Source organism: Mycobacterium sp. NGS49, from assembly GCF_059812565.1.
In genome coordinates, this window is sequence record NZ_JCALCX010000005.1 from 1 (window position 1) to 57671 (window position 57671).

Genomic DNA, 57671 nt, shown 5'->3' on the forward strand with positions numbered 1-57671 from the left:
GGATAACGCTCGGTGGCGCGGCATCGCACAATCCGATCACTTGCCTCCCGGAGGACCGGCAGGGTCACCGTCTACAAATACGAGATCTCACGACGGCTTCCGTGGACCCAACTGCACTGACCACCTGCTGGCGGCTCTCGGTCAGACTGCGCCGGGGTCGGTGCTTGGTCAGTGAACTCTGCCAGCCCGGCGTGTCGGGATTGGCCCGCCTCTCCCACTAGGTATTCGGAGCCATCGACACGCCTGCCCTGCGCGGAACGGTCAGATGTGCTCAACCCCGAACTCCTCGCAATAGGTGTCGATGAAGTGACTACTTCTTGTGTTGGCGGTCGAGCTCCGCGCCGAAACAATGGCCGCTCGCGGCAGAATCTCATTGACACGCTTGAGTTCTCGTATCTTGTGCCCGAGCGCCTTGACCCGCGCCGACTCCGCGGTGGAGATACCGGGCGCATACCCATGGGCGCGCACCATGCGCATCGCAGCAGCTTTCTCATCAGAGATATATCGACGCGCCGTGGGCTTACCCGGCGACTGTTCCTTCGGCGCATCTGCATCCTCGTTTCCAAGGTCAGGAGCCTCGAAGATTTCCGGGCGATTCAGAGGGTCATTTACAAGTTCTGATCATGGCTCTGCAAAATACTTACAGGCGCTTCAGTGTATTGCGCCTGCTCCGAATACTTAGAGCCTGTGTGCAGTTGGGGCCCATGCCTTTTGGCCTCGCGATATTGCGGCACGAGTTCGAAACCGCTTGGATTGCCCTGAATGCGTTGTTGCTGCGGTGCACCAGTTCGCTGCACTGGCGGTTCCATGCACGGGCCGCGCCGGCGGCGCCCGTCACGATGTCACCCGTGAAAAGAGTTGTTTGCGGTCTCATTTCGTCTAGCACCGGGTGGCGTTTGTCCTAGCTGCTGGCAGGTCGGCGACCATCCACGTGTGATCGGCAAGGCATCTCATTGACATATCAATGAGCTGCTCATAGCGTCGGCGAAATGCGAACCAGAGTCGCCGAGATGCTCGGTGTTGAGTTTCCCATCTGCGCTTTCAGCCACTGCCGCGATGTGGTTGCCGCGGTGACCAACGCAGGCGGATTCGGCATCCTCGGCGCCGTCGCGCACAGCCCCAAGCGACTGGAAAGCGAGCTGGCCTGGATCGAGGAGCGAACCGGCGGCAAGCCCTTTGGAGTGGACTTGCTGTTGCCGCCCAAGTATGTCGGCGCGGAGCAAGGTGGGATTGACGCAGGACAGGTCCAGGAGCTGCTCCCCGAAGAGCACCGCGCGTTCGTCGACGACTTGCTGGTTCGCTACGGCATCGCACAGCCTGCCGAACAACATCGGCCGAGGTCCCCGAGTAGACTCAACATCTCGCCCGGGGGCTACGAGCCGCTGCTGGACGTAGCCTTCTCCCACCGGATCCGGCTCATCGCCAGTGCGCTGGGTTCGCCGCCGCGCGACCTTGTCGAGCGCGCGCACAATCAGGATGTGCTGGTGGCCGCCCTGGCGGGCACCACGCAACACGCGCGACGGCACGCCGCCGCAGGCGTGGACATGATCGTCGCGCAGGGCACCGAGGCCGGTGGCCACACGGGCGAGGTGGCGACCATGGTCTTGGTCCCAGAAATCGTAGATGCCGTCGATCCAATTCCCGTGTTGGCCGCCGGCGGAATCGCCCGCGGTCGCCAGATTGCGGCGGCAGTGGCCTTGGGCGCCGAGGGCGTGTGGTGCGGGTCGGTGTGGTTGACCACCGAAGAAGCCGAAACGCCCGCGGTGGTCAAAGACAAGTTTCTGGCCGCCACGTCGTCGGACACCGTGCGATCGCGGTCGCTGACCGGCAAACCCGCGCGCATGCTGCGCACGGCGTGGACCGACGAGTGGGAGCGCCCCGACACTCCCGACCCGCTCGGCATGCCGCTGCAGACGGCGCTGACCGGCGACTCACAGCTACGCATCAATCAGGCCGCCAGTCAGCCCGGCGCGAAGGCTTGCGAGCTCGCGACCTACTTCGTCGGCCAGGTTGTCGGTTCACTCGACCGCGTGCGGCCGGCGCGCGCGGTGATACTCGATATGGTCGAGGAGTTCATCGACACCATCGGGCAGCTAGGTGCCTTGAGTCATTAATTGTGGTGCAGTAGTTGCCCTTCGTTAGCCAGGATTTGGTCGGCGGGCTTGGTCCACACGTAGGGGCGCGGGTTGTCGTTCTAGGGGTCAATCCAGGCCCGAATGTCTTCTGGAGTTGACGCACCGAAGTGTGGATGCACGGCGTAGCTTGTTGGTGCGTTGCACGCCCGGACCCCCGGACACCATCGACTACCACAGCCCCAGGTGATCGACCATCGGCCGTGTTGACAAATGGGTGGCAGCCTTGCGCGTGCTGTCCTGCGTCGCGGTGATCAACTCGTTGATCACCGCATCGCCCACCACCCGTGTCGGGCCTCGCCGCGGCTCATCCCCCGGCCCATCGAGTCGGTTTTTGGCGGACCGGTTACGCCAGCGCCGTGGCGTACCAATCGCTGAGCCCAGACATTGGGAAACTCGGCATTGGAACCACCATCGGCTGCCGCCAACAGGCTTGCGAGCGCATCGCCAACTCCGCCGCACTATTGCGGCGCGGCGCCCACCCCTTTCAACTCGGCTCGTTCGTCACCGGTCCACACAATCTCTACAGCCCGCGGATTGGGTACAGCTCAGTCTCACAACCTGATCGGAATAAATGACGCAGGACACTAGCGGGTCTCGACGATCGGCAATCGAAACCTGAGCCTCATGGCCGCGGCAAAAATGCTCGCCCGCAAGGGCTTTCACCGCACCGCGATCGAAGACATCTCCTCGGACAGTCACCCAACGTTCGGCTCCCGCGGGCGGCAGGGTTGGCGTCATCCGCGAGCCGATCGCGCGCGGGCGGCTGGGACACATTCTCGCCAGCGCTGCGGGCTGCGGAAGACACCCATGGCGCGTCTATAGCGCAAATAAGTGCGCTGGGCGCTTGCTGATAAGACCCCATTTGCACAGCTCAGGGCGCTCGAAGCTGGGCGAAAGTTGTGAGTGCGCGTAGTGAAAGCATAAAGATTCGGGAACCGGGGGTCCGTCAGTTGACCGAGTCGGGTGGGTCGTGCATCATCGTTCGAGTAAGCACCTCGTTAAGTGAGGCGGCTGCACGAACATCGGCCGCTGTCCCCGAACGTCGGGTCAGGACAGCTCTTCCCGGCTTGAGGGTCGAGCCCAGGTTGCTTCCGGTTTATCGGACGTTGTCGTGTAGTGCCAAACCTCTGACGGGTGGGGTGTGGGATTTCCGGCGGGTAGTCGGCATCTCCGCGCTCCGTGGAGTAGGCCAATCGTGCGGATGCGCGCACGCGTCGTGACCGTGAGGAGGTGAGGGACGCATGAGTTCCGATGATAGTCCGGAGCGATATCCGGGCTTGGTTTCGTCCCTTTCCGGTCTCTGGCGCGACGTTCTCAACTGATCGTCGAGCAATATAGCGTACCTAGATCGCAACCGGACCGGACGAGATCACGTCAGTCCACACATCCTCGCTCGATTGGGTCTAGGAGGCGATCATGACCGCTGCCATGCACGACGAAGTAGTAACCGTAATTTCCGCGCCCCACCTGCACGTAGTGCGCGACGACACCCCCATTGCGGCCCTCGCGCCCAAGAGGGCGACGCGCCGGACTTGTGGCCAGCACATCGGCGCCGGGGGGGATCCGCTGGTTGACGGGGTCGCTCGCTTGCTGAGCATCCCAATGCGTCACATGTACGCCGCACTCTGGCGCATTGGTGTGCTCGAAATCCAGGTTTAGCCAACGGATTCTGAGCAATCGCCCCTCAGCGGATTAGTGCGTCCGGCCCCCTTGGAGCTGGATTACCGACGCGGCCGAGTCCGGCCGCTTGAGGCAAACGTCGCAAACGTGGCTCCGCCCAGCCTGGCCGGCGCCGCAGCAATTGGTCTAGACCGAGGCATCGCATTGCGGCCCGCCCGGCGGGGAAGCTACGTTGCTTGAGTAAAGCCTTCACCCTAGAGTGTTGTCCATGGCCGAGGACATCTATTTGCTGCATCCTGACTTGCTAGATTTGGTACCTTTTCGCAATTCGCTGACCACCAGGCTGCTGAATAAACGCAATCATGAGACATTGGTAGATGACCCGGCTAACGACCCGCGTCTCAGTGTGGTTGTGCGATCGTATAACGAAGCTGTCAAGTTAGAGCAGTTTTTTGAGGACTTAGACAAGCAGATCTATAGCAGCGAGATCGAGGTGATAGTCGTTGATAGTGGGTCGAGCGACAGAAGCCCCGAGGTTGCAAAACATTACGGAGCAGAAATAGTAAATCTGCCGCAGATTGAGTTTACGTACCCCAAATCGCTGAATTTAGGCGTGGCGGCGGCCAGTCACGATGTGGTCTACGTGACTGTCGCGCACACCAGGTTTGCCAGCGCCTACAACCTGCACGCGGGCGCTCGACACTTTCATCACAACGAGGATGTCGCAGGCGCATACGGTGTGACCTTGCCCAATGAAGGTGCTTCGTTCGTTGAACGATGGGGGGCGGCGACTGGCATGAACGTGTGGCTGGCCAGGCCGACGCGGCGGACCAAGAAAGTTAGTCCCGGCGTTCTCAGCGCGACTAACGCGATGATTGCCAAACCGGCATGGGAAGAACTCGGCGGTTTCGATGATCGCTATCAAGCGGGCGGCGAAGATACAGCGCTCGCGAAGTCCATGCTGCAAAATGGGTATGACGTTGTACAGGAACCGGCAATGACCGTTCATCACTCTCATGGATTGGACTTAAAGGATTCTGTTAAACAAGCCATTCACCAGATTCAGATTCTCGGAGAACCACAGCAGTTCGATAGACAGAGGTTGTTGAAGCGTCGACCTGATTTGAGGAGTAGCAGGCATGAGTAAGGCCTCTTGCCGCACGGTACCTCAATGGTATGGAAGATAAGCTGAGCGGCGCCGAAAATGTTTGTGCGTAAAATAATTTCGCTTGATGATGGCCGATAAATTCCCGGCGAAGTTGTATTTCTGGCAAAGTTTCGCGCGGGTGGTGACCAATTATTGTCGTCGTGGACAAGCTCGGGGTCGTCTCACCGACGCGACGGCAGGCCCGCGCCGGCAAGGGACTGCAGTGTCAGACGCTGGCCGCGAGCCCACTGGCCCCCTCGCCAGAATCGCCGTGGGGTGGGTGCTGCCCGGTGTACGGTCATCTCATGTCCGTATTGATTACGGTCCCGGTGTTCGGCCAGCATGAGTACACACACGCCCTCGTCGGTGATTTGGATCGCGAGGGCGCCGAGTACTTGATTGTCGACAACCGGGGCGACTATCCCAGGGTCAGCAATGAACGTGTCATCACACCCGGCGAGAACCTCGGCTGGGCCGGGGGGAGCGACCTCGGATTCCGAATCGCGTTCTCGGAAGGTTATTCCCATGCGATGACACTGAATAACGACACTCGCATCTCCAAGGGATTTGTGACCGGCTTGCTCGATCCGCGACTGCCCGCCGACGCGGGAATCGTCGGGCCGATGTTTGATTATGGGTTTCCTTGTGCAGAGGCTGACCCGAAACCAGAAGCCGAAAACTACATTCCGCGAACACAGTACCGGGCAGTGCATGTCGTAGAGGGCACAGCTCTGATGCTGTCGCGTGAGTGCTGGCAGGTTATCGGTGGGATGGACTTACGCACGTTTGGCCGCTACGGGTGGGGCGTCGACTTTGACCTCGAGCTCCGCGCGAAGAAGGCTGGCTTCGGCTTGTACACCACAGAGATGGCCTACATCAATCACTTTGGACGCCGGACCGCCAACAATCACTTCGGCAGCTGGCGATACCTGCTCGGTGCAAACCTGACAATGGAGCTGGCGATGCGCAAGACCCAGGGCCGCAAGTGGCGCAAAGAATTTCCGCCGGGTACGTTGTCGCGGCCGTTATGGGGCGAAGCGGTCATGAGCTATACGATGCACAGTTTTGAGGACTGATTCATTATTCGGCGATGTGAACCGCGCCGGGTTTGATTCCGGCTTCACGTTTGAGACATCGCTGGCTGGGACACCCGGAATTGAGCGTACTAGGTGGCTCTGGTATCCCTGGGGTGGGACGTAGTCCAGGTGACGCTCAACGTGCACGCGCCGATCGCGGTGGGGGTCAACGCCGAAAGGCTACCGCGAGATACTATTGATCGGCGTCACCACCGCCGAAGGCGGGCGCGGGCTGGCTGACACTCCTGCAGTCGCTGACCGCCCGCGGCCTGTCCGGGGTCGGCTTGCTCACTAACGACGCCCACGCCGGCCTGCTCTCGGCGATTGGCGCCACCCTGCCCGGAGCATCCTGGCGACGCTAACCTTCCCATTACGCCACCAACCTGATGGCCAGCGCGCCCAAGTCGTCCCGGCCTTCGGGTTGCGCACCCTTTGCATTCGGTGTTCGACCAGTTCGATTCCGAAATCGGTTGCCGCGCAATATGACCGGATCATCGATGCGCTGGCCGACAACTGCCCACGGTCGACGGCCATCCCGAAGCCGCACGGCCGGATTTGCCGGCGTTTAACCCACAGACCATCGAACGTGCATCCTGGAAAGGCCTGCCCCGCTTGCCTGTTCGAACATATAGAAGATCTTCAGTCAACTACCACCGTCGCTCGGTGAGCACCTGAAACCGCCACATCACACCGGCCTCAGGCACAACCTCCAAGTCGTTATCAGACAAGCACAAGTGTGACCGATGCGCCGCAAGCGCCGACGCTAGACGTCTATCCTGGCGAATTCGTCCTGTCTATACAGTTCAACGCACTGCGCTCGTCTGACTTTGCCGCTTGTTGTGATGGGGATCGATCCCGGAGACACCAGCACTAGATCTGCCACGCTGAGCCCGTGCGACTTCGATATCGCCGAGGTAACCTCGCGCTTGACGACACTCAGCCTGTCGGCCGCGTCCTCATCCGCGTCACCCCGCTTCTTCAGTTCGATGATGGCGACCAGCTTCTCAGCACCCGCACCGCGATCCGGAACGGCTATAGCCGCGCACCGACCGGGCGTCACCTCTTGGATCGTCGCTTCGATGTCATCGGGAGAATGGTTGCGGCCGTAAACGATTAGAAGGTCTTTGATGCGGCCGATGATGAAAAGTTCTCCGTCGGAGAAGAAGCCCGAATCTCCTGTTCGCAACCAAGGCCCCTCGGGTGTGCCGTCCGACGGATTGACTATCTGCGCACGGAAGAGGCTTTCTGACACTTCAGGCTTCTGCCAGTAGCCGAGCCCAACGTTGCGGCCGTGTAGCCAGATCTCGCCGACCATTCCGTTTGGACACTCCACCCTGGTGTCCGGATCCACAATGCGCACCGTCTGTTGCTCCGGAACGCCATAACTGACCAGCGGCGTGCCGCGTGAACACCGCTTGGCCTCGCCGGCGGGCAGGAGCTCGGAGTCGAAAGAAACGATTTCCGGCGGTTCGCTCGGCGCGCGGGTTGCCACGTACACCGTCGCCTCCGCCATTCCATACGAAGGCCGTATCACTGCGGGGTCAAGATTGAAGGGGGCGAATCGCTCAGCGAAGCGCTTGAGGGTGGCGGGCTGTACCCGCTCACTCCCATTGAGAATGTGAAGCACTCCCCCGAGATCAACCCCAGCCATGTCCTCATCTGAGGTTTTCCGTGCCGCCAAATCAAAAGCGAAATTCGGCGCTGCTGTGAACGCACGCGTATTTTTTCCCATCAGGTGCAGCCACCGCGCAGGTCGCTGCAAGAATCCCACCGGACTTGTGAGTACCGCTGGAATGCCCGCAAGAACCGGCAACACGATTCCCAAAATTAAGCCCATGTCGTGATAAAAAGGTAGCCACGACACGACTGTGGTATCGGGCGGGGCCACCTTCCCGAAGGCTCGGTAGAAACCGTCCATGATCTGCTCGAAATTGGCGAAGAGATTCTTGTTCGAAATCATGACGCCGGCCGGCGTGCGCGTGGATCCTGAAGTGTATTGCAAGTAAATAGGATTCGAACCATCATCGCTCGCTGCGCGCGAGCCCGGCCGACTTGAGGAGCCCCGCCGGGAGTCCAGGTCCAGCAAGTCAACTTCGACGATCGAAGGCGGAGATTGACCCGGCTGCTGTACCTCCCCGTACCCACTGACGTAGTCGATCACCGAAGATGTCGTGAGAATGACGGCGGGAGACGTATCTCCCACGACCGAAACGGTCCGCTCATCGTGGACACCCCCATACGGGACCGAAAGCGGAACCGGGATCATTCCCGCCTGCAACACGCCAAGAAAGCCGACGACATATTCGACCCCCTGCGGCGCCAGAATAACCACCCGGTCACCGGTCGACCCGTGCTGCCTGACGTGTTCAGCGACGTTCAGCACTTGCCGATGCAACTGCGACCATGTCAGCGACTTTGCGACGCCATCCCAGTCCTGGTCGTAGTCGATGAAAGTAAACGCGGGCTGGTTAGGCACCAGACTGGCACGCTCACGCAACACGGCAGGAACCGAAGACTCAACCACGCGCTTACCCTACATTGAAGGCTCCGTTCACGACGGCAAACCGGCGTAGCCAGTGCGGGTGCGCGCAGGCCCCGGTAGGTGCGGCACCGGGCGCTTCTCCGGCGGCCAGATCTCCCCGACGTTCCAGACCGGACGCAATGGGGGTCGGCCTGCGTTTAGCCTCAGGCTTTCGCAGTGATCCATCTTCGGGTGGTGTGCCGTTGACGAATAAAAGAGCTTTGAACTGGAATAATCCGGATTACCGAAGTCTGAAAATCCGCACGAATCGGAGCACCGATCTGCTAAATACGTCTCCATCGTCGTACACGCTGTTCGGCGCGTGGGCCACCGGGTCGGGTGTTGCGTCGTAGCGGGTGCGGTTGCGTTGGCGCGTACGGCCCAGGCCACGGGTCTCATGGCCGCGCTGTCGTCGGCGTTGGCGCCATGGCGTAGACCGCTGGCCAGCCATGATCGGGGCAAGATCGGCTGACCGTCTTTGCCACCAACGCCCCCGCGGCCAGGTGCCCGACCTGGAATTACGCCGCCACCGCGGCGCCCGCTTCGAAGACCGCATCCGCACCGCCAAAGCCATCAGCCTGGCCAACCTTCTGCTCCACGGGTTCGACCCGTACCAGACCTTGTGCGCCATATTGCAACTGGCGATGCAGATGACAATTTAGTGCCAGATGATCGGCCTGCACGACCACCCGGGACGACCGGGGGAAACCAAAGTTAGGGCTGCCGCGCGGGCCGGACTAAAACCTGACTGACCGGCCCGGCCTACCACGATGAACCAACAGGCCCCTGGGAAGCAGAACCCGGCAGAAACCCGCTGGCCGGGCGAACACGACGCACGCGGACCAGGAATCGCTCAGAAAGCACCAAAATCCGAACCCGATCAGGCCTACACATCGCCAAGCGACAGATCGAGGGCTAGCCTCAATCTTTCGTCGAGGGTGATGTCGGTCGAACTCGGTGATGGGATGCGTCGTGATTTGTAGTTGGGTTCGGCGGGCGCCGCAGCCCCCACGGGCCTATGTCCAAGACCCCGGGCCATTTTTGTTCGCCAGGGTCCGTCGATCAGGTCGGCTAACACGGTTTCGGTGACTACGCTTGGGTGCGCCGAGCCCTAAAGGACGGGCCGGTTCAACCTGGCTCGCCAAGTTATCCGGGCGGCTTAATGAGGATGGCCTGCCCGCCGGTCGCCAGCCGTAGAATTTGAAGCCCTCTTTCTTGGGCAAACCGGTCGTACCCGATCTTCTGTTGGTAATGACGCGGCCATCCGTAATCGTCCATGACTACGATGCCAAAAGGCGAGATCTTTGGCCAGAAATACTCCAGCGCCGCGATTTCCGGCGCTGTGCAATTCATGTCGAGATGCAGATACGCGATTTGATCGCTGGTGACTTCTTCGAGCGTATCCGGGACTGGGCCTCGGACCAACTGAACAAAGTCCATCCTGGCGAAGTTGGTTTTCACCTGCTGAAAGCAGTCTGAATAGTCCATGTAGCCTGCATGAGCTTCTTCCTCCGGCGTCAGTTGAGATCGATCGAATCCTTTGAATGTGTCAAGGAGCCAGAAGCGTTTTCCGAGGCGCCCGAAGTCGGTGTGGGTGATGACCGCCATTGCGGTTCCGCCGTGGTCCACCCCGCACTCGACGAAGTCGCCTTCAATGGATGAAGCGTGGTGGGCGGCCCAACACAGGACATGGATGCGCCAGCGGACACTCCACCTGCCAAACGATCCGGTGGCCTTCGCGGCCGCGTAGACACGCTTGAAATCTTCTGTCGTCCGGAAATCTGCGTTAGTTGTGGTGAAAAGCCCGTCCTCATAGAAGCTGGTCCTAAGCCGCCGCGCCATGAATAGCGTGTTGGCTATCGGGTGCGGCAGATTCTGAATAAAGCTTCGCATTGGTCTCCCCTTGACTTGTTCACTGCTGCAGTTTCGCCGACGTGCAACAACCACCCGGCAGGCTGGCAACACGGGGTGACAATACTGTGGACAGACCGTTGGCAGGGAGCGCGGGGTGCTGGGTCGTACCCGAGGCACACCCCAAGCGCCCTGGGCTGCCATCCAAATTTTATTTGCCAGCCGCACTACCTCGGCGGGCTCCCATCGAGTTGTCGAAGGGCACAACGCCGGAGGCCAATATCGGTGCAGGCGACAAGTGGCACGGGACTTGCCCCCGTGTGTTGGACACGCTCAATCCTTGGAATGTGCTGGGGGAAGCGAGATGATCCAACCCGATGGCAAGCAAGAATTACCCCGATGAGTTCAAGTGTGATGCGGTCGCGCTGTACCGGGACACCGAGGGCGCGACGATCACCCAGATCGCTGCCGAGCTCGGTGTCAGTGAGGCGACGTTGTCGGCGTGGTGCAAGTCGGCCGGGTGCCGATTCGGCACCGCCGCGGCGAGGCGGTCACTGAACCCGCTGTGGGCGTTGAGACGCCGGAGGAGGAGCTGGCCCGGCTGCGCGCCGAGGTGAAGGCGTTGCGCGCCACTGAGGCTCGGTTGTCCACCGAGCGGGACATTCTGCGTTCGGCGGCAAAGCATTTCGCCGGGGAGACAAACTGGTGAGCCGCTTTCAGTTCGTCGCCGACCACTGCAACGCCTTTGAGGTGAAGTGGCTGTGTGCGGTCATCTCGATCGCGCGTTCATCGTTCTACGCCTGGCTGGCGGGTGCGCCAGGTCGTGCCGAGCGGGCTGCTGCCGATGAGGAGTTGGCCGAGCGTATCCGCGTGGTGCACGACGAGGACGATACCTACGGGGCGCCGCGGATCACCGCCGAACTCAACGACGGCGCGCCTGAGGGTGAGCGGGTCAACCGCAAGCGGGTGGCGCGGGTGATGCGCACCAACGGGATCGCCGGCCACCGCCGCAAACGACGCGTCAGGACCACCGTGCCGGATCCTGCCAGCCAGAAGGTGTCCGATCTGCTCAAGCTGGATTTCACGGCGTCGGTGATCAACGTCAAGTACGTCGGGGACATCACCTAGCTGCCGCTGGCCGCCGGTTCGAATCTCTACCTGGCCACGATGATCGACTGCTCGTCACGGCGGGTGGCGGGGCGGGCGCTCGCCGACCACATGCGTACCGAACTCATCGCCCATGCGTTGGGTGCCGCGGCTGCGTTGCGAAGCACTTTGGCCGGGGCTGTGTTCCACTCGGATCATAAAAGTCAATACACCTCAAGGGATTTCGCGACTCTCTGCGGCGAGTTGGGAATCATCCAGTCGATGGGAGCGGTGGGGTCAAGTGCCGACAACGCGTTGGCCGAATCGTTCCACCCCAGCCTCAAACGCGAAGTCCTGCGGGACCGTACCTGCTGGCCGGACGCGGCCGCCTGCCGCCGCGAGGTCTTCCGGTGGCTGACCCGCTAAACACAAAACGACGGCACTCCCACTGCCGTCATTCCAGCCCAGCCACCTACAAAAGGACGCTGACACTCGCTACGCTGCCCGAAGCCGCCTAACCACAAATCCCGTGTCCACTACACGGGGGCAAGGCCTTACTGGTGTGCTGGTGCAGCTCGATGCGTTCCGCCGCGATGATTGGGTTACAGCTTGTTTGAAATCGTCAAGCGATATCGCGAAAGGCCCGCGGCGAGCCAATCCAAGAACTAGATTAGCGCCATGACTGCGATCGGTAACCCGGCGATCTCGGTTGTAGCACCTTGCTTTGACGAGCAGGAAGTGCTGCCAGAGTTCCTGCGTCGGGTGGGGGCTACGTTGGATTCGCTGGGGGGAACCAGCGAGATCGTCCTGGTCGACGATGGGTCGCGTGACCTGACCTGGGAGGTCATGTCCAAGGCGGCGACGGAGGATCCGCGCATTGTCGCGGTCCGTTTGATGCGTAACCACGGTCATCAGCTCGCGCTGTCGGCCGGACTGGGCGTCTGTCGCGGTGAGCGGGTGCTGATCATTGACGCCGATCTGCAAGATCCGCCCGAGCTGTTGCCCGACATGATGGCGTTGATGGATCAGGGCGCCGACGTCGTTTACGGCCAGCGCCGCGAACGCGAAGGCGAGGGTGTATTCAAGCGCGTCTCCGCCAGCATCTTCTACCGCACCCTCAGCCGGGTAACCGATGTTGACATCCCTTGCGACACTGGTGACTTCCGTTTGATCACGCGTAATGTCCTCGATCTGCTGATCGCCATGCCCGAGCGCCACCGCTTCGTCCGAGGCATGGTTGCCTGGATCGGCGGCAAGCAAGTGCCGCTGGTCTACGATCGCAAAGCGAGGGTGGCAGGGAAGAGCAAGTACCCGTTCACCAAGATGGTGCGTTTCGCGTCCGACGCCGTCTGCAACTTCTCGGTGGCGCCGCTCAAGGCATCGATGATGCTCGGCTGGGTAATGGCGGCAGTTGGATTTTTCTTCGCCATATACTCGAGTGTCGGCGCGGTCCTAGGACACACGGTCCCAGGCTGGAGTTCCCTGATGGCCGCGCTCGGCCTGTTGAGCGGTATGCAGTTCCTGATGCTCGGTGCCATCGGCGCCTATCTGGGGCGGCTGTATGACGAGAGCAAGGGACGGCCGCTGTACATGATCCGCGAAACCGTGAGTTCTGCCGAACACATCACCGTGCCCACGACGCCGGCCAGTGCAATATTGGATGCGGCGGGTCGCCCGCCGCATTAGTGTGAGTGCTGTGAGTGCGGACGCCTCCGCGGGCGATAGCAAGGAGATTCGCCCGCCAGCCGGGATGGCCGGCACTCCTGGCCCGCTCTTTGGGTTGATCCGGGACCAGAGGGTCGCCTTCCTCATCGTTGGTGGCATGAATACTGCAATCGGAGCAATCTGGTTCGTGTTGTTCCTTTGGCTCTTCCCCGCAGCAGCGGTCGGATATTTGAGCGCATTAGTCTGTGCGCATTTTGCCGCGATGCTGTGTGCGTTCGTCCTCTATCGGAGATTCGTGTTCCGGGTAACCGGTCATGTGTTGCGCGATCTTGGACGATTCGAGCTGGTCAACCTCTCAACTTTAGCCTTCAATTTCGCCGTGCTGCCGGTGCTGGTAGAGGTGTTCGGTTGGCCGGTGCTGGCGTCACAGTTCGCGATTGCGGGGGTGACGGTGATGTACAGCTGGTTTGCTCACCGCGGATTCTCTTTCGGTCGCAGCCCGGCCGAACTCAGCCTCGTCAAGCAACAGCAAAACGCGCTGTGAAGCCACGCGTATCGGTAGTCGTTCCGACCTATAACAGTGTCGCGTTCATTGAGGCGACAATGCGATCTATCCTGGCGCAGACGTTCACCGATTTCGAGCTAGTGGTTTCCGATCACAGTTCGACCGACGGCACCTGGGAGGCGCTGCAGCAATTCACTGCCGACCCCCGGGTCCGCTTGAGCCAATTGGCTCGCGGCGGTGGGGCGCCGGCAAACTTCAACGCCGTCACTGACCTCGCCACGGGCGAGTTCGTCAAGCTGGTCTGCGGCGATGACCTGCTGTCGCCCGACAGCCTGGCAGACCAACTGGCGGCACTACAGGCGCGCCCGTCTGCGGTGCTGGCCGCGAGCACCCGGGACATCGTCGACGCCGCGGGCACTACGGTAATGCGCAACCGCGGGTTGGCGGGACTCCGCGGTGAGGTCAGTGGCACCGAGGCCATCCAGCGAACAGTGCTTGCCGGAACGAATATTTTTGGGGAGCCAGCGGCGGTGCTGTTCAGGCGGCTGGCGCTGACTGATGCAGGCGGTTGGGACGGTCGCTTCCCATACCTTATTGACCTGGCGACCTACTGCGCCGTGCTGCTCCGGGGGAGCCTCGTCGCGGTGCCGCGGTCACTCGCCACGTTCCGGGTCAGCGAATCTCAGTGGAGTGTGCAGCTGATGCGCGCGCAAGCTGACCAGGCCATCGCCTTTCACCGCGAGTTCGCCGCCGCGCATCCCGATTCGCTCGCTCGGCGCCACTTGCTCATCGGCAGCGCGCGAGCCCGCGCGAATGCCCTTGGCCGGCGGGCGGTCTATTGCTGGCTCGGCCGGCGGATGCGCCCCGACGCAGCTGCGGGCAAAAGCCACCGCGATGATGAAGGCGAGACCGGCGCCGACGCTGCGGTCCGCAAGGTGCCGATGAATTAAGTCCACCCCCGACGACACCGTGCGGCTTTACGGTCCTCGGCTCTCCTGGTCGGGTGCTGGTCCCCTACCTTAAACGTCCCCCAGTACGCGACGCCCTCAAGCTGCTGGCGAGGCCACGCACGCATACTGCAGGAACACCCCGTCTACAAAATATCCCCCGCTCAGGATGATGAACAGCGCGCCAAAAGGGCCCAAAAAAGGATTGATGCCTTTGATGCGCCGCATGGAGAAGCCGGCGTCCTCAAACATTCGCACGATGCTGCGGCGGGTGAAGAAGCGTAGATGTGTGCGGTCGAAAATTCCATAGTCGTCCTGCGGGAAGTCCCTTCGGAAAACCACCTTTCCCAGCGCAGGTAGGTAACGGATGTTTGGGATTGAGGCCACAACGACACCGGTGGGATTGAGTTTGCACCGAAGCCGGATCAGTATGTCGAGTGGGTCGACCAGATGCTCCAGCACGTCGTTGCAAATTACCGCGTCAAAGTAGTTGTCAGGTAGCTCCGCAATCCGTTTACTCGCGTCTCCGGCTAGGACGTGGTCGAGGATGGCGCCCGCACGTTCGGCCGCTTCTGCGTTGTACTCGATGCCCCAAACTTCGGCGCCTAGGCTCTTCTTGACCTCGGCGCTGAAAACTCCCTGGCCGCATCCGAGTTCAAGTACCCGTCGCGCATCATTTGGTATGAAACGCAACATCTCTGGCCGCTTGTGGCCGTAATACTCTGTAACACTCTTCGATTCGGGCAAGATGCGCATTACTCATTCGTCCCGCATAGCGAAGCATCCTGAGCCACAAGACTTTCAGCGATCATCACGAAGACGCGGTGACCTCTTCCGGGGCCAACTGAGTGAAGAGGTGATCGGCCAGACTCCGCACCGTGGTGATGTCGGTGGAGCTGATGCGTACCCCCGTTTCCGACTGGACACGGGTGCGCAATTCCAGGTTGCCCAGCGAATCAAGCCCGTACTCGGAGAGTTGACGGTCCGGATCGATGGTGCGCCTCAGGATCAAGCTGACCTGTTCAGACACCAGGCGCCGCAATTGGCCGGGCCACTCCTCCAATGGCAGAGCAGCCAGCTCGTTGCGGAACTTGCTAGTGCCCGAACGGCCTTGCTCCAAGGCCTTGAACGCCTCGGCGAATCGGCTGCGTTCCGCAAACGCAGCCACCCACGGTGCTCCGATGATGGGGGCGTAGCCCGTGTAGGGGCGGTCGTGGCGGAGGAGGGCTTGGAAAGCGTAGGCGCCTTCTTCGGGTGCGATGGAGGCGTCGCTGCTTTCGGCGAGGGCGATGGCGCGTCCGATTTCCGCCCAAGGCCCCCAGGCGATCGCGGTGGCGGGAAGGTGTTGGGATTTTCGCCAGTGGGTGAACGCATCGAGCCAGCTGTTGGCGGCCGCGTAGGCGCCCTGGCCGGGTGAGCCCAGCAGGGCTGCTGCGGAGGAGAAGACGCAGAACCAGTCCAGAGGTTGGCCGGTGGTGGCTTGGTGGAGGTGCCAAGCGCCGTAGACCTTGGGGGCCCAGTCGCGGTCGAGTAGTTCGTCGGTGATGTTAGTCAAGGTGGCATCTTCGACCACGGCGGCGGCGTGCAGTACACCGCGTAGCGGCAGTCCCGTGGCGGTGGCCTTGGCCACCAGATGCTGCGCGGTCGCGGCGTGAGAAATGTCGCCGCATTCCACGACCACATCGGAGCCGATCGAGCTGATGAGTTCGATGGTTTCTAACGCCTTTTGGCTGGGCGCGGACCGAGAGCTCAGTACGATGCGGCCGGCGCCGGCGGTGGCCATTTTCTCGGCCAGGAAAAGCCCGAGGCCACCCAGTCCGCCGGTGATGATGTAGGAGCTGTCGGCACGGAAGACGTTGACCTGCTCGGGGGGCAGCACCACGCTGCTGCGCCCGGCGCGAGGGATGTCGAGCAGCAGCTTGCCGGTGTGATCGGCAGCACCCATCACCCGGATCGCGGTATCCGCCTCGGTCAGCTGGTAGTGGGTGGCGGGGGGCTTGGGCAGCGCACCTTCGGCAGTCAGCCCGTAGACCGTGGTTAACAGCTCGCGGATCTGCTGGGGGTGCGTAATCGACATCATCCCTAAGTCGACACCGTAGAAGGACAGGTTGCGCCGGAACGGAAACAGGCCCATTTTGGTGTCACCGTAGATGTCGCGCTTGCCGATCTCGACGAAGCGCCCGCCCCAGGACAACAATTCCAGCCCGGCGCGCTGTGCGGCACCGGTCAAGGAATTAAGCACGATATCGACGCCGTATCCGTTGGTATCGCGGCGGATCTGTTCGGCGAACTCGATGCTTCGGGAGTCATAGACATGCTCGATTCCCATGTCGTGGAGCACTTGCCGGCGCTTCGGGCTACCGGCGGTGGCATAGACCTCGGCTTGGGCTGCGATCGCGATCGCGATCGCAGCTTGGCCAACCCCGCCGGTTCCGGAGTGGATGAGCACCTTATCGCCGGCTTTAATGCGGGCCAAATCGTGCAAGCCGTACCAGGCGGTGGCGTGCGCGGTCGTCACCGCGGCCGCTTGGGCCGGGCTGAGGCCGTGCGGAATCGGGGTGGCCAGCGCGGCGTCGCAGGTAACAAACGTGGCCCAGCAGCCGTGCGGTGACATCCCGCCCACCAGGTCACCGACCTGGTGTCCGCTGACATCAGGGCCGACGGCGGTGATGACACCAGCGAAGTCGGTGCCCAGCTGCGGCATCAACCCATCTGGGGAGTTGTAACGCCCGAACGCGACCAACACATCAGCGAAGTTGATGCTAGAGGCACTGACGGCGACTTCAATCTCCCCAGCACCCGGGGCCACCCGGTCAAAGGCCACAAACTCCATCGTCTGCAGATCCCCCGGGGTGCGAATCTGTAGGCGCATACCCTGGGACTCGTGATCGACCACCGTGGTTTTGCGCTCTTCAGGACGCAGCGGAGTCGGGCACAACCGGGCCGTATACCAGTCACCGTTTCGCCACGCCGTCTCATCTTCTTCTGAGCCCGACAACAATTGGCCCGCCACCTGCTGGGCCACGGTGTGCTCATCGATATCAATATGAGTGGTATGCAAATGCGGATGCTCGGCACCCACTACCCGCAACAAACCACGCAACCCGGCCTGCTCCAAATTGGCGCTCTCATCCCCCAACACCGTCTGGGCACCCCGCGTCAGCACCCACAACCGGGGCGCCTCACCCAACACCTCGCACAATTCACGAACAACGCGCACCACATGCCGCACGCACTCGAGACCTTGGACACCGCTCTGCTCGTTCCGGTTGCCGCTGTCCGGGCTGGTGAGGATTACCGCACCGTGGAACCCGCCAGCGTTGAGCTGGTTTCGTAGCCGCTCCGCGCAGGCTGCATGGTCGGAGTGCTCAGGCCAGTTCATGGTTGCGCACTGCGCGTCGTGCAGCTTCAGCTCGTCGGTTAACTCTGTTGCCAACAGGTCGGCGGCGTCGGAGGTGCTGATCAGCAGCCACGATCCGGCGTCGGCCGTGTCTAAGTCGGGCAGCTCACGCTGTTGCCATTCGATGGTCAGCAGCCGCTCGCTAAGTACCCGATCGCGGTTGCTCCCCTCGGAAACCCCGGTGCCGAGCTGCAGTCCACGAACGGCCACAAGTACGGTCCCGTGATCGTCCAGCACATCAAGGTCAGCCTCGACCGCGGCCGCTTCGGCACTTGTTACCCGCGCATAGCAATAGTGAGCGTTGTGGGTAGAGGCGTAGGCACGAATCTGGCGTACACCCAGCGGCAACATCAGACCGCCGTTACCCGCAACCTGCACCTCGGGATGAGCCCCGACCGCCTGGAAGCAGGCATCCAGTAGGGCGGGATGAATCGCGTAGGCGCGCTGTTGTGACCGCAGCGCGCCGGGCAGTGCGACCTTGGCCAGCACCCAGCTGATCGTCCCATCCGCAATGTGTGCGGCGCCCAGGCCGCTGAAGGCAGGGCCGTATTGCACGCCGCGCTCGTCGAACCGCACCCGCAGTTCGTCCCCATCCTCGGTGCGCGAATGGGCGGCCAACATCCCGGGGATGTCGTACGCCGGTGGTTGATCCTCATCTTCTGCGACGTGAAGCACCGCCCCCCCGCGCCGGATTGCCTCACCTTCCTGGAAGGTCTCGACTGCGAAGTCGACGACCCCCGGCGATTTGACGGATCCGACTGCTGATAGGGCGGTCTCTTCGTCGAGTAGCAGCATCTGCGCGAAGCGGACATCGCGGACTTCGGAGGCCTCGCCGAGGATGGTGCGGGCGGCAGCCAACGCCATCTCGCAGTATGCAGCCCCGGGAAGCGCAGGTGCACCGTGGATTTGGTGATCGGCCAGCCAAGGCAACGCCTCGGTGCCGACATCACCTTCCCACACATGCCGCTCTGGTTCCTCCGGCAACCTCACATGCGATCCCAGCAGCGGGTGCACGACCACCGAGGAGCCGCCTGGGGATTGGTGGTCATGGCCGGCGCGGTTCAACAACAACGATTGGTGCGTCCAAGCCGGCAGCGGCGCATCCACCAAACGCCCAGCGGGGAAGAGGAGTGAGAAATCCACCGCCGCGCCCGCGCTGTGCAGATCCGCCAGCAAGCCAAGTAGGCCGTGTGGCAGCGGCTGCTCGCGGCGCATTCCGGCCAAGGCTGCCACCGGTATGTCCAGACTCTCGGCCGTCTTTTCGACGGCGCGGGTCAGCAGTGGGTGCGGCGACAGTTCCGCGAAGACCCGGTAACCGTCCTCGAGCGCGGCTTGCACCGCCGCACCGAACCGCACCGTGTGACGCAGATTGTCCACCCAGTAACCGGCATCGCAGTACGGCTCGTCCCGAGGGTCGAACAGGGTGGCGGAATAGTAGGGAACCTCCGGCGTCCGCGGCTCGATGTCGGACAGCACCTCGTATAGGTCATCGAGAATCGGGTCCACTTGCGGTGAGTGCGATGCGACGTCGACGGCCACTTCTCGGGCCATCACCTCGCGCTGCTCCCACGCCGCGACGAGTTCGCGAACGCTTTCGGTAGCCCCGCCGATCACGGTGGACTGCGGCGAAGCAACCACCGCCACCACGACGTCGTTGATACCGCGAGCCATCAGCTCGGAAAGCACCTGTTGGGCAGGCAGTTCCACCGACGCCATCGCGCCCGAACCGGAGATGCGGGTCATCAAACCGGAGCGGCGACAAATGACCTTTGCGCCGTCTTCAAGCGACAACGCACCCGCCGCGACCGCCGCGGCGGATTCTCCGAGCGAGTGCCCAATGATCGCGCCGGGGCGGACTCCGTAGGCCTTCATGGTGGCAGCCAAAGCCACTTGCATGGCAAACAGGGTCGGTTGCACCCGGTCGATGCCGGTCACTGTCTCCGGTGCGGTCATCGCTTCGGTCACCGAGAACCCGGACTCCCGAGCGATCAGCGGCTCCAGCTCTGCGATGGTCGCAGCGAAAACCGGTTCGTTGGCGAGCAAGTCAGCGCCCATGGCCGCCCATTGGGAACCCTGCCCCGAGAACACCCATACCGGGCCTCGGTCGTCTTGCCCGACGGCGGCCTGGTAAGGAGTCTCGTTCTCGGCGATCTCTCGCAACGCCGCCGACAGTCGCGGGGCACTGCTGGCTACCACGGTCGTCCGCACCGGGCGGTGACCCCGCCGACGGGCGAGGGTGTATGCCAGATCCGACATTGGCAAGTCCGGCGCCTGCACGTCGAGCCAGTCGGCTAGCTTGCTCGCCGTCTGCCGCAACCCGTCGGCTGACGTCGCGGACAGTAGGAAAGTCAGCTCGCCGCCGCTGGGTGGGGTGAACGGCGACTCGTCTTGAGTAGTGGTCTCAGGGGCTTGTTCGAGGATGGCATGTACGTTCGTTCCGGATATCCCGTACGAGGACACGGCCGCCCGTCGCACCTGGTTTCCGTTCGTGGGCCACGGCGTGGTCTCCTGCGGCACAAAGAGTCCGGTCTCGATCCGGGCCATCTCGTCGGGCAGGCGGGTGAAGTGCAGATTCTGCGGGATGACCCCATGCTGCAGGGCGAGAATCGACTTCATCAATCCCAATGCCCCGGCGGCAGCTTGCATGTGCCCGAAATTGGGCTTCGCGGAGGTCAGCGCGCAGGGGCCATCGATGCCGTACACCTTGGCCAGACTCTTGAATTCGATCGGGTCACCCACCGGGGTTCCGGTGCCGTGCGCCTCGACCAAGCCGACGCTGCCGGGGTCCACCCCCGCCGCGGTCAGCGCCGCGCGGTACACCGTGGACTGCGCTTCTAGTGAGGGCGTCGCGATGTTTACCGTGTGGCCGTCTTGATTGGCGGCCGTGCCGCGCAGCACGGCCAGGATCCGATCACCGTCTCGTAGCGCATCCGGCAACCGCTTGAGCAACAGCACCACCGAACCCTCGCCGGACACGAACCCGTCCGCCGCGACATCGAATGCGTGGCAATGTCCGGTGGCGGACAACATGTTTTGGGCGGATCCCGAAGCGAACCTGCGCGGTTCCAGCATCACGTAGACGCCTGCGGCGAAGGCCAGATCGCTTTCGCCTTCGCTCAGGCTGCGGCAGGCCAAGTGGGTTGCGTACATGCTGGATGAGCATGCGGTGTCCACCGTGACAGCGGGCCCGTGCAACCGTAGAGCGTAGGAAATGCGTCCCGACGCAAAGCATGAGTTCGTTCCGGTGTTCCCATACGGCCCGTCGAAGGTATTGGCGTCAACGTGGACGAACTGGTAGTCACCGTGATTCAGACCCACGAACACGCCGGTCAGCGACTCAGCCATCGCTTCCGGCGTCAGACCGCCGTGCTCCATGGCTTCCCAGGCAGTTTCCAGAAGTAAGCGATGCTGCGGATCCATCGCGGTTGCTTCTTTTTCGGTGATGCCGAAGAACTGGGGATCGAAGTCGCCGACATTCTCGAGGAATGCGCCCCACTTGCATACCGTCCGGCCGGGCACGCCTGGTTCGGGGTCGTAGTACTCGTCCGCGTCCCAGCGGTCGGCGGGAATCTCGGTGACCAAATCGTCGCCTCGCAGCAACGCCTCCCACAGTTGTTCAGGGGAGCCGATGCCACCAGGAAGCCGGCATGCCATGCCGATTACCGCAACGGGCGTCACAAGTGGGTCATTCACAGCCACATCAACCTCATCTATCTCCGTACCTGGGGAGACCTCGTCGAAATTTGGATCCGGGCTGGGGGATGCCGCTGCATCGCGCACCGAGCCACGGTCCCCCTCACCGAATCCGACCTCTACTAATCAGGTGATCGTTACCGTAGCCTGTTAACTCCGCGCGCGTGGGGGGATTCGGTGCGTACGTTCGCAAACTTCATAAGTCTTGCTTCCGGTCACACTGAACCACGTCTGGTCAGATGCCCCTTCCTTCAGTAAGAAAGATGGTGGCCATGACCAAGCCTTACCCGGTCGAAATGGCAGAAAGACGCCGTCGGTTCTCCGCTGAGCGGCCCCGCTGGGGATGGCGTCGAGCAGCTATGACGGCCCGCCTGGCCGGCCGGGTGGTCAACAACAAGCGCATCCGCCGGCTGTGTCGCCACGAGCCGGCGCTGTGGTGGCTCGCCGGTGCGGTGCTGCCGGTGGGCGTAAGAGGCTCGTCATGGTGGCTTCAGCAGCGACCGACTGGAAGCTGGTCGAGCAGACTTTCTCTTTCCTACAATCCTATGCTGGGGACCATCCGCAGGCGGCGCGGATCGCAAGCACGTTCGCCTCGCTCATCAAGCCAAGCTGTTAACTGCTCGCCGGGCTCGCTGGCCTGATCTGGCTCAGCTCACACAGCGCAAGGCGATCCATCATCGCCGGTATCACCCTCATCGCGGGTGGGTTAACGGCTATGTTGATCGGCGGCATGGGTTTTCCGCATTACCTCATCCTATTGTTCGCGGCGGGCGGCCTGGCCGCCACCATGCCGGCCAAGCCGGGCGCCGAATTGTTTCCCCAGCGATTGTCGCCAAGAGCGCTGGTCGGGACACTGGCCATCGCGGCTGCTCTCCTGCTGGTATTCGGTCACCTCATGGACAGCTGGCGGCCAGTGTCAGCCCTGCGGGCGCTGGCCGCGTTCTCCGCCGGATCGGTCAGCCGAAATCAAGCATTGGACCGTGCCTGTCCGCCAGGATGGTCAGTCCTCGTCTGGCGCTGGGCGGCGGAAATCTACGTTGCGCAGGATTGGCAGAGTAGTTCGCCGTACATGAAACGTTGCCCTACTGAGCATGACCCCCGCTAACCGGGAGGCGGGCGAGCCGACGGTGCGCGCTGGGATCGACCGGGCCCAGTGCGTCGACGCGACCATCATTAAGCGCCCTGAATGCCCCGGGGAGCGGCCTGAGGGGCACCTGAGTTATTGCCTTCCGGAGAAATTGACGCTGCCGCGGTTCTATCCAAAATCGTCGCACTGATGCACCAGCAATTCCACACGGTTCCGTTCGACGGCGGCTGTTACGGGTGCACACTGTATGTACGCGACGTCTCGCCCTGAGACTCGGCGGTGCCTGGGCCTAAGAACGAAAGTGACTCGGCAAAGTGGGTTTTGGGCCTACGATCGGTCGTTGGTGTAGCGAAGTTCGGTGCGCTCGTGGTGTGGTTGCCGCAAGCGACTATTTGTACTGGATCGGAAGGAAGGGCAGCGGACGAGGCGTGTCTACAACTGATGCCGCCGCCGACGAATCCGGAGAGGGTTACCGAACTGCGGGACGCCCGCGGGTATTGAACAGCGGCCGAATTATGTCGATCACTGGCCGCGCCACGGCAGGTCTGCCAGGATTGATAGTAATCGGGACCCTGATCCGTATCCCGCAACTGTGGCACTGTCTCGGCGACATGCACTCGTTCCGTCAGACCCAAACATCTTATGTGGCTTTGGAATACGCCCGCCGCGGTATCGATTTGCTGCACACTCCGTTGCCGGTATTCGGCCCGAACTCCGATGTGCCGATGGAGTTCCCGCTGGTTCAGGCTGCGTCAGCCTTGCTTATTCGTATGGGAGTGGGGGCCGACTGGGCGATGCGGTTCTGCGCGCTGGCAGGGTTCCAGGCCGCGGCGATTCTATTGGCTGTTTTGGTATCCCGTTGGCACGGCCGATTGGCCGCGATCGTTGTGGTGGCGTTGTTTGAGTTTTCGCCGTTCGGGTTGGCGTGGGGCGCGGCCGCACTCATTGATTTTCCGTCTGTCGCACTCTCGCTGGGCATGGTTGTCGGCCTCGACTCCTGGTTTCGCAACGGTTCACGAGTCGGCCTCGTCTTGGGGGCGATGAGCGCTTGGCTGGCGTTTCTAGTAAAAGCCACCACTGCGCCGGCGTGGTGTGTCCTCCTCGTCGTTTCGGCGACAACCGCATACCTGACAGCACGTTCGCTGGGCCGCATCGTCACCGGACTACTGGCCGGCCCCCTGCCCGGTGTGTTTGCAGCGCTTGCATGGACTCGCTACGGCGACGCGGTAAAGGAACGCAACCCGCTGACCCACTTTCTGATCAGCAGCAACATGCACGACTGGAATTTCGGGACGCTCGACCAGCGTCTAGACCTGCATGCTTATCTGCCGCCTCTGACGAGGATCAGCACTGAGATCGCAGGGCCATTGGGACTGGGGCTAGCCATAGCTGTATTCGGGATCATTGCCTCGCCGACAAAAGTCGAACGAATCTGGCGCGCTGGCTGGCTGGCAACTGCGGCATTCGCCCCGCTGGTCTTCTTCAACCTGTACTACGTCCACAGCTACTACTTGATCGGAATCTTCCCGGCGATCGTCGCCGCCGTCGGGATTGGAATTGTTGCGGTCGCTCAGCGGGTAAACGCGAAGACGGCTGTCGTCGCGGCGGTCACGGTGGTCATCGTTGTCGTCGGCTCAGCCGCCCCGCCTGATGTCGGGCAATGGCTGTTCCCACCCCAACGGAATGCTGGTGGCGAACGCATACGCGCCGCCACGCGCCCGGACGATCTCATCGTGACCGTGGGCTGCCAATGGGACCCGACAACGTTGTATTTCGCTGACCGGCGCGGACTAATGTTGCGCGACGCCAGCCTTGAGGTGTGGAAACGCCAGAACATCAAAGATTATCGATATGTTTTCACCTGCGATCCTGGCCAAACGATTTCCAACTATCTCCCCGCCGGCTACGCAGTGATCCCAACGGCAACAGCGGGCCTGTACCGAATCACCACTCCATAAACCAAAGGGTAGTGGCCTGACCCCCGATCGGTTGATTTATGAGATCTGTACCCGATGATCGGTCCACCGTAATGAGAGTTGGGGCCGAGTGTTTAGCAAGAGGTCACATGCCCGGTCAGTATTCGTCATCGGTGCGTCGGCAAATCGTTGCTCGGCTTCGATCGGGTGAACCGGTGGCCACCGTGGCGGTCGAAACCGACATCTGTCGGGTGGCTGCGCGCCAGCCGATGACGCGGCGGGCAAATGCTTCAATCACGAACGCTACGTACAACATTCACGCCCACGTCCGGGAAATAGGTGCAGGTGTTGGCGACGGTCGAAGTCCGGCCATTCGCGACGGTTAAAAATTAGGCCACCCAATCAAATTGGATGGGTGTTCAGTCCCGGACACATAGCTGACAGATCGTTCCAGGGACATCTCTGACACTCTCCCGAAGTGAGAGTGCTGAGAACGAACGCTGGCTGGAGACCCTGCTGACCCCGATGCGCGATCAGATCACGGTGGCCGAGACGTGCCGCCGCTAGGGCATCTCCCGGCAGAGCTTCGTCTACCAACGCCGTCTCCACGCCGACGCGGCCGCCGCCTTGGCTCCGCTGTCGCGTCGCCGTTTGACATCGCCGGCACAAACCATGCCGGACCTTGAGGCAGAGATCGTGCGGGTGCGTAAGGCCAACGCGCGGTGGGGCGCCCCCACCATTCATACCCAACTGGCTCGCTCGGGCGCGCCCAACGTACCAGCTGTATTTACGATTCACATTGTACTGCAACGCAACTCATTGATCACGCCGCAAGCGCAGCGTGACGCTGAGCCAGCCTGGCGGCGCTTCGAACGCTATGCGCCCAACGACCTATGGCAGATCGACGGGGCCCAGATCACGCTTACGGACGGATCGGTTTACTGGGTGATCAACATGCTCGACGACCATGCCCGCTTCGCTATTGGCGCCACCGCCAGCCGGCGGTTCACCGCCACCAACGCGTTTCGGGCCACGGAATCCGCCATCACCGAGAATGGCGCTCCACGGCAACTCATCAGCGACAACGGGGTGCAGTTCATCTCCCGCGACGGTCACAAACCCGTGCACTTCCAGCAGCCCCTGGCCGCCACGGGCATACGTCAGCTCAGCTCGCGGCCAGCCCACCCACAGATCTGGGGCAAGTTGGAGTGCTACCACCGCACCTTCAAGGACTTTTACGTCGACCACGGACCCGCGAGCACGATTGACGAGCTGCAAGCCCTGTGTGACCGATTCCGCTGGCACTACAACCACCAACGGCCACACCAAAGTTTGAACCAGCAGCTACCCGCCGAGGTCTATCTGGCGCTGCCGAACGTCGCTCCCGGCGATCCGCGACCGCGACGCCGCAAGACCGGCCCACGCGTGCTGATCGTGTCCCCAAAAGGAAGCGTGCACTACCGCAAGCGCAAGATCGGCATCGGCATGCACTGGAAGGGCCAACACGTCACCGTCATCGAGACCAAGCCCGACCAAGTCGTAGTCGTTGAACGCACCGGAGCCGTGCTACGCGAACTGATCCTCGGGCCGTCGGCACTTACCACAGCAATGGCAGAAAGCGCGGCCGGCCCCGAAAGGACGCCCACCGCCGACAACACCGCTACTGTCAGCGATGTCCTGACAACAACGTGTCGGGGATGTCCCCGGTCCATACACAATAACCGCCGACCACGTGGCCTACTTTGGGTTCGGGATGCGGGTTCCTCGGTAGCGATACCGGGGTCACGGGGACCGTGGTTGCGCGGAAGAACTCGATACCGTCCGCCGCGATGTGCCCACCAGGGTCGGTGGCGGCGGATCACGTTGTGCACGTTGATTTTAGGGTGACGTTTCTTCAGCCAGCCGACGATGCGCCAGCACGCGAAGTGGTCGACGTCGGAGAAGGTGCGCTTGGAGACCCTGTGCTAGAAGTACGAGCGCCAGCCTCTGATGGCCGGGTTGAGCCGGCGCAGCAGATTTGCGAATGTGCGATGTGCGTCCCGGCGGGTTACGACACGGATCTTGTCCTAGATCGAAGCAAGCGATTTCTTCGAGAGATAGGTGTCGACCGTTTCGTTGATCCCGCCGCGTCCTTGCCAGGTTCGGCGTTCGATGCGCCAGCCCAGAAAATCGAACCATCATCAATGTGGGTGAGATGGGTCTTTTGCTCTGATGGGCGCAAACCCATCGGAGCGAATACTGTGGCCACTTGGCCGAATACGACTCGTCGCCGTCAGGGCTGCTGCCCATGCTCAGCGGTGCATCGAGCGACCTCGATCCGTACCTCGAAGTTCGATCCGCAGCTTGCGGCTGCCTTGGCGCTGTTCAATCGGTTGCGCTCGCGGAATTCCTTAATCGAAGCAGACCGGTATTCTCACCTACCGCGTCGGTATCGCTGCAGCAGACGCAGTGCCCCAAGCAGAGCAAGCGCTCCGCTTGTCGATCGCAAGAGCGGGCCCCGCATTGCCAACGCATACCAGTGCAGATACGACGGCAGCCAGCCGACTAAGTCGAATTTGCTGGTGCCCGCGGTTCGGTCCTCCCAGCTGCTGGGCACTTCGTCCACCCGGTAGCCCAGCAAGTGTGCCTTGACTGTGAGCTCCAGGCCGACCTCGAACCCGCGCATACTCTCCACTGCGACATCGTCGAGGAACCGTCGGCTGTATCCGCGGAAGTTGGTAGTGGCGTCATGGGTGGGCAAACGGCCTACGTAATGCAAGCTGAGCCCCGCCGTCCGCGACATCAGCGTTTTCAACCGCGGCCCGCCCTGCTGGCTGCCGCCCGGCATGTATCGCGATCCGCTGACGATGTCTGCTCCCTCGTTGCGAATCTTGGCCGCCATCAACGGAATCACCGACGGCGGATCCGATAGGTCGGCCATGCTGGTGATGATGGCGTCGCCGCGCGCGGCGGCGAAGCCAGCGATCAATGCATTCGCGACGCCCTTGCCGATGGAGTTGCGGACCAGCTGCACTGTGGCTGGTTTATCCAGCATGGCGGCGAGTGCAGGCAGCGTGGTGTCCTCGTCGAAGTCGTAACAGACAAGCAGTTCGTGTGGTGTGTCCGCTAGCGCCTCGGTCAGTCTTCTAATGCAAACTTGAATATTGTCGCCCTCGTTGTATACCGGGATGACGACACTCACCAGACGCTGGTCATCCGCCTCCCCTGGTAGCCGCCGCTTTTGGGCACGGATCACGAACTGTTTGCCGAAGATTGGCCAGGCCTTCCGGTTGTGCAGATACATCCGCACAAGGATCGGCGCTTGCGGCCACGGCGAGGACGACGTGTAAGGCAGGAAACGGTCGTATGTCTCGACGATTTTGAGCTGCTGGGACTCTAGCAACTCGATCAACGAGCGATCGCTAATCGGAACCGTGTGGTCCCAGAAATCCCAATAGTCGCCAGCAAGGAAGCGAATATTGGGTCCCATTGCGATGAGGTGGCCGCCCGGCTTGAGTACCCGGCGGGCCTCGGCGATGGTGTGCTCGACTTCTGCCTTGCTCTGCAGATGCTCCAGCAGGTTGCTGGTGAATACCACGTCTACCGAGCCATCTTCGAGAAAGCTGAGATCGTCCGCTCGACCTTCGTGGAACTCGATTCCTGGCTCGAGCATGCCAGCACTGTCCGGGTTGAGATCAACGCCGATTCGCCGCGCGGCGCTTACGTGATTCAGGAATTCGCCGTAGCCGCATCCCAGGTCCACCACCGTATCGCTGCGCCTGATCCACGCTTGAAAGAAATGGTGAACCAGCACGGCCCAAATGGCAGATCGCGACTCCTGGTAGTGGCCGAAACGATTACGGTAGAGCTGCTGAAGGTCAGGGTCACCCGCGATGCGCATGTCGTCCTTGTGGATACACGCAGCGCACGTCAGATGGTCCCAGCCTCGACGGCGTTCACAATCCAGGGGATGACTTCGTCCAGCATGGTATCCAGCGAGGTCGTCGCCGAGTAGCCGAGCATCTCGGATGCCTTATGGACATCCGGTGTGCGAAGTTGCACGTCATGCTCGAACGGCGGGTCGCTTTCGTAGCGAAATGGGGTGTCGGGGCGCATCTTGCGCCAAATCGCTTCTGCGAGTTCGAGCACCGTCGTGGCCTCGGGGGTGGAGAGATTGAAGTCCCCGTTAAGCGCGGCCGGGTGCTCCAGGCACGTGCGAATGCCGCGGGCCAGATCGCCGCCGTAGGTGTAGTGCCGCACCTGGGTGCCATCACCGAGGATGTGCAATGGGTCTTGACCCTTTACCACTTTCTGGACAAGGTCCGGAACCACGTGGCTCATCGCGAGTTTGACGTTGCCGCTTGGAATTTCGCGACCGCCAATCGCCCGCTGCTCACCGGTGCCCACGCAGTTGAAGGGTCGGATGATCGTGTACGGCAGCCCGTACTGCTCGTACGCACCGTGCGCGAAATACTCACAGGCCAGCTTCTGGAATCCGTAAGTGCTTGTCGGAGGCGGGCACTCGGTGACGTGCTTCTCCGGAGTCGGGAAAATGGTCGCGTTCTCGAACACCATCGACGAGCTGATCACGTTGATCTTCTTGAGCCAGCCTTTTTGGTATGCGTAGATCGCCGTGTCGAAGTGGGCGGCCGCAATCCGCTCGTTTTCAGCCAGCAAGTCGTAGGCGTACTCGTGGAAATAGGTAATGCCACCGATGCGGGCCGCGCTGGCCACCATCTGGTCACACCCTTCAACCAGTTTGAACATCAGGTCAACGTCTTTGACGTCGCCCTCGACGAAATGGTAGCGCGGGTGATCGTCGTAGCTCTTTTTGACGGGGCCGTACTTCGAGTAGTTGTCGATCCCTACCACCTCGTGGCCGGCGCGCAGCAACTCGTCAACCACGTAACCATTGATGAATCCCGCGCTACCCGTTACCAGCACCTTCACTGGGCCGCCGCCCCCGTACCCAAAGTCGCCAATTGGGCTCCATTCAACGCGTCGTCGCCAAGCTCGCTGACATCCAAGCATCCCCAGACATCCTCGACTATCTTGCCTCGCGGCACCCGTAGGCCTCGATAGGCGGAGTGCGGCACACCGACCACTAGTACGTCGGCACGCTCCACCACGGTGTCCAACGGGTAGTAATCCGGGCCCTCAAGGAATGGGTCGTGCAGCATGACTTTCTTGCCTTCGAGTATCAGCAGATGCCGGAGTTTGAAGCTCAGCGAGTCGCGGGTGTCGTCACAATCGGCTTTGAACGTCATGCCGAGGATACCAACGGTCCTGTCCCGCAGGTTAACGCGGCGCTTGAGCATGTTGACGATAAACTGTGGCTGGCCTTCGTTGATGAGCATGGCCGAGTGTCCCAGCATAAAGTTGTTGTTGCTGAACGCGGCGAGCTGCATCGTGTCCTTCAGCAGGCAGGGGCCTGCCGCCAATCCGGGTTTTGGCAGGCTGTCGACACGGCCGTTCTTATACGTGGCTGCATGGTGGACGCGGTCGAAATCGAGTCCGGCCTCGCGACTGAGCAGATAGAACTGGTTCGCGACCGCGAACTGGATGTAGCGGTAGCTGTTGCAGAACAGCTTGGCGAGCTCGGCTTCCTGCGGCTCGACCTCGATGATTTCACTGGCTATCCGCGAGAACAGCTCGCGAACCACCCGGCGCCCATCGTCGTCGAACCCGCTGATGATCTGCGGAATGATCCTGAGCTCGCGAAGCGAGTGGCCCTGGGCGATGCGCTCGGGGCAGAAGGTGACGTGCACGCCGATCCCACGCTGCTGGAACATGTCGTGCACACGCTGGGTCAGTCCCGGGTAGACGGTGCTTCGCAGGACCAGCGTCTGTCCGTCGCGGAAGTACGGACTGATCTCGTCGATGATGCGAAAAAACGTGTGCGCCTGCGGTGTCAGGTATTCGTCGACCGGCGTCCCCACCACGCAGATGACGATTTCGGCATTCCGAACCGCCCATGCATCGGTGCTCGCCGTGATGCGCCCAGTCGGTAATAGCCGCTTGAGCAGCTCCTCGGCCCCGTTCTCGATGAAGGGCATCTTGCCGGCCATGATGGTTTTTAGGGCCGCTTGATTCGTGTCGAGGATCTCGACGTCGAAGCCTTCATCTGCCAGGACCAGTGCCAGCGGTAGCCCGACGTGCCCGGCACCGCCGATGATACAGATGCGGTTATCGGGTTGAATTGCCACAGCAACCGCCACCTCCGTTTCTTGTCTTAGGCTTCGTCCAAGGGTGTGACGTCAGCAAAAGCGGTTCCAAACTTAGCTGCTGTTGGAGCCATGAGAACACGACTATGCGGCGTCTCTCACGAACACCAACCAGGCCGTTCCCCCCGCGGCTCCGATGAGGGCGGCAGCCTTGGCGTACAGCATTTCATGCACGGGGGACCTTGTCAGAACTTTGGCCGGTTCCGCCACTTCCGGCCGCAGCGACCTACTGCCCGGTATTTTGCTGACCGTGGAGCACTTATTCGCCTACGCAAACAACCGAGAGTCGCGGAAGAAGCTGCGCTACGCCGCTGTCGCTGGTGTTTTTCTCCCAATCGGACAAGGTCTAATCCAGGTTTTGGGCCCGTTGCTCGACGACTACACCGCAGCATCGCTGCTCGCGGCGGCCGTCGTCACAGTTCCCGACTTCTTTGCCAACAAGAACTTTGTCTGGCGTGTCACTTCGCGGGAGAATTTGCGAAAACAGGTGCTGGTGTTCTGGGTGGTCGTCATGCTGGCCGTCTCGCTGGCCACGTTTTTCACCTATCTGGTTGAGAACGCGATGGCCGATCAGACGACACTCACCCGGGGTACCGCGGTCTTTGCCGTCCAAGTGCTTGGCTTCGGCATCGTGTGGATCGGCCGCTACCTCATCTTGGATCGTTGGTTCTTCAAGAGCGCCGACAACGAAGTCCCAACCTGATCCGATAACTTGCATAGATGGTCGCAACGCGCGCGGAATGCGTCCGGACATGGTGGTCGGCGACGACATGGGGCTCCGCACGTTGGCATCGATTGCTCACTGCGCTGGCCTCCGCGTTCTTTTTTTGGCCGCAATACTCGCTCGACGCAGCCGTCGGGATCGATCCCTCCTGGCAGGCAGCGGTCGCGCTGGCCCGCATTCATCACCTGGCGTGGGGCCCCGAAATCGTGTTCACATACGGGCCCCTCGCGTTCCTGCAGAACATCGGCTCCTACTCGGTTGAGCAGGCAATACTCGCGACCACCTACCAGGTAACCGTCGTCGCCGCCCTGTTCCTGGGCATCGCGGCAGTGCTGCGCCGGCGCTACCCGCCGATGACATCGCTCGTTGGCGCATTCGTGACGACCGGCGTCACCGCCGTACTGCTCGGCTACTTGTACCCCGAGCTGGTCGTTCTTGCGGCCTTCGTGTGGACCAGTCTGCTGCTGTTGCAAGACGACCCGCAGCGGTCCACGGCATTGACCACGTGCGTCGCGCTAGGCGCGGTCGGGGGTTTTGAGCTGCTCGTCAAATTCAACACCGGCCCCGTCGTTGCGGTGATCGCGCTTGCGGCGTCGATACTGCTGGACTGGCGAGCCGCCTGGCGCCACTGTGCAACAGTGGTCGCGTTCGCGGCGCCTATTCCTGTCTGGTGGCTGCTCGCAGGCCAGCGGCTGGCAAATGTGCCGACCTGGCTCGGGTACAGCTCGCAGATCGTGTCCGGCTACATCGAGGGGCAAGCCATCCCCATCCCGCTGAATGCCGTAGGCGCGGTCATCCTGACTCTCGCCTGGATCGTAGTAGTTTGCCTGATGTACCTGCGGGGCGGGGACAAGATTCCGCGACACTACGTGGTGCTGGTCGCGCTGGTGACCTTGGTGATCATCAAGACCACGTTCGGACGGTACGACGACAACCATTTTTCTGTGTTGCTGGGCCTGATGGTCGTTACGGTCGCCATCACCCCGCTCTATGGGATTCTGCGACGGTCGTTTGAGATCGCTTTGGTGGTGGTGCTGGTCGTCTACCTCGCCGGGATCCTGGTGATCGAGCAACGGCCGCTTGCGGTGGTGCAGGCTCCCGGGCGCGCGGCCGACCGGCTGGCCGCGCTCGCCTGGCCGGGTCTGGCACGCCGACACGTCGAACAGGGCAAGGCGCGACAGCGCGCACAGTACGGCGTGCCCGAGCGCTTCCTCAAAACCATCGGCCAAGGCACCGTCCACGTCGACCCCGAGGAGACCTCGGCCGTGTGGGCGTACGGCTTGGCGTGGCGCCCGGCACCGGTCTTCCAGACCTACTCGTCCTACTCACCCACCCTGGACGAGCTCGACGGCGATACGATTTCCGGCAGAACTCAATTCGTGCTGTCCCGCCGCTCCCCGACCACGCCGGGCACCGGCATCAATGACCGGCTCCGAGTCCAGGAATCCCCGCTGTATTCGCGTGCACTGCTGTGCAACTACACCCTAAGCGGCGTCGAGAACCGCTGGGCGCTGTTCACCCGCACCGGCCCGCACTGCGGACCCCTCACCCCGTTGTCGGAGGTCGGCGTCGGAAAAAACAACTCGGTCAACATCCCTGCCCCCAGCGGACCCCACATGGCGGTACTGGTTGGGATAGACCTGGATCCAACTGTCCTCGACCGGCTGTTCCAGGGAACTGTCGTTGCGCTGACCACCTTTACGGTGGTTGTCGACGGGGTCAGTTACCGCCTTATCGCCGGCAACGCCGCGGAGCCGTTTCTCGTCTCGACCCCTGCATCGGTCAATGACACGAACCTCGAGATCCACGCCCACACCATCGGCGTGGGCCGTAGTCGATCGCTTGGCCAGGCGGATGTCGCTGCACGACTGCGTTTCTACGAGATGCGCATCGATTCCTAACCGACGGCTGACGTCAGTCGGGCCGCGCATGTTCAGGCGTATTCGTCGTGGCGACTTCGCCCGGCTCCGTACGGATGGCCGGTCTGCGCGCGTACGAGACAATAATTGCCGCGCAGGCGACCAGCCAGAAGATCGGTGCCAGGCCCACCGTCGTAAGAACGAGCGGTGCGCTGAGGCCATTGCTCCCCGGGACTTGCACCAGACCCATGATCGGCTCTCGCGACGAGTGACCGGGCAGGGGGATTTGGGCGATAGAGACTGCCGCGGCGAGCGTCACACAAATCCCAACTGCACGACGCCGAACGTCGAGACTCGCCAGCCGGTCGAAAATCCCGGATCCTGGCGGCCCATCCGGATCCCTTACCACAAGCGCCGCTATCGGCAGGGCGAACACCAGGTAGTAGCGGAAGCTCACCGGGGCGAACAGAGAGGCGGTCGCTAGCAGCACGATGCCGACCATGACAGGGGGAATTTTCCGTCCGAGGACGACCACGGAAAGGACGACGAGAAGCAGGATCGCATGTCCGATTAGCGATCGTGGGGCCGTGAGGAAACCCTCCGGTACCGTCCCGCCGCCGTTCGCAGCGGCGATTGCATCGGGAATCGTCAGGACCCCCTTCCCGAAGGACACGTTGTAGCCCCCGACAAGGGCTCCAGACGAACCAGGGCTAAACGTGCTGCGGAATGATTGGACAATCGTTTCTGGAAAATCCCGCGGCCACAGCAGATACGCAGCGAGGTTGCTTAGCAGGCCGACAAGAACAGCTGTGACGGAAAGCCGCCATTGCCGGGCCGCTGGCAACACGAACCCCAGGACTAGGAACTGTGGCTTAACCAGCGCGGCGACGACCACCGTGACTGTGACGAGGCCCCAACGCTGTCGGCGCAGTGCCACCAGGAACGCAAGCGCGGCCGGCACCACGAACCCCACCGAATTGCCCCGATCGATCACCGCCCAGACTGGGATGGCCGCGGCGCCGAGAGCGACGAAGACTACCACCCGCTCCAGACCACGCGCCCCCCGAGCTGCCCAGACCGCGGGCGTAAAGACCGCTAGCACCGTTACCAGTAGGTAGCCGAACAGCCCCACCAGCGGCGCCCTCAGCCACGCGCCGATCAGCCCGAAGATCATATGCGGCACCATCGCGGCCGGCGGATACGGGTTGAGGGCCGTATTGATGCCCTTCAAATTGAACACCGGGTAGGGGTCCCACGCGTTGGGCCGCAACCCCATACCCACCGTGAGTGTGTAATCACTGAAGCAGTGCCGGCCTACTCTGATGCCCAAATCCAACCAGCAGTCGTACGGGAGGGTGAGGAGCGACGACAGCACGTCGACCCCGAAGTACTGGGCGAGAATAAAGCCCGTCGCTGCCGAAATCGCTGACGCCAGCAGCACCGTACCGAGCAGAATCGTGCGTTCGGATAGGCCGGCTAGAGCTGATAGCCGCCCCGGGGCCGCCGCGATTGGGCTGCGCACCACCTCAACGGCTCGGTTCACTTGCATTCTGCAGCTCCTGCGACACGAAAGTGGGAGTCTCGCTGCCCCCCGGCTCAACCGCCCGGAAGTGTAACCCGATACCCGCGCTATCAACCCGATATCGACGAATCTTGGGCACTGGCGCCCGGGTGAGTTGTACGAACGTTGCCACGCTGACAGATTCGTGAGGCTAGTGTCAGCGGCACGTGAATTCTGACCCCGGCGCGGCAAGGTGGTTTCTAGGGATGGTTCGCAACACTTCTCTAAGTTCTGGAGCTTGTGTTGTCATCTCCGCGTCGCGTGAAGTGTCCAACTTTTCGGGACCACTTCACTGCTCCGCCAATACTTCTCTAAAGGCACCAACCTCAGCACCCACACACCCGAGCACTTACGCGCCGTCGAACACGAGATCAACAACCGGCCCCGCAACACCCTCCAAGACCGCAGTCCCCGCCCAACTATTCACCGCGCTGCTCACCTCACCAAACCATCAACTGTTGCGACGTTGACTAGAAGCCACCTTGCCGCGCAGTGGTCAGTATTCAGTTGCCGTCGAAATTCTTTGCCGTTCAAGGCCAGGTCTCAGGGCGAAACGCTACGCACATAGACGGTGCACCCGTCGCAACCACCAACCGTGACGGGTCGAAACTGTTGGCGAACCTCCTCGGCAAGTATTGGATAGAAGTTCGAAAGCGTAGATTCATCAGGAAGGCGGGCGCAGGCGGAGCATGCGCTGGATGTTTCAACTACGCATCTCGCTTGATCGATCCCGGATCGGATCACCGCCTCTCCCTTCGCTTTATTCGCAGCACTCATGGTCAGGTTGAGAACTTCGGGGTAAGGGATGGTGCCGCGCCAGTCTTGGGCGACATAGAGTTCGTTCCTCCAGCCCCAAACCATCGCAGGGGATCCGGGCGGGCATAAGCGGGCCAACTCAGGATTGCGCTTAACCGAGCTCTTCGCGAAGGCAACCGTGGCGGCGCGCGGCGTCAACAGCCGCCAGCGATGAGATACACATCCGTCCGCGATTGTCAGCGCACCAGCGAAAACTAGCACTCCCGCGACCAGAGCGGGTGTCAACGGCCGCGGTAGCAGCTGTACACCGTCCTTGAGAGGCAAAGTGAAAGCTAGTCCGAAAGCTCCAAATGCGATTATAAAATAGTGGCCAAAACTGCTAGGCCCCCCGAGTACAGAAACAAACCCTCCGGCCACAAGGACTCCGCGAGCCACATTGACTCGTTGATCGCTGTGCCAGCACAACCAGCCCAATATCGCCGTCAATACGATTAAGTAATACATTGGCCCCTGTAGCGCACCGATGATGTTGCCGATTCGCTGCACCGGCGAGTGGCTGCCGGTATAAGAAGTTAGGAAGGACACGATCTGTTGGACGACAGTCCAATTAGTCGTGGGCGATACGGCCATGATCACTAGGATCGTTAACGCCGGCAGCGCAGAGCCAATGAGCCACCAGCTAGCCGAAGTTACAACGCGCCTGAAACTCGGGCGGAGCACTATCAGCTGCGCCACGACCCATGCCAGGGCCATGGGTCCCACCTGATACTTCGAGCCCACCGCAACGCCGGCCAGTGCACCGACAACTAGAAATAACCAGGGCCGCGCGCGCAGTTGATGAAGCGGTATGAGCGCTGACGCAACTACGAGCAGAGTTGGTAGATATTCCGTACTCAACGCACTGAAATCGGTGGCACCGCCTACGGGAAACGTCATCGCAATGGGAAACCACCACACAACGGTCGTGACTTGCGCGGCTCTGGGTCCGATGGCCCTCGAAGTAACGACAAATAGTACGGAAGCCGTCAATCCTACAAAGACTGCCGATAATAAGTGGGCGAACGTGAGGGTGAGTGGTGCGCCGAGTGCACCAAGCCCTGCAAGAAGGAGTATCCAGCAGGGGCCGATCCCCGTCGCCCAGGTGCTGTATGGGACCGGCGAGTGGACTGCGGCTCGCGCTTGAGCCATGAGTTCGGCCTCGTCAGGGTTAAGCACGTCCCACTCGGCGATTGCCTGGCCGCGCAACATAGCGGTCGCAAGCACGAGGCCAGCAGTAACACAGACGTAGAAAACGGCGGGACGCACCGTCGCCTCGCTGATGCTCAGCTTCTCTCCCCTCCTGATTGCGGCTGCGCGCCTGGCATAAGCTAAGCGCCGTGCTGACTGTGAGCGTCGTAATACCTGTCTATCGCGCAGCGCTGACAATACGGGATCTGCATCGCCAGCTGTCGTTGGCTATGGAACAGATCACGCCGTCGTTCGAGATCATCTTCGTTGAAGATTGCGGCGGCGACGATTCGTGGTCGATAATCAGCGAGCTCGCTGCGGCCGACAAGCGCGTAAGCGGCATCCGTATGAGTCGGAACTATGGGCAACATAACGCATTGCTCTGCGGCATCCGCGCCGCGCGTTACGAAGTCGTCGTCACGATGGACGACGACCTGCAGCACCCGGTGAGTGAGATTGCACCGCTGCTTGCAGCGCTGAGGCCTGAGGTCGATGTCGTATACGGTGCGCCCCAGCAAGAGCATCATGGCTTCTTGCGCGACGCTGCCTCGCGATTCACAAAATTGGCGCTGGCCAGTGCCATGGGAGCAGAGACTGCGCGGTCAGTGAGCGCCTTCCGCGCTTTCCGCACTCGGTTGCGCGAGGGTTTTCGCGATTACCGCAGTCCAAACGTCTCCATCGACGTGTTGCTGACCTGGTCAACATCTAGGTTTGCTGTCGTAAAAGTTCGACACGAGCCGCGTTCGGTTGGAACCAGCGGCTACTCGGTCGCTCGCCTTCTCAGCCACGCCATCAATCTCATGACAGGCTTCAGTACGCTGCCTCTCCAGATCTCTAGCATAATCGGATTCGCATTTGTTTTACTTGGATTTTCCATTCTCGCGTTCGTGGGAGCCAACTATTTGATCAATGGAAGCGCCGTACCGGGATTCGCTTTTCTAGCTTCGATGATAGCTGTCTTCTCCGGCGCGCAGCTCTTTGCTCTCGGCGTGATTGGCGAGTATCTCGCCCGTATGCATTTCCGCACGATGGATCGGCCAACCTACGTAGTCTGTGAAACGGTTGACTGAACTAGAACTGTAGAGTCACCACGCAGCCTTGTTCGGCGACGATTTGACGGATGACTACTGCATAGCATGCTGCAGCAAAATGCAAAAACTTCACAACGCTCGATATTTCAGTCGAGATTGAATTGCGAGCGGCTACATACGTGTTGCATTTTGCCTGTACAGCTCTCTTGATATAGACGGTCTTGAGAAATGCGGCAACGTGCGCATCCAGCCCGACCACATTAACCACTGAAATCGCAATAGAAGGACGCGGCAACAATCCGGCTCGACCGAGGAGTGATGTGCGGCAGGTCCTCTTGGCGCCACTCCGCGTACGAAAACCGGCTGGACACGGTGCCGGCAACCGCCCCAGGGTGCGGTACGGCCGTGAAACGCCACGCCCTGAAAGCGAGTGAGCTGGCCGCTCGCTGCGACGCGGCACGGCACGGCACGACCAGGCGTGATCAGAAGGTTACATCGCTTGCTGTAATCATGTGCGTCAAAGCTATACGTGGTGCTTGACGTGCTACGAACTCCTCGGCGCCTGGTCAACGACCGCTTTCGTGATTTTGCCTGCCATCATTACCGATTGGCCAGCGCCGCAAGCCCAGAGCGCGCGCTGCGACACGCTGCGCCAGCCGCTGTTTCATTATGTCGACGGCGTTCCTTGGTCTCGCGATTTTCGTCGACTTCTGCTCGAAATGCGCCCGATTGGGATGTGTGACCAAGTAAGCTCTCCTGCGAGCACTGCCGTCAGTAGTTTGCATGCGAGTCGGAAGGCAGCCAAGAACGGCTGCCCCGGGAAGGCACCATCGTGCGGGCTGAAACAATGTACTGCGAGCGATTAGCATGGGATTCTAAGTTTTTCGGAAAAGAGATTGCCCGGTTGAGAACCGACAAACTAACTTCCCACATTTGGGACGCGGCAAATCTGTGGTGTGATACCAACAACATAGATTGCCTATATTTTCTCGCGAAAGCCGACGATGCTTTAAGCATACGCTGCGCCGAGGATCACAACTTCAACATGGTTGACGTCCGCACAACGTTCTCCCGGCGCCTTTCGCAAAACGAAGATATCATTCACATTCCTGATGACGCAGATATCCGGCCAGCCAAGTCATCGGATCTCGGGCCGTTGAAAAAAATTACTCGCGAAAGCTACCGCGATTCACGATTTTATTTCGATGACAGATTCCAGCGTGATAAATGCGACCGTTTGTACGAAATGTGGCTGGAAAAGAGCTACGCTGACAGCACAAGTAAGGTGCTGGTGGTCAATTGGCAGGGCGACCCTGTTGGATATGTTACGTGCGACAGATTTGACGAAACTACGGGGCAGATCGGACTAATCACATCTGCTGTCGAAGGTATCGGACTCGGGAGCGCTCTGGTCGGTTCAGCACTCACCTGGTTCCGGCGCCAACACTTTGAGCATGTCCAAGTAGTAACCCAGGCTCGCAACGTCCGAGCACAAGTCCTCTACCAACAACGTGGATTTGTTACCAAATCTGTGGAGTTGTGGTATCACCGGTGGTTCAGGCAGCAAGGTTACCAGAATGATAGTGGCTAATGGCTGATCAGGCCGCCCCAAAAACGCGCCGGGCTAACAAAGTTCACGCCCAGCTCATTCGCTATATTTTTGTTGGAATCAGCCTGAACGGTGCCCTCTACGGCGCTTACTTATTGCTGTCGTGGCGGATAATGAGTAGCGAGGCCGCGATGACTATTACCTTCACCGCTGGGGTAATTCTTAGTTATATTGCTAATCGCGTCGTCACTTTTCGTCATCGCGGCGACCAGATCGTCGCGTTGCGACGATTCTTGAGCTGCTATGCCGTACTCTATATTTTCAACTACTCAGCACTTTGGGGACTGCCGCAGGGCCTAGGCGTTCCACATCAGATCGTGCAAGGAGGGGTCGTTCTTGTTTTTCCCCTGCTCGCTTTCACAATTCAGCGGTACTGGGTATTTCAAGCAACTGGTGATAAATCGGCACTTAACACGTCAGGTGATTTTCGTTGAGCATCAGAATTCCTTTTAACAGACCTTCAATCGTCGGCTCAGAACTTATCTATGTCGGGCAGGCCGTTGCGCATGGACACGCAAGTGGAGATGGACCGTTTACCAAACGAGCACAAGCCATGCTGGAGCAACAATTTGGCGCCCACCGCGTTCTCCTAACTACCTCATGCACTTCTGCTCTGGAGCTAGCAGCCCTCTTATGCGACCTACGACCTGGCGACGAGGTTATTGTCCCTTCGTACACCTTCGTCTCTACGGCTAACGCGTTCGTGTTACGCGGAGCGACGCCTATTTTTGTCGACATCAGGCCCGATACGCTCAACATTGATGAGCGGTTAATAGAAAAGGCCGTTACACCGCGGACGCGTGCGATATTCCCGGTACACTACGCGGGTGTAGCGTGCGATATGGACACTATCATGGACATTGCCAAGCGCCATGGGCTGCTTGTTGTAGAAGATGCGGCACAAGGGGTGTTTGCCCGTTTCCGGAATAAGTGGCTAGGAACCATTGGTCATATGGGATGCTATAGCTTTCACGAAACAAAGAACTTTTCGTGCGGCGAAGGCGGTGCGATCGTTATCAACGACCCGAATCTTGCGGATCGTGCTGAAATACTCCGTGAAAAAGGTACAAATCGTAGCCAATTTATTCGCGGGCAGACTGACAAGTACACATGGGTGGACATTGGCTCGTCATATGTTCTCTCCGATATGCTCGCTGCGTACTTAGTGGGCCAGCTAGAGAATATGGAGAGAATTACCGCCCGCCGTCAGGAGATTTTTGATCTTTATTACACTCTGTTGACCCCACTAGTCGCGCAGGGACTGATCCAGCTTGCGAAAATTCCGCAAGGATGTGACCCCAATTACCACATGTTCTACCTTTTGACGGCGGACATCGAGGAACGTAGTGAACTAATTTCTCATTTGCGAGCATGTGGCATCCTTGCGGTCTTCCACTATGTACCCTTACACTCGTCGCCATTCGTGAAATCCCTCAATATGCCCAGTCTTCATTTGCCCATAACGGATAATATAAGTAGTCGGTTGGTTCGCTTGCCTATGCACTTCGCCCTAAGCGATTCGGAAGTGGAAGATGTCGCCAGTGCAGTGTCCGATTTCTACAGTGCACGTAGTGGGGCCGTATCCAGCGGAAACCTGTTACACCTTTCACCTGTTGGCAGATCCGCGCCTCAGTCCATCTGAGCCCCTGTAGGCCGAACCCTCACCACCGACAATGTGTCGTCCGCCCGGCGCAATATTCCGTCTTGTCGGGGTGCGTCGCCCAACTGCCCAACCGAGCTTTACGCAACTATTACTGTCTGGGCCGACTCCCGCCGAGTTGAAACTTCCGGCGGCAAGTTTCTAAACTCGACAAAAGGAGATTGGCGTTTAACCTAGACATAGACCATCGCGCGCCGGCCCAACATTGCGGGGGCCGTGCCAGCTGTAGCGGACTCGAGGAGTAATTTTGACGTCAGAGCGGGAACGCGGTTTGTACGCAGCTTTGAGGCGTCCAGGCCTTTACGAAAAAGCTCAGCAGTGGATGGGGGCAGATAAACTCCGCCGCGAGTTTGCCAGTCGATTCGTTCGCGCGCGTCCTGGGGAACGCGTACTGGACATTGGTTGCGGCCCGGCAGATCTACGAGCACACCTACCCGAGGTCGACTACATCGGCTGGGAGCCTAACGCCGCGTACGTCGAGAGGGCACGTCAAACCTACGGCGACCGTGGCGTGTTCAATGCTGGTTACTTTGGGCCGCAGGAGGCGCGGTCACTTGCTCCGGTAGATATTGCAATCATTTCCGGCGTGCTTCATCACATGGATGATGCCCACGCAAGAGACTTGTTCCTTCTGTTGCGTGAGGTCGTGAAGCCCAGCGGGCGCGTTCTGACTGTCGATCCGGTTTTAGCAGAGCACCAAAACCCACTAGCACGATTACTTATAAAGTGCGATCGCGGCCGCCATGTGCGCTCACCAAAGGGTTATCGAGCGCTGGCATCGCAAGCATTCGAACGGATAGACGGAGCGGTCATAGCACAATTGTTTCCGCCCTATACTCGGTTCTTCATGACTATCAACTAATCAATCTCTTCACTCGCAAGATATTGCTTTCGGCTGACAACTTCTTGGGGTTAACATGCAGCATAACTCAAGGAACTTTATGCCGCAAGATCCCACATTTGGTCTCGAAACGATGCGCGCAGCACATAAGATGCCAGAACGTCGCCTTGCTACGTTGGAGATTATCCGTAGACATTCGGTTGCATTTATGAATTGCCCGCCAAGGTATGCGCTCGATAGAGGTGCACATGAAAATCATGGTACTCCGGCATCTCGTCGGTGTTGACCACCTGGTCAAACTGAACATTAACTTGGTAATGTTCGCGATAAAAAATTTGGAGGTGCTTGATCCATCTCGACTCCATTAAAAAATAGACATCAGAACGGCTGATTACAGCTGTCGAGTATTGTTGTAACCCATGCCTTATCAACACGCTGTCAAAGATCGGCGAGTGCGTAATGTAACCATACGGCACGATATCAAATGGTACCTCGTCTGCCGATGGATAAAAGAATAGAGTCTGCTCGAGCACAGAATCGGTGGGCAACGGAATCAGTACGGGCCGCTGCCCCATCGGAATATTGGTTCGGATTGGAGCAAATATCTGATGGCTGATGTTGCTTATATCTCTGTTCCGTACGCACGCCAACCGGATGCTGTCCGCCAGCGAGTACAAGTTGACTAGATAACTTGCAATCCATCCAACTGCACCAATCCCCAGAGCAACCCGAATATAATTCGGTGGCAACTTGCGTGCACTTTGTGCGGCAGCTCTAGAACGGGCATCTTGATCAGTGGTGTGCCATCGCCGGGTGCTGGCCACCCAGTAAAGGCAGGCAGTTTGCAAGAATACAGGAAAATTGTAGGCGACTCGGTCAGGCAACCGAGCAGTCACGAGGAGGTAGTAATCGAAGGCCATGAAAATCAAAAAGTAGCAACCTATGATGATAGCGATGCGCCGCCGAGAACCGGTTAACCAGTAAATGCACAAGATGGAATTTAATAGGGCTAGAATCAAAGCAAATCCGGAATCGCCTGAAAGTACTTTGGAAGCAAACTCTCCCAGAGATGGCATTGCTGTCATACCCTCTGATTGTTCCAGCGCCTTTAGCTCATTGAGGAGTCGTCGCATTTTAGACGTCCCAGCATATATATCTGCATCAGGATAGTAGAACTCCGAAAACATCCAGCCGTCATTATCCGTCCAGCCCACTACATGGTCCGCCTTTGGGATGAAAATGGCTAAAGGTGTCACATGGATTTCGCCACGCATCTTGTTATAACTGATGTATTCCGCCCATGCTGAATCCCGGGTATACGCCAAGTCGTCAACTTCGTGCAAGACTAGAAAGGAAGCCACACCAATTAGGACAACTGCCGTGGCACGTCTCCATACCTTTAACCCCAGGCGTTCTAGTACAAACGGTCCGGCGACTAAACATAATAACAAGACTGCGTCTTCGCGGATCATAAAAGCGACGCTGAGAAAAAGAAGCCCAGCGAGTATCTCAGGCCAATTCGGCGTACGTGCTGGCATTAATCCATCCACAACGAGTAACAAACCCGCTAGTCCGGCCAAGAAGGCCGAGGTCGTAAATTGAAGATGTAGCAAGATACGCAGCTCGACAACCAGGAAGAACACCACATAAAGCATTATGCTTTGCCAGCATATTCGGCGTGAAACCGTAAGGAATGCAAGCACCGTGAGCGCCGCGTAATGCACCGTCAAGAGATAGAGAAAATACCAGTTAATCCCAGCCCACAAGCTATACAGAGCCTTCAGTATGCATCCAAGCAAAACGTTCGTGAAAATCAAATGTTCATCCGGATGTCCTGTGTAGAACCCCGAGGCTATTGACTGCGACATCAAGTCGTCGTTTGTTTCGTACATCGGTGTTGCAATCTTGAAAGCAACAGCGAATAACAATGTGTTAAGTGTAACCGCCCAGGCAAATGCTCGGACGCTGTTTTGTCGCGCGGCCAATAGATCTTGAGGTCTTGACAGCCGTGGAGAGATATCAGCGTTCAGCTTCATTCACACTCGCCGTACGTGCTGCGTTGTTGTACACGGTACCTAGCATCAGGTCACGCTCGGCTGCACTGGCGATCGCTGTCCACCAACTAGCGACGCCCGAGCCCACACCGCGCAGGACGTCGGTGGGTCGCTTCACCAATTCTCCCAGCCCTCTCTGCTATGCCGACCCGAGAGCCACGAGCCCCCCAACTTCGCCCCGCAGTCTAACCCGATGAGGCTGCTTCTGACCGGACATCAAATGATTCGGTACGAGGCCATCGGCTCGGACAACAAGCAGACCGGTGTGTTGAATGAAATGAACACAACCCCTTGCTGGCACGCGAACGCGATCGCCTGTCTATATTCGACGCAATCAGCACGGCGGCGCAGACATCACAACGGATTCAAGCGCGACTTGCGCTTGCCGCGGCCAAGACCTGCCGCGCGGACTGGGCGATCTCGCGGATGCACTGAGGAGTTACGTCGCTGTCGACTACACGTCAGCGCCCCACTGATAGGTTCTAGGGGCAGGTGCAGCCTCGGTATTTTTGGTCTGGCGACGCTCGCCCTACTATCTGCGTTGCCCCGCTGGCACTAGGAGTTATCATCTCAAATTCGGATACCGAACGGCTAACACATGGTGAAGTCGGGCGCCATACAAATCTAGCCGCAGCAGCCGGCTCCCTCACAAGCTGCGCGGCGGCGGGAATCCAATAGCTGTGCACTTTCTGATCTCCGGCCATACCGGGTTCAAAGGACCCTGGCTTGTCCTTCTACTGCTCAGCCGTGGGCATCGGGTGTCCGGTCTAGCTCTTGACCCTCCCGGGGGCGGCCTCTTTGACCGCGCCACGCTATCCGAGCAGTTACTCGCCGATCACCGCGTCGATATTCGCGACGCCGAAGCCACGGCCTCGGTAATCAAGGCGTTGGCTCCTGACGTGGTCGTCCACATGGCCGCGCAGTCGCTGGTCCGGGAGTCCTATCGCAATCCGCGCTTCACCTATGAAACCAACGCCATGGGCACTATGAACGTGCTGGACGCGGTAGGCGCCACCCCGTCGGTGCGCGCGCAGGTCGTGATCACCACGGACAAGGTGTATCGCAACGTCGACCAGGAAGCCGGTTACGTCGAAACCGACCCGCTCGGTGGCGCTGATCCCTACAGCGCCTCAAAAGCGATGGCCGACCTGCTGACGCAGTCCTGGATCCGTAGCTTTCCCTGTTGCCCCACGGCTATCGCCCGCGGCGGCAACGTAATTGGTGGTGGCGACGTCAGTCATGAGCGCCTCTTTCCAGATCTGGTGCGCGCTTACGCGACCGACCAAGCACCGCTGCTGAGGTTTCCGAAAGCAGTTCGACCATGGCAGCACGTGCTCGACTGCCTCAACGGTTATCTCACCATCGCCGACGCGCTGCTCGCGGGCTCAGGCACGGGCCAGTGGAACATCGGGCCCGGAAGAGACAGCTTCGTTGAGGTGGGCGAGGTAGCGAGCCTCGCGGCGCAGCTATGGGGAGGCGGCGCGCGTTGGGAACGCCAGCCCGGCGAGCACCCTCACGAGGCGAATCTGTTGGCCCTGGACGCCACTAAAGCCCAGACCGAACTCGGCTGGCATAACCGACTCGGGTTCCGCGACGCCGTTGCGTGGACCATCGATTGGGAACGCCGCGTACACGACGGCGCTGATCCTCTCGCGGTGACTCAGGAGCAAATCGCCGCGTTCGAAGACCTCAATTGACCCACTGGCCCGCGTAAGGTCCCTACGGTGAGCAACCACACTTACCGCGTGATCGAAATCGTCGGCACTTCACCAGACGGAGTCGACGCAGCAATTCAGAGTGGCCTGACACGCGCAAGCCAGACCATGCGCAACCTGGACTGGTTCGAGGTGGAGTCCGTTCGTGGCCACCTGGTGGAAGGCGCCGTCGCGCACTATCAGGTGACCATGAAAGTCGGTTTCCGCCTTGACGATTCATCGTCGTAAGAGCGCAGAGTCATTAAAGTTACCGCGCTCGGCACCAGATCTGTCCCGGATCGCCAAAGCGTCTCAATCGGGCGACGCGGGCGCACGCCATGTCCGTGCGCCTCCCTTATTGTGAATTAATTCATCACAGTCTTACCGCGATAACCGCGGAGTGATGAATTTCAAGTGTCAATTTTAGCGACTATGCTCAGTAAAGTAGCGACGGCAGGAGCACGCCAAGGGGCGAACCAGGTTGCCTATCCTCCTGCGGCGATTTATCCTTAACGCCATGGCTTTTCAGCCCGGTCGCTACAGGTGAATCCGGACGCTTTCAATAATGAATTTGAAGTGATTGATACCAACAAAATTATCTGCCAAGCTATTCATTCTACTTTGTACGGATGTTCGTACAGCGTTTGGTGGATGACTAGATTTCGGATACGTGAGTGTTGTCGTACGTAAACGCCGCTCCGGAGGTGATAGCCGAAGCGTCGGCGAACCTCGCAAGGATCGGTGGCGCTGCGGGCGGCCAACACCGCGGCTTCAGTTCCTACGACGCAGCTGGTGTCCGCGGCCGGCGACGAGATATCGATAGCCATCGAAAAATTCTTGACCAGCACGCCGCGGACTACCACGCCGTGTGTGAACAAGTCGCGTTCGTCCACGAGCGTTTCGTGCAGACCCCGCGCCGCGGAGCCGCCATTTACGCCGCGGCCGAAGCCACCAACACCCCATGCAGGCTGTTGATACCGAATTGCTTGGCGCCCTCAACGCCCCCGCCCAGCTGTTGACCGGCCGCCCATTTATCGGTGACGGAGCTAACGGAGCGCCCGGCGGCGGCACCGGCGGTGACGGTGGCTGGCTTTACGGAAACGGTGGCAATGGCGGTGGCGGCTCTCCCGGCGGACCTGGTGGTGCCGGCGGATCAGCCGGACTGTTCGGCAACGGCGGCAACGGCGGAAGCGGTGGGGCGTCCGTCACAGCGAGCGGGACCGGCGGCAATGGCGGCAGTGGCGGTAACGGAGGCTGGTTGTCCGGCAACGGAGGCGCCGGGGGCAGTGGCAGAACAGGAAGTACCGGTACTACGGGGCATACCGGAATCAACGGCGGCACCGGAGGTTGAGGTACCGGCGGGGCGGGTGGCATCGCTCACGGACTCTTCAGCACGCGTGGCCACGGTGGTGACGGCGGCGATGGTGGTGCCGGAGGCCGTGGCGGCTACGGTGCCGCTGCCACCGGCGTTGACGGCGGAGATGCCGGTTCTGGTGGCACCGGCGGAAAGGCAGGCCGCGGCGGAGCCGGTGGCACGGGAGGTTTCCTGGGTACAAATGGAGCTGCAGGTCGTAGTGGCACGGGCGGTGTCGGCGGCGATGGCGGCAACGGCGGTGCGGGGGCAGACGGCGGCCTGGGTAAGGACGGCTTCAGCGGCGGCGACGGCGGCAATGGCGGCGCTGGCGGAATCAGCGACGGCGGAACCGGTGGTGACGGCGGCCGGGGAGGCGCGGGTGGCGACCACGCTGGCACCGATACCGGCACAGGCGGCACGAGCGTTCCTGCAGGCGGTGCCGGCGGTAGGGGGTGACGGCGGCAGTGCTGGTGCAGAGGCCACCAACGGCCCCGGCGGCACCGGCGGCACCGGCGGAGACTGCGCCACCGGCAAGACCGGCGCCAACGACCCCACCAAACCCCAAGACGGCAACCAAGGCGGCGGCGACGGCGGCCAAGGCGGCACCGGCGGAAACGGAATCAACAACACCGGCGGCGGCGCCGGCGGAAAGGGTGGCGGCGGCGGTGATGGCGGCATCGGCGCCGACAGCAACAACCAAACCTTCGCTACGCCTGGCGGCCAAGGCGGGCACGCAGGCAACGGCGGGGCCGGTGGTACGCCGGGTGCAGGCAGCGACCAGGGCGGAGCCGGTGGGAAAGGCGGCAACGGTGGGGGCGGTGGCAACGGTGGCTCCGTTCAGTTAGTAGTAGACCAAGGCTTGAGCCTCAGCTATGCCGGCGGCGGAGGGGGCGGCGGCGCAGGAGGCACAGGCGGCGTCGCAGGCAGCGCCTCGGCCCTCGGCGGCGACGGCGGCAACGGCGGCGGTGGAGGACAAGTCACGATTGCCGAGACCTTCGTTTCTGCCAACGGAGGCTTCGGCGGCGGAGGAGGAGCCGGCGGCAGGGCTGGGGATGGGGGCGATGGCGGAATGGCGTTCGCCGGCAACCCCGCGACCAACGGTTCGGGCGGGGCTGGTCAGTTCGGCGGTACCGGCGGCGGCGGTGCAGGCGGCAGCGCGAGCTACACCGCTGCCAATAACGGCGTAAATGGAGCAAACGGCGACATTGGTGGCGGAGGCGGCACCGGCCCTGGCGTGCAAAGCGGCGGCGGCGGCGGCCGAGTTCACGGCCGCGGTGGCACGGATGGCTACTCCGCTGACGGTGTTCCCGGCGCCGGGGGGAGTCCGCGTAACGGGTGACACCCGGCCCGAGTCGGCACAGCATTCAGGATGGTCTGCTCGAGGTGGAGTCCGTTCGTGGCCACCAAAGTGGAAGGCGCCGTAGCGCACTATCAGGTGACCATGAAAGTTGGCCTGCACCTTGATGATTCGTCGTCGTTGGGCACGAACCGCTAGCGCGCGGCGGCTTGCATCTCCCGTTCGCCTGCGGCGCGATTCGACCATCCACGGAGTAGACGCGACGTGAGCGACATCGAGGGCTTCTCGACGAGAATCCAGCTCAGCGCAGCGACCGACAGGGTCACGATCGCGGCAATTGCCGCAAACACCTGGGCGAGCTTCATCAACTCTTTATCTGTCGTGCTTCGGGCGAAGCGCTCCTACCCGATCTTGCCTTATCCGCGCAGCTTGCTCTGCTGGAATCACGAACTGGGCTCGGCAAGTTGACGTAGTGGCAGGCCGGCGCAGCTCAGTACCGCCTAGCCAGTCAGCGCGCCAGGTTCCATGTATGGCGCACCCAGCCCGTGCACCGGACGGTACCCACGCTTGCGTGCTTTGCCCGCCGCCTTGCGGATCATCTTGTACAGCGCGACGAATGCGGCGTGGTCGCTGGCCACGAACGGCGTCAGCAACCTGTTGTGTACGACCGCAAAAGCCACCCCGGTCTCCGGGTCGTTCCAGCCAACCGAACCACCCAGGCCAACGTGGCCGAACCCGGGCATGATGTTGCCGATCGGCAGACTGTGATAGCCCAGGTGAAAGGCCATCGGGACGAAAAGGTTCCGGTCGCGCTGTACGACCTTTTCCCCTGTCAGCCCGGCGACCAGCCGCCGAGACAGGAAACGCGTGCCGTCGACCTCTCCCCCGTTGGCGATCGCGCCGTACATCCGCGCCAGCGCCCGGGCCGTCACGACCCCGTTGGCCGCGGGGATCTCGGCGTCCAGCATCGCCATGTTGCCCTGCACCGCCGCGATGACGCCCGGGAAGTACATCGAGCGATACCCGCCGGAGATCTGGTTGGCGATCCGCTGCACAACGCAGGTCAGGATCGGGTTGGCCGCGATGTCCTGCGGCATGATGATCTCGGCCGCCCGAGTGGGCGATCCGGCGGGTGGACGCCCCAAATGGAATCCGTCGGTGCCCAGCGGTTCGGCCAGTTCTTCCCGGAACAGCACCCGCATGTCCTTGCCGGTGACCGCCCGGGCCAGTCCCGACATCAGCCAACCGAACGTCAGCGCGTGATACGCCGGTTTACCCAGCAGCCGTCCCGGCGACGCCGCGGCCAGCCGCTCCTCCATCAGGACGTGGTCCAGCAGCTCTTCCTGCCTGGCTCCGCGTAGACCTGACAGGCCCGCGGTATGCTTCATGACCTCGCGCACCGTCATCTTGGCTTTACCGTTGGCGCCGAAGGCATGCCAGTACTCGGCGACCGGCGCGTCGTAGTCGATCAACCCCCGATCAGCCAATCGGTGAATGACCGTGGCGGCCATACCTTTGGTCGCCGAGAACACCATCGGGGCGCTGTCCGCCGACCACGGCACCTCACCGGCGCGGTCGGCCCAGCCCTTCCAGACATCGACGACGGGCTGGCCGTCGAGATAGACCGCCAGCGCCCCGCCTCCGAAGCGGTGGCCGGGGAACATGGTGGAAAAAGCACGAACGACGCAACCGAATTGGGAGTCCGCGGCACCGAACACACCATGCCCTGCGTCGGGGGCACCGTGAGAAGGAACAGCGCGGCGATCGACTCCGATGTCTACCGTCACGAGCTTGAATTTACTTCGCTTTCGTAGAGTCCATGGTCGAACCCGGACATGTTTACCTTTCCGTTAGGTGGTCGCGATCTCAAGTATTTGCTGGGCCGCTAGCGCGGGGGTCAGCTCCCCGTCGCGAACCTGACGTTCCACGTCCCGGCGGATCTTGCGCACCGCGGGATTCGACATCACCCGGTCCAGCACGGCGTCGCGAACCATCTGCCAGGTCCAGTCGACCTGCTGATCACGCCTGCGCGCTTCGAACTGCCCGGCTTCGGTCAACACTTCGCGGTGCTTTTCGATGGTTTCCCACAGCTCGGCCAACCCCGTGCCCTCAATCGCGCTCATCGTGAGAACCGGCGGCCGCCACAGTGATTCGCGAGGATGAATCAGCCTGATCGCCCCGGAGAGTTCACGGGCAGCCATCCGCGCCTCCTTGAGGTGCTCGCCGTCGGCCTTGTTCACCACCACAATGTCGGCGAGCTCCAGCACGCCCTTCTTGATGCCCTGCAACTGGTCCCCGGCGCGCGCCAGGGTGAGCAGGACGAAGGTGTCGACCATATTGGCCACCGCGACTTCGGACTGTCCGACGCCCACCGTTTCAATCAGGATCACGTCGTATCCGGCCGCCTCCAACAGCACGACCGTCTCGCGGGTGGCCTTTGCTACCCCGCCCAGCGTTCCCGATGTCGGGGACGGCCGGACGTAGGCGTCGGGATGCGTCGCCAGCCGCGCCATCCGGGTCTTGTCACCCAGAATTGAGCCACCGGTGCGCGTCGAGGACGGGTCGACGGCCAGCACGGCAACCTTATGGCCCTGCTCGATGAGATGCATGCCCAGCGCCTCGATAGTGGTGGACTTGCCCACCCCCGGCACCCCAGTGATCCCGACCCGGTGAGCGTTGCCGGCGTGCGGCAAAAGAGCCAGCAGTAGCTGTTGCGCTCGCTCGCGATGGTCGGCGCGGGTGGATTCCAGCATCGTGATGGCGCGCGGCAACGCCGCGCGGTCACCGCGGCGGATAGCCTGGGCCAGTTCTCCGACAGATGTCACCTAGAGGGTCCAATCCGCGGTCGCGGCGACACTAGAATCAGGCACACGACACGCCGAGCAGGGTGTCGGTGGTTTCAGTCTCGGCGAGACTTTCACCGCAGCCGCTAGGGGTTGTCGCAGCCGCTCCCGCGGCGAACATGCAAGCCGTGACATGCCGCACACTAATCCAGGTCATAGCCCAGCCGGTCGGCGAGCTTGTGCAGCAGGCCGATCGCGGAGTCAGCGATGACGGTCCCCGGCGGGTAGATCGCGGCGGCCCCGGCCTCATACAACTCATCGAAATCACCGGGCGGGATCACCCCGCCGACCACGATCATGATGTCCGGACGCCCCACCTCTGCCAAGGCATCGCGCAACGCCGGCACCAGCGTCAGGTGACCGGCAGCCAGCGAGGACACCCCGACGACGTGGACGTCGTTGTCGGCGGCCTGCTGGGCGACCTCTTCGGGGGTGGAGAACAACGACCCGACGTCAACGTCGAATCCGATGTCGGCGAACGCCGTCGCGATCACCTTCTGGCCGCGATCGTGGCCGTCCTGACCCATCTTGGCGATCAGGATCCGCGGCCGGCGACCATCGGCTTCCGCGAACTTCTCGACCAGTTCGGTTGCTTTGGCAATATTGGGGGCTGTTCCCACCTCGTCACGGTAAACCCCGGCGATCGTTCGGATCTCAGCCTGGTGGCGTCCGTAGACCTTCTCCAGCGCATCGGAGATCTCACCCACGGTCGCCTTGGCCCGGGCGGCATTGATCGCCAGAGCCATCAGGTTGTTACCCAAGCCGTCTGACCCGCGGGCGGGAGGTGCCCCCACACCGTCCGGGCCGCTCGCCGCAGCCGCGCGACTGAGCTCCGCCAGAGCGGACGCGACGGCCGCGGGGTCCCGATTCGCCCGCAGCTCTTGCAGTTTGGCCAACTGTTCGGCGCGCACCCGACTGTTTTCGACCTTGAGTACCTCGATCTCTTGGTCCTCGACCACCTGGTACTTGTTCACCCCGATAACGGGTTGCTGGCCGGAATCGATCCGGGCCTGGGTGCGTGCGGCGGCCTCCTCGATACGGAGCTTGGGAATGCCTTCGCTGATCGCCTGAGCCATGCCACCGTGCTCAGCGACCTCCTCGATGTGTGCGCGCGCTCGCACCGCCAGCTGGTGGGTGAGCCACTCCACGTAATACGAACCCGCCCAAGGGTCGATCGGCCGGGTGGTACCGGACTCCTGCTGCAGCACCAACTGGGTGTTGCGGGCGATGCGGGCGGAGAAGTCGGTGGGCAACGCCAAAGCTTCGTCCAACGCGTTGGTGTGCAACGACTGAGTGTGGCCCTGGGTGGCGGCCATCGCCTCGATACAGGTGCGGGCGACATTGTTGAACACGTCCTGCGCGGTCAGCGACCAGCCCGAAGTCTGCGAATGGGTACGCAGCGAAAGCGATTTCGAACTCTTGGGATCGAACTTGGCTACCAGCTCACTCCATAGCAGCCGGCCGGCCCGCAGCTTGGCGACCTCCATGAAGAAGTTCATCCCGATGCCCCAGAAGAACGACAGGCGCGGCGCGAACTTGTCGATGTCTAGGCCCGCGTCCAGACCCGCCTTGATGTACTCGACGCCGTCGGCCAGGGTGTAAGCCAGCTCCAAATCAGCTGTCGCACCAGCCTCTTGGATGTGGTAACCGGAAATCGAGATCGAGTTGAACTTCGGCATCTTCGCGCTCGTGTAGGCGAAGATGTCGGAGATGATGCGCATCGAGGGCTTGGGCGGATAGATGTAGGTGTTGCGGACCATGAACTCTTTGAGGATGTCGTTCTGAATGGTGCCGGCCAGTTTCTCCGGCGGCACCCCCTGTTCCTCGGCAGCCACCACGTACAGCGCCAGGATGGGTAGCACCGCCCCGTTCATCGTCATCGATACCGATACCGATGACAGGTCGATGCCGTCGAACAGCTGACGCATGTCGAGGATGGAATCGATTGCCACACCGGCCATTCCGACATCACCCTGCACGCGGGGGTGGTCGGAGTCATAGCCGCGGTGGGTGGCCAGGTCGAACGCCACCGACAGGCCTTTCTGACCGGCGGCCAGGTTGCGGCGGTAGAACGCGTTGGATTCGGCGGCCGTGGAGAAGCCGGCGTATTGGCGAATGGTCCAGGGCTGGTTGACGTACATCGTCGGGTAGGGCCCACGCAGGAACGGCGGCTCGCCCGGGAAGCTGTGAAGCGGGTAGCCGTCTCCCTCTGCCGCTGCGCGGTCTTCGGCGATGTACACCGGCTTGACGTCGATGCCCTCCGGTGTCTGCCACTGCAACTGTTCCGGCGTGTACCAATTCGCCTTCGCCGCAGCGGCAATGTGCTCGTCGACCGCCGCCGCCGTGGGCCTTGGTACCGCCTTTTCGCTGTCCAGTGCAACGTCGGCGAAGCTGCCGATTTGCGAGGCCGCTGTCGCCGGAGCCGCCTGTGCGGCGACATGATGCATCGTCATCGTTATGCCCCCAGCCTGGTGAGCAGAACCGAAAGCGCTTCGACTGCATTGATTTTCGCGGTCAAGAACTCATCCGGCCGATGTTCGGCAGCGCCGACGGCCTGTTCCGGCCCGGCCAGGTACACCCGCTCGATACCGGCGTCGCGCGCGGCGCGAACCACGCCGGATACCTCGTCGAGATAACGCTTGTCGGTGCCGCAGATCACCGCCACCGTCGGTGACCCCGCGTCGGTGACGGCCTGCCGCACGCCGGCGGCCTCGACGGTGCCGGGATTGATGGCCTCAATACCACCGGTTGCCAGCAGGTTTGCAGCGAAGGTGGTGCGGATGTTGTGTTCGGCCAATGGGCCCAGGGGTAGCAGCAGCACCTGCGGCCGCCTCTCGTGCATGGCCAGGTAGACGTCCGAGCGATCCCGCAGCGCCTCGAATTCGGCGGCGTAGCGTCGCACCTGTCCCGCGCGGCCCAGCGAATCACCCTGCGGCAGCGGCGTTTCGCCGAGGTTAGGGAATTCGTTGACGCCGGTGATCGCGATGCGGCGATGCGCAATGTCGTCGGCGCGTCTGGCGGCGAGCGATCTGATCTCCCCCATCACGTAGTCATGGGCGGCGATGAACCCACTACGTGCCTCGATGGACTGAAAGTGTTGCCAGGCCCGCTCGGCCAGCTCCCGCGTCAGGTCTTCGACAAACCACGACCCGCCGGCCGGGTCGAGCACCCGACCGACGTGCGACTCCTCCAGCAGCAGCAACTGCGTGTTGCGCGCGATCCGGCGCGCGAAGCTCGTGGCCGTGCCCGGCCAGCCGCCCGGGATCGAGACGTCGAACGCGTACACCAATACCGTGTCAGCCCCGCCGACCCCGGCGCCGAAGGCCGCCAACGTGCAGCGCAGCATGTTCACCCAGGGGTCGCGCTGCGTCATCATCGGCAGCGACGTCTCAGCGTGGACCATGGTTGCACCGCCATCCGGATCGCCGGCAACCTCGGCGACGCGCGCCCACAACTGGCGCGCCGCACGCATCTTGGCCAGCGTCATGAACTGGTCGTCATCGGCGGCGAGCCGGAAGCTGATCTGCCGCAGCGCCTGCTGGACCGGCAACCCGGCTTCGGTGAGCACCCGCAAATAATCGACCGCCGCAGCGATCGTTGCGCCGAGCTCCCAGGCAGCGGTCGCGCCCAGGTTGTGAAAGGCAGGTCCGTCGACGGTGATAGACCGCACGCCGTGCCGGTCGGTCGCCAGTTTCGCAACCGCGATGACGTCCTGCATCGCCGGAGCGGTGCGCTCGCTCAGAGTTGCCGTCAGCGGGTCGGCGCCCAGGTCGACCGACACAGTCGCACGCTGGGCCGTGTCGACCTGGTCAACCAGCGTCAGCATCGCGTCGGCAGCGGCCGCATAATCGGCTCCCGCGTCGACGATGACCGGCGCCATGCTCAGGTACACGCCCTCGAGCAGGGCCGCAAGCTCATCGGCAGCCACGCCGGACTCCCCCACCCGCAACACGAGGCCGCTGACTCCCTCGCCGAGCGCGGTCAGCAGCGCGGCGTTGCCCTCACTGGCCGACAGGCCGGGCGCGGGAAACGCCTCGACGACCTTCCAGCCCGTTTTAACGTCGCGCGCCGCGTCGGCGCCGCGCACAAAGGGCCATTGTCCGGGCAACGGCGGCTCAGGCAGCTCGTCGAACGCGGTATAGAGCGGGCGGATGACGAACCCGTCATAGGTCGGGGTGTCCAGCCGCTGCTCCGGATGGGCGCCGAGCTCGGCGGGATCAACTCGGGCACTCTTGGACAACACACCGGCAACCGCACTGCGCCAGCGCCCGCGAACCTGTTCTAGGTCGGCGAGTTCGGGTACGTCAATGGACACCGATTTGCTCCTGTTTCCGCAGCAATTGCCAGTCTTGCTTCGGCTCACTTCCGGGCTGTCGCTTAGCTAACAAGGCTAATTGATCAGCACCGGAATCCAGGAATCCAGGTGCCGCCGCGCGGAACGCCACCGCGGCGAAACGCCAGCCCGGGGCAACTCCATATTCACCTTCGCCCCGTACCCTTGGAGCCGTGACGACCGCCGCGATCTGCAAAACCACCGATACGGTGCGTGGCATGGCCTTGTCTCTGGTCTCGGCCGCGCGTCAGGCATCGCTACCCAGGTTGCTCGCAAGCGTGGTGGGAATCACAGTGCTCGTGGCGGTGGCGTTGTTGGTTCCGCTGCCCACAGCCGTGGAAATGCGGGATTGGGCGCAGTCGCTGGGGCCGTGGTTCCCGCTGGCGTTCTGGCTCGTGCACGCCGTCGTGACAGTGCCGCCGTTTCCGCGCACTGCGTTCACGCTGGCGGCCGGATTGCTGTTCGGACCGGTGATCGGAGTGGCCATCGCGGTCACCGCCAGCACCGCGAGCGCCGTGCTGGCGGCCCTGTTGATCCGCGCGACCGGTTGGCGGCTCAACCGCTTGGTCCGCAATCGGACCATCGTCCGCCTAGACCAGCGGCTGAGCGAGCGGGGTGGGCTGGCCATCTTGTCGCTGCGGTTCATCCCCGTCGTGCCGTTCTCGACGATCAACTACGCCGCCGGCGCTTCGGCGGTGCGCATCATGCCGTACATGTGGGCGACGGTGGTCGGTCTGCTGCCCGGCACCGCGGCGGTGGTGATCCTGGGCAACGCGTTTGCCGGCGACGGCAACCCATTGTTGGTGCTGGTCTCGGCGAGCACCGCCGCACTGGGGTTGTGTGGCCTGGCCTATGAGATCCGGCATTACCGCCGCCACCACCGGCACACCGCCGAGCCTATCGCTGCTGAGCCGGTCTCCGAGCCCGCCGCTACGCCCTGATCCTTCGCCGTGGAGCTTGCTCATCTGGCGTCAGCGCGCACGATCATGCTCGCGGCCGGAGCGGTGCTGTGCCTGGGTGTGGCGGCCTGGCCACTGGTGGCATCCCAGCGCGCTGGGGCCTATAGCTGGCGACTGTCGCTGGTCGCGCTGCTGAGCGCGGCCTCGTTCGTGGTGACGATGTTCCTGCCCGGCCCGCGAAAGGCGCCGCTGCAACCATTGGTAACCCTGCCGGCGGCGAGCGCGATCGGGCCTGGGACAGCAATTGCCGTCGCCTACGCCGACGGCAGCGGCGGGATGGCATGTACCGCAGGCTTTCTGGTGCGCACCGCGGGCGGCCAGAACGGGGTGCTCACCGCCGGACACTGCAACAGGCCGGGCGAAGGCAGCAAGGTGAGCATGAACGCCGGCTCGGTCCCCTACCAGACGGTGGGGACGTTCACCCAGACCGTCAGCGAAGGAACACGTGGTGAAGCCCACGACATCGGGCTGGTGATGCTCGATTCCGACAAAGTTCCGCGGACGGCGTCGATCACCGGGCCGATGCCGGTCAGCGGCGTCGCCGGCGACCTGCGACTCGGCGAGCAGCTGTGCAAGTACGGCATGCGGACCGGCCGGATGGAATGCGGACAGATCACCGACGTCACCGAGAGCAAAGTTGCGTTTCTGGCAGCCAGCCAATGCGGCGATTCCGGTGGCCCTGTCTACCTCATCCGCCCCGACGGCGCGGCCGCTGTCGGGATACACATACGCGGCGGGCGCCCCAATGACCCCAACCCGAGCTGCTCCACGCCCGCGACGTTCTCGGTGGCCGAGCTGATACGGCCTTGGCTGGACCAGTGGGGGCTGAGCGTGGTGACCGGCTGACGGCGCCCGGCCCGAGCTGAGGAATTTTCCGATCGGGACGTCTTTGCGGATATGCACGCAACAAGTCGGCGGCGGCCCGGTTGACCCGGCTCGCCGTCGCACCCGGCCTCAGCGGACCAGCAGACTCAGACGAAATTTCGCGCCTCCGTCATGCACCAGGCACACCAGATC

General features: G+C 61.7%; 40 protein-coding genes, 8 pseudogenes and 1 riboswitch (1 of these 49 running past the window's edge). Of the genes and pseudogenes, 30 read left to right on the top strand and 18 right to left on the bottom strand.

All coding sequences use genetic code 11. The features are described 5' to 3' along the window. Window positions 1-308: 308 nt before the first annotated feature. Window positions 309-585: pseudogene (locus tag AC5Y7D_RS06280) on the bottom strand (hypothetical protein); the annotation flags it as partial. Between the two features lie 404 nt (window positions 586-989). Between AC5Y7D_RS06280 and AC5Y7D_RS06285 the strand changes: the two are divergent. Beyond that, window positions 990-2114 (top strand): NAD(P)H-dependent flavin oxidoreductase, encoded by a 1125-nt coding sequence (locus tag AC5Y7D_RS06285; protein ID WP_499922464.1) that lies wholly within the window; start codon window positions 990-992, stop codon window positions 2112-2114. A 195-nt stretch (window positions 2115-2309) separates the two neighbouring features. On the opposite strand, the pseudogene AC5Y7D_RS06290 reads toward AC5Y7D_RS06285, so the two are convergent. Further along, window positions 2310-2653: pseudogene (locus tag AC5Y7D_RS06290) on the bottom strand (IS630 family transposase); the annotation flags it as partial. Window positions 2654-3122: 469 nt separating this feature from the next. After that, window positions 3123-3281: riboswitch (M-box (ykoK) riboswitch) on the top strand. 270 nt (window positions 3282-3551) lie between these two features. Here AC5Y7D_RS06290 and AC5Y7D_RS06295 point away from each other — a divergent pair. The 4 genes and pseudogenes from AC5Y7D_RS06295 to AC5Y7D_RS06310 form a co-directional block, all read left to right on the top strand. After that, window positions 3552-3794, top strand: coding sequence for an Rv1535 family protein (locus tag AC5Y7D_RS06295; protein ID WP_499922465.1), 243 nt, complete (start codon window positions 3552-3554; stop codon window positions 3792-3794). Between the two features lie 229 nt (window positions 3795-4023). After that, window positions 4024-4902, top strand: a complete 879-nt coding sequence (locus AC5Y7D_RS06300; RefSeq protein ID WP_499922466.1) for a glycosyltransferase family 2 protein — start codon at window positions 4024-4026, stop codon at window positions 4900-4902. Window positions 4903-5192: 290 nt separating this feature from the next. Further along, on the top strand, window positions 5193-5978 hold the full coding sequence (locus tag AC5Y7D_RS06305) for a glycosyltransferase family protein (RefSeq protein WP_499922671.1): 786 nt from the start codon (window positions 5193-5195) through the stop codon (window positions 5976-5978). Window positions 5979-6113: 135 nt separating this feature from the next. Continuing rightward, a pseudogene (locus AC5Y7D_RS06310) lies at window positions 6114-6623 on the top strand (transposase); the annotation flags it as partial. A gap of 118 nt (window positions 6624-6741) precedes the next feature. Here AC5Y7D_RS06310 and AC5Y7D_RS06315 read toward each other — a convergent pair. Further along, on the bottom strand, window positions 6742-8502 hold the full coding sequence (locus AC5Y7D_RS06315) for an AMP-binding protein (RefSeq protein ID WP_499922467.1): 1761 nt from the start codon (window positions 8500-8502) through the stop codon (window positions 6742-6744). Window positions 8503-8810: 308 nt separating this feature from the next. Between AC5Y7D_RS06315 and AC5Y7D_RS06320 the strand changes: the two are divergent. Continuing rightward, a pseudogene (locus AC5Y7D_RS06320) lies at window positions 8811-8965 on the top strand (IS1380 family transposase); the annotation flags it as partial. Between the two features lie 52 nt (window positions 8966-9017). Here the strand turns inward: AC5Y7D_RS06320 and AC5Y7D_RS06325 are convergent. Next, a complete protein-coding gene (locus AC5Y7D_RS06325; RefSeq protein WP_499922468.1) occupies window positions 9018-9188 on the bottom strand; it encodes a hypothetical protein in 171 nt (56 codons plus the stop codon). Window positions 9189-9645: 457 nt separating this feature from the next. After that, window positions 9646-10392: a TylF/MycF/NovP-related O-methyltransferase gene (locus AC5Y7D_RS06330; protein WP_499922469.1), complete on the bottom strand. Its 747-nt coding sequence runs from the start codon at window positions 10390-10392 to the stop codon at window positions 9646-9648. A gap of 335 nt (window positions 10393-10727) precedes the next feature. Here AC5Y7D_RS06330 and AC5Y7D_RS06335 point away from each other — a divergent pair. The 4 genes and pseudogenes from AC5Y7D_RS06335 (at window position 10728) to AC5Y7D_RS06350 (ending at window position 14556) form a co-directional block, all read left to right on the top strand. Further along, window positions 10728-11954: pseudogene (locus AC5Y7D_RS06335) on the top strand (IS3 family transposase). 160 nt (window positions 11955-12114) lie between these two features. Then, window positions 12115-13122 carry a glycosyltransferase family 2 protein gene (locus tag AC5Y7D_RS06340; protein WP_499922470.1) on the top strand — a complete coding sequence of 336 codons (1008 nt, stop codon included), beginning with the start codon at window positions 12115-12117 and terminating at the stop codon, window positions 13120-13122. A 10-nt stretch (window positions 13123-13132) separates the two neighbouring features. Further along, window positions 13133-13645, top strand: coding sequence for a GtrA family protein (locus AC5Y7D_RS06345; RefSeq protein WP_499922471.1), 513 nt, complete (start codon window positions 13133-13135; stop codon window positions 13643-13645). Continuing rightward, window positions 13642-14556: a glycosyltransferase family 2 protein gene (locus AC5Y7D_RS06350; RefSeq protein WP_499922673.1), complete on the top strand. Its 915-nt coding sequence runs from the start codon at window positions 13642-13644 to the stop codon at window positions 14554-14556. Before AC5Y7D_RS06345 ends, AC5Y7D_RS06350 begins: the two co-directional genes overlap by 4 nt. A gap of 96 nt (window positions 14557-14652) precedes the next feature. Here AC5Y7D_RS06350 and AC5Y7D_RS06355 read toward each other — a convergent pair whose 3' ends face one another. Then, window positions 14653-15309 (bottom strand): class I SAM-dependent methyltransferase, encoded by a 657-nt coding sequence (locus tag AC5Y7D_RS06355; protein WP_499922472.1) that lies wholly within the window; start codon window positions 15307-15309, stop codon window positions 14653-14655. A gap of 55 nt (window positions 15310-15364) precedes the next feature. Then, entirely contained in the window at window positions 15365-21646 is a 6282-nt protein-coding gene (pks2, locus tag AC5Y7D_RS06360; protein ID WP_499922473.1) for a sulfolipid-1 biosynthesis phthioceranic/hydroxyphthioceranic acid synthase, read from the bottom strand. A gap of 311 nt (window positions 21647-21957) precedes the next feature. On the opposite strand from pks2, the pseudogene AC5Y7D_RS06365 reads away from it, so the two are divergent. From AC5Y7D_RS06365 to AC5Y7D_RS06380, 4 genes and pseudogenes are all read left to right on the top strand, one after another. Continuing rightward, window positions 21958-22071: pseudogene (locus AC5Y7D_RS06365) on the top strand (IS3-like element ISMyma8 family transposase); the annotation flags it as partial. Window positions 22072-22361: 290 nt separating this feature from the next. Continuing rightward, window positions 22362-22751: a hypothetical protein gene (locus AC5Y7D_RS06370; RefSeq protein ID WP_499922474.1), complete on the top strand. Its 390-nt coding sequence runs from the start codon at window positions 22362-22364 to the stop codon at window positions 22749-22751. A 497-nt stretch (window positions 22752-23248) separates the two neighbouring features. Further along, window positions 23249-24691, top strand: a complete 1443-nt coding sequence (locus tag AC5Y7D_RS06375) for a glycosyltransferase family protein (RefSeq protein WP_499922475.1) — start codon at window positions 23249-23251, stop codon at window positions 24689-24691. Between the two features lie 777 nt (window positions 24692-25468). After that, entirely contained in the window at window positions 25469-26536 is a 1068-nt protein-coding gene (locus AC5Y7D_RS06380; protein WP_499922476.1) for a DDE-type integrase/transposase/recombinase, read from the top strand. A gap of 77 nt (window positions 26537-26613) precedes the next feature. Here AC5Y7D_RS06380 and AC5Y7D_RS06385 read toward each other — a convergent pair whose 3' ends face one another. The 4 genes from AC5Y7D_RS06385 to AC5Y7D_RS06400 all read right to left on the bottom strand — a co-directional run bounded on the left by AC5Y7D_RS06385 (window position 26614) and on the right by AC5Y7D_RS06400 (window position 30846). Further along, window positions 26614-26709 (bottom strand): group II intron maturase-specific domain-containing protein, encoded by a 96-nt coding sequence (locus tag AC5Y7D_RS06385; protein ID WP_499922674.1) that lies wholly within the window; start codon window positions 26707-26709, stop codon window positions 26614-26616. 353 nt (window positions 26710-27062) lie between these two features. After that, entirely contained in the window at window positions 27063-28529 is a 1467-nt protein-coding gene (locus tag AC5Y7D_RS06390; RefSeq protein ID WP_499922477.1) for a glycosyltransferase, read from the bottom strand. Between the two features lie 29 nt (window positions 28530-28558). After that, window positions 28559-29578 carry an NAD-dependent epimerase/dehydratase family protein gene (locus AC5Y7D_RS06395; RefSeq protein WP_499922478.1) on the bottom strand — a complete coding sequence of 340 codons (1020 nt, stop codon included), beginning with the start codon at window positions 29576-29578 and terminating at the stop codon, window positions 28559-28561. Then, the gene (locus tag AC5Y7D_RS06400; RefSeq protein ID WP_499922479.1) at window positions 29575-30846 is read right to left on the bottom strand and encodes a nucleotide sugar dehydrogenase; all 1272 of its coding nucleotides are present in this window, start codon (window positions 30844-30846) and stop codon (window positions 29575-29577) included. The genes AC5Y7D_RS06395 and AC5Y7D_RS06400 overlap by 4 nt, the downstream gene beginning before the upstream one ends. Before the next feature lie 157 nt (window positions 30847-31003). Between AC5Y7D_RS06400 and AC5Y7D_RS06405 the strand changes: the two genes are divergently transcribed. Both AC5Y7D_RS06405 and AC5Y7D_RS06410 read left to right on the top strand, forming a co-directional pair. Then, on the top strand, window positions 31004-31555 hold the full coding sequence (locus tag AC5Y7D_RS06405) for a GtrA domain-containing protein (RefSeq protein ID WP_499922480.1): 552 nt from the start codon (window positions 31004-31006) through the stop codon (window positions 31553-31555). Between the two features lie 17 nt (window positions 31556-31572). After that, window positions 31573-33477 (top strand): hypothetical protein, encoded by a 1905-nt coding sequence (locus AC5Y7D_RS06410; protein WP_499922481.1) that lies wholly within the window; start codon window positions 31573-31575, stop codon window positions 33475-33477. Window positions 33478-33490: 13 nt separating this feature from the next. Here AC5Y7D_RS06410 and AC5Y7D_RS06415 read toward each other — a convergent pair whose 3' ends face one another. Beyond that, window positions 33491-34984 carry a glycosyltransferase family 87 protein gene (locus AC5Y7D_RS06415; RefSeq protein WP_499922482.1) on the bottom strand — a complete coding sequence of 498 codons (1494 nt, stop codon included), beginning with the start codon at window positions 34982-34984 and terminating at the stop codon, window positions 33491-33493. Window positions 34985-37128: 2144 nt separating this feature from the next. On the opposite strand from AC5Y7D_RS06415, the gene AC5Y7D_RS06420 reads away from it, so the two are divergent. From AC5Y7D_RS06420 to AC5Y7D_RS06440, 5 genes are all read left to right on the top strand, one after another. Beyond that, window positions 37129-38049: a glycosyltransferase family 2 protein gene (locus tag AC5Y7D_RS06420; RefSeq protein ID WP_499922483.1), complete on the top strand. Its 921-nt coding sequence runs from the start codon at window positions 37129-37131 to the stop codon at window positions 38047-38049. Window positions 38050-38842: 793 nt separating this feature from the next. After that, window positions 38843-39601, top strand: a complete 759-nt coding sequence (locus AC5Y7D_RS06425) for a GNAT family N-acetyltransferase (RefSeq protein WP_499922484.1) — start codon at window positions 38843-38845, stop codon at window positions 39599-39601. After that, the gene (locus AC5Y7D_RS06430; protein WP_499922485.1) at window positions 39601-40053 is read left to right on the top strand and encodes a GtrA family protein; all 453 of its coding nucleotides are present in this window, start codon (window positions 39601-39603) and stop codon (window positions 40051-40053) included. The genes AC5Y7D_RS06425 and AC5Y7D_RS06430 overlap by 1 nt, the downstream gene beginning before the upstream one ends. Further along, complete coding sequence (rffA, locus tag AC5Y7D_RS06435; protein ID WP_499922486.1) at window positions 40050-41261, top strand: dTDP-4-amino-4,6-dideoxygalactose transaminase; 1212 nt, start codon at window positions 40050-40052, stop codon at window positions 41259-41261. Before AC5Y7D_RS06430 ends, rffA begins: the two co-directional genes overlap by 4 nt. A gap of 265 nt (window positions 41262-41526) precedes the next feature. After that, window positions 41527-42141, top strand: a complete 615-nt coding sequence (locus AC5Y7D_RS06440; RefSeq protein ID WP_499922487.1) for a class I SAM-dependent methyltransferase — start codon at window positions 41527-41529, stop codon at window positions 42139-42141. A gap of 185 nt (window positions 42142-42326) precedes the next feature. Here AC5Y7D_RS06440 and AC5Y7D_RS06445 read toward each other — a convergent pair whose 3' ends face one another. Next, a complete protein-coding gene (locus tag AC5Y7D_RS06445) occupies window positions 42327-44156 on the bottom strand; it encodes a hypothetical protein (RefSeq protein ID WP_499922488.1) in 1830 nt (609 codons plus the stop codon). Between the two features lie 698 nt (window positions 44157-44854). Here AC5Y7D_RS06445 and rfbG point away from each other — a divergent pair. From rfbG to AC5Y7D_RS06480, 7 genes and pseudogenes are all read left to right on the top strand, one after another. Next, on the top strand, window positions 44855-45871 hold the full coding sequence (gene rfbG / locus AC5Y7D_RS06450) for a CDP-glucose 4,6-dehydratase (RefSeq protein ID WP_499922489.1): 1017 nt from the start codon (window positions 44855-44857) through the stop codon (window positions 45869-45871). Window positions 45872-45898: 27 nt separating this feature from the next. Continuing rightward, the gene (locus AC5Y7D_RS06455) at window positions 45899-46117 is read left to right on the top strand and encodes a dodecin (protein WP_499922490.1); all 219 of its coding nucleotides are present in this window, start codon (window positions 45899-45901) and stop codon (window positions 46115-46117) included. A gap of 543 nt (window positions 46118-46660) precedes the next feature. Next, window positions 46661-46887: pseudogene (locus tag AC5Y7D_RS06460) on the top strand (PE family protein). Further along, window positions 46830-47219, top strand: a complete 390-nt coding sequence (locus AC5Y7D_RS06465; protein WP_499922491.1) for a hypothetical protein — start codon at window positions 46830-46832, stop codon at window positions 47217-47219. The pseudogene AC5Y7D_RS06460 and the gene AC5Y7D_RS06465 overlap by 58 nt, the downstream one beginning before the upstream one ends. A gap of 16 nt (window positions 47220-47235) precedes the next feature. After that, the gene (locus tag AC5Y7D_RS06470) at window positions 47236-48561 is read left to right on the top strand and encodes a hypothetical protein (protein WP_499922492.1); all 1326 of its coding nucleotides are present in this window, start codon (window positions 47236-47238) and stop codon (window positions 48559-48561) included. Window positions 48562-48602: 41 nt separating this feature from the next. Then, window positions 48603-48717, top strand: a pseudogene (locus tag AC5Y7D_RS06475) (dodecin domain-containing protein); the annotation flags it as partial. A 66-nt stretch (window positions 48718-48783) separates the two neighbouring features. After that, complete coding sequence (locus AC5Y7D_RS06480) at window positions 48784-48987, top strand: hypothetical protein (protein WP_499922493.1); 204 nt, start codon at window positions 48784-48786, stop codon at window positions 48985-48987. Window positions 48988-49019: 32 nt separating this feature from the next. On the opposite strand, the gene lipL is transcribed toward AC5Y7D_RS06480, so the two are convergent. The 4 genes from lipL to mutA all read right to left on the bottom strand — a co-directional run bounded on the left by lipL (window position 49020) and on the right by mutA (window position 55677). Beyond that, a complete protein-coding gene (gene lipL, locus AC5Y7D_RS06485; protein ID WP_499922494.1) occupies window positions 49020-50306 on the bottom strand; it encodes an esterase/beta-lactamase LipL in 1287 nt (428 codons plus the stop codon). A 63-nt stretch (window positions 50307-50369) separates the two neighbouring features. After that, window positions 50370-51344 (bottom strand): methylmalonyl Co-A mutase-associated GTPase MeaB, encoded by a 975-nt coding sequence (gene meaB, locus AC5Y7D_RS06490; protein ID WP_499922495.1) that lies wholly within the window; start codon window positions 51342-51344, stop codon window positions 50370-50372. Window positions 51345-51505: 161 nt separating this feature from the next. After that, window positions 51506-53809, bottom strand: coding sequence for a methylmalonyl-CoA mutase (gene scpA / locus AC5Y7D_RS06495; RefSeq protein WP_499922675.1), 2304 nt, complete (start codon window positions 53807-53809; stop codon window positions 51506-51508). 8 nt (window positions 53810-53817) lie between these two features. Further along, window positions 53818-55677 carry a methylmalonyl-CoA mutase small subunit gene (gene mutA / locus AC5Y7D_RS06500; RefSeq protein WP_499922496.1) on the bottom strand — a complete coding sequence of 620 codons (1860 nt, stop codon included), beginning with the start codon at window positions 55675-55677 and terminating at the stop codon, window positions 53818-53820. A gap of 191 nt (window positions 55678-55868) precedes the next feature. Here mutA and AC5Y7D_RS06505 point away from each other — a divergent pair, with 191 nt between their 5' ends. Both AC5Y7D_RS06505 and AC5Y7D_RS06510 read left to right on the top strand, forming a co-directional pair. Beyond that, the gene (locus AC5Y7D_RS06505) at window positions 55869-56636 is read left to right on the top strand and encodes a TVP38/TMEM64 family protein (protein WP_499922497.1); all 768 of its coding nucleotides are present in this window, start codon (window positions 55869-55871) and stop codon (window positions 56634-56636) included. A gap of 45 nt (window positions 56637-56681) precedes the next feature. After that, a complete protein-coding gene (locus AC5Y7D_RS06510) occupies window positions 56682-57500 on the top strand; it encodes a S1 family peptidase (RefSeq protein ID WP_499922677.1) in 819 nt (272 codons plus the stop codon). A gap of 108 nt (window positions 57501-57608) precedes the next feature. Here the strand turns inward: AC5Y7D_RS06510 and AC5Y7D_RS06515 are convergent, their stop codons facing one another. Beyond that, window positions 57609-57671, bottom strand: the end of a protein-coding gene (locus AC5Y7D_RS06515; protein WP_499922498.1) for a HAMP domain-containing sensor histidine kinase. The gene runs 1413 nt beyond the window's last position; 63 of the gene's 1476 nt are visible here — the last part of the coding sequence; its start codon lies off the right edge, out of view; the stop codon is at window positions 57609-57611.

Excerpts from the sequence above, each read along its gene's own strand:
- AC5Y7D_RS06285 (WP_499922464.1), top strand. The coding sequence starts at position 990 with ATGCGAACCAGAGTCGCCGAGATGCTCGGTGTTGAGTTTCCCATCTGC.
- AC5Y7D_RS06295 (WP_499922465.1), top strand. The coding sequence starts at position 3,552 with ATGACCGCTGCCATGCACGACGAAGTAGTAACCGTAATTTCCGCGCCC.
- AC5Y7D_RS06300 (WP_499922466.1), top strand. The coding sequence starts at position 4,024 with ATGGCCGAGGACATCTATTTGCTGCATCCTGACTTGCTAGATTTGGTA.
- AC5Y7D_RS06330 (WP_499922469.1), bottom strand. The coding sequence starts at position 10,392 with ATGCGAAGCTTTATTCAGAATCTGCCGCACCCGATAGCCAACACGCTA.
- AC5Y7D_RS06340 (WP_499922470.1), top strand. The coding sequence starts at position 12,115 with ATGACTGCGATCGGTAACCCGGCGATCTCGGTTGTAGCACCTTGCTTT.
- AC5Y7D_RS06355 (WP_499922472.1), bottom strand. The coding sequence starts at position 15,309 with ATGCGCATCTTGCCCGAATCGAAGAGTGTTACAGAGTATTACGGCCAC.
- AC5Y7D_RS06370 (WP_499922474.1), top strand. The coding sequence starts at position 22,362 with ATGTTGATCGGCGGCATGGGTTTTCCGCATTACCTCATCCTATTGTTC.
- AC5Y7D_RS06375 (WP_499922475.1), top strand. The coding sequence starts at position 23,249 with ATGTCGATCACTGGCCGCGCCACGGCAGGTCTGCCAGGATTGATAGTA.
- AC5Y7D_RS06390 (WP_499922477.1), bottom strand. The coding sequence starts at position 28,529 with ATGCGCATCGCGGGTGACCCTGACCTTCAGCAGCTCTACCGTAATCGT.
- AC5Y7D_RS06410 (WP_499922481.1), top strand. The coding sequence starts at position 31,573 with ATGGTCGCAACGCGCGCGGAATGCGTCCGGACATGGTGGTCGGCGACG.
- AC5Y7D_RS06415 (WP_499922482.1), bottom strand. The coding sequence starts at position 34,984 with ATGCAAGTGAACCGAGCCGTTGAGGTGGTGCGCAGCCCAATCGCGGCG.
- AC5Y7D_RS06430 (WP_499922485.1), top strand. The coding sequence starts at position 39,601 with ATGGCTGATCAGGCCGCCCCAAAAACGCGCCGGGCTAACAAAGTTCAC.
- AC5Y7D_RS06445 (WP_499922488.1), bottom strand. The coding sequence starts at position 44,156 with ATGAAGCTGAACGCTGATATCTCTCCACGGCTGTCAAGACCTCAAGAT.
- AC5Y7D_RS06465 (WP_499922491.1), top strand. The coding sequence starts at position 46,830 with ATGCAGGCTGTTGATACCGAATTGCTTGGCGCCCTCAACGCCCCCGCC.
- scpA (WP_499922675.1), bottom strand. The coding sequence starts at position 53,809 with ATGCATCATGTCGCCGCACAGGCGGCTCCGGCGACAGCGGCCTCGCAA.
- AC5Y7D_RS06510 (WP_499922677.1), top strand. The coding sequence starts at position 56,682 with ATGCTCGCGGCCGGAGCGGTGCTGTGCCTGGGTGTGGCGGCCTGGCCA.